Raw genomic sequence first — 44,300 nt, forward strand, 5'->3', positions numbered from 1 at the left:
CGGCGCTGGCGACGGCAATCATTGTGAGAACACGCATTGGAAAATCTCCGTTGAAGATGTCAATCGGAGGTTTGGTCGTCTCGATGCCGGAACAGGTTCGCTTGTGCGAGAACATTCCCGTGGCCGTCGGCGAACATATTGATTGCTTGATGCGCAACGACGAAACGAGAAAGAAGTTTTTCGCGCCAGTGTTTCCGGACGGTTTCGCGGATTGACCGGCGCAGCTCGCGGTCAGCCCGCTTGCAGATCCAAATGCGGAGATCTGGTCGGTGCGGCGGCGACGGGAAAGCGCAGCCTCATGCTCGTGCCGCGGCCAGGCGTGGAGGAGATGACCAGCTCGCCACCGTGCGCGGCCATGATCTCGCGGACGATCGACAGGCCGAGGCCCGCGCCATCGCCGGCAGTGTTGCCGGTCTGAAACGGCTCGGTCAGCCCGTGCTCCACGCCGTCCGGCAGGCCTGCGCCGTCGTCGTCAATCGAGATGCCGTCGTGGCCGAGCGTGGCGACGATGCGTCGTGCGCCATGGGCGTGGATGAGTGCGTTGCCGACGAGATTGGCGAGCGCGCTGCGAATCGCGGCGTCCACGCCCTGCACCAGGAGCGGACCTTTCTCTGCCTGTTCCAGCGCGAGCTCGATGCCGGCGTCCAGTGCCGACGGGCCGAAATCGGCGAGCACGTCCAGCGTGATCTGGGCGAGATCGATCGGCCGTTTTTCGATCGCATGGTTTTGCAGCCGCGCCAGATCGAGCATCGCGGAGACCAGCGACGTCAGGCGCCTGATATCGCGCACCAGTTCGGCCTTCAGGGCCGGCTCGGGTACGTCTTCGACCTTCGCGCGCAGCAGCGTCAGCGGCGTGCGGAGCTGATGGGCGGCATTGCCGAGGAAGCGGCGTTGCATCCTGATATAGGCATCGATCTCGCCGAAGGCGCGATTTAGCGCCTCGACCAGCGGCTTCAGCTCGCGCGGGACCTCGGACAACGAGATCAGGCCCTGCGGGGCCGATGGATCGATCGCGAGGGCGCGGCGCGCGACCCGCTCGATGCCGCGCGAGACGAAACGCGCAGCAAGCGCCGACCCGATCGCGACGGTGGCCGCAAAGGCCAGCGCTACCACGAGGATCGAAAAGAAGCTGCGGGCGAGGAAGCTTCTTGCGAGCCGGCCGAAGCGGACCTGAGGCTCGCCGACCATCGTCGTGAGCCGCAAGGCGCCCCGCTGCGCAACCGCGAGACAGAACGTGCTGTTCTGGTCGGGTGTGCTGAAGACGGACAAGCCGACAGGCCCGCGATAGGGAAAGGCGAAGGGTAGCTGTGGCCGGTGCTCGCTGCCGTACTCGCTGACAAGATTGCCCACGGAGACGACGTACCAGAGGTTTGGACTGTCCGCCTTCAGCTCTTCGAGCGCGGGAGTGGGGCGCACCGTCAGGTTCTGCCCATCGATAACAGTGGCGCGATCGAGAACGGCGGCCACGACCCGGCACGCTCTGAACTCGCGTTCCTCCATCGGGTACCTCGAGACGAAGATCGCGACCATGATCAGGAAGATCGTCGTCGCGGCGATGCCGAGCGAAAACGCAAACGTCTGGGCGATCGACCTCATCGCGGCGTTGCCAGCCGCAGGATGTAGCCGATGCCCCGCATGCTGCGGATCTCGACGTCGCCGCCGAGCTCGAGCAATTTCTTCCTCAGGCGCGAGACCTGCGCTTCGAGCGTGTTGGATTCGATCTCGTCGTCGAAGCCGTAGATCTCTTCGATCAGGGCGGCGCGGGTGATGACGCGGTCGCGCCGCATCAACAGCGCTCCCAGGATCAGTGCCTCGCGCCGCCGCAACAGGATCCTGGTGTCGGCGACCACCGCCTCGTTGCTGCCGAGATGCAGCTCGACGTTGCCGAGCGACAATACCGAGGGAGCGAGCAGCCGGGGCCGGCGCAGCACCGCGCGCACGCGCGCAATCAATTCCTGCGGCTCGAACGGCTTTCCGAGATAGTCGTCGGCGCCGCCGTTGAGGCCCTCGACGATGTCTTCCTTGGCGTCCTTGGACGTCAGCATGATGATCGCGGGGCGATCGGGCGATTGGTTCAAGGCCGTGACCACCTGGAGCGCATCGCCGTCGGGCAGCATGCGGTCGACGATGGCGAGGTCATATTTGAAATTGTCGAGCGCCTGGCGGGCATCGGCAATCGAGCCGACGAGGTCGACGATTCCGTGCAATTGCCCGAGCAGGCGGCTGACATAGGCGCCGATCTGCGGTTCGTCTTCGATTACGAGGGAACGCACGCGGGTCGTCCTTGACTCTGCTGGGCAACAAATCCCCGAGCGTGACGCTCCCTTGCCGAAGTCTGGCGTTTCGGCTCCTGCGCAGGGTTCCCATAAAGGCAGCGAGCTTGGCGAATAAAAGGCAGATGCGAGTGGGGTGACCGGCAGTGCCGGCAAAGTTTGGGCGCGTGAGCGCCTCCCGGCAATGTTCGGGCAATGTTGGTTCGATGGCGCACGCCTTGTGCGCGCCGGGAGCATCTTGGGGCGGTTGGTTGTCGCCTTGCAATCTTGGGGCAATTTTGCCGGACCACATGCTGGAGCTCCAACCACACGAGTCGACCAGGCCAGGAAGGCCGGTCCGGGGCCCCGTAATGAAGCATTTTGACGACGCCGCTCTTCGCCTCACGGTGAATGTGCGGCTCACGACCACCTTGCTCGCCGCACTCGGCGCGATCATGGCGATCCCTCAATCCGCATCGGCGCAGACCGCGTTCACGCTGCCGGCGCCGCCGTTCGAGCTGCCGATGCTGCCTTCGCCCTCCGGCAATTGGACGGTCATGGTCGGCATCGGTGGTGAGTACACACCGGATTTCGTCGGATCGAAGAACGGCAAGCTCATGCCGATCCCGATCTTCTCCATCCGCCGCGCCGGATCGATCGACCAGTTTCGGGGCCCGCGCGACAGCGCCAGCATCGCGCTGCTCGACGTCGGCAATTTTCGCGCAGGGCCTGCGTTCAAATACGTCACCTCGCGCAAGTCCGACAAATATGCCGAGCTGACGGGCCTTGGCGACGTCAAGGCCGCCTACGAGCTTGGCGGCTTCGTCGAATATTATCCGGTCGACTGGCTCCGCCTGCGCAGCGAATTGCGCCATGGCGTGGGTGGCCATACCGGCACCGTCGCCGACATCTCCGCCGACGTCATCGTGCCGCTGATTCAAAGGCTGACGATCTCGGCCGGCCCGCGCTTCACCTGGAAGAGCACTAACGCGACCGCGCCGTATTTCGGCGTCGATGGCGCGCAGGCGCTGGCGTCGGGATTGCCGACATACAACGCCAAAGGCGGCGCGCATTCGGTCGGGTTCGGCAGCCAGGTCTCCTATCGCATCAATCCGCAGTGGGAGGTCCATGCCTATGTCGAATACGAGAAGCTGCTCGGCGACGCCGCGGACAGTCCGCTGGTGAAGCTGCGGGGGTCGTCGAACCAGACCACCGTCGGCCTCGGCGCGTCCTATTCGTTCGATTTCAGGATTCGATGAGCCGGCATGCGACGCATTGCTTTTCTATGGATTGGCCTCGCAGCCGCTTGCGTCGCCCTCGGCGCCGCCGCGGCGTTCGAGACCCGCGCGAGCCGGCTCCAGGCGATCAAGACGGTCGGCATCGTCTCCGCCATCGGCGAGGAGATGAGCCTTTCACAGGCAGGCCTTACCAAGCTCGGCTCCACCGGGCAAAGCGCCTCAATCAGTGCATGGGGACTGGACGAGCTGATCGTCCAGCAGGCGACCAGGCTGCTGGGCGCACGCTATCGCGTTCAGGCCGTCAACTACACCCGCGCCGCGTTCGCCGCGATCCGGGATTCGGCGGTTACGCCCGTCAATCTGCTGCGGAGCGATCCGTTCAAGGAGCTGGTTCGCACCGATGTCACGCCCCAGGGACTCGATGCGTACATCGTCATTACCCGCGCGAGATCGAAACTCGGAAATGGCCGCAATATCGAGGGTGTCGGGATCGCCGAATACCGGACGCTGCTTGCAGACTACGGCCTGATCCACGCGCTGTATGAGGTCCGCGTCATCGACGGCAAGACGTTCGATGTGATCGAAAAGCGGGCGGCCGCGCCGCTCGACAACACCGGGACCCTGAGGATCGCAGGCCCCAGCGGGCCGATCGACGGGACAATTGACGGTCCGGCTTCGAGCGAACGGCTGCGCGCGGCGATTGCGGATCTCATCACGCGCAGCCTGCCTGTCACGCTGGATGACATGCACCTGATCGGTGGTCAGTGAAGCCGGCTGGCGGCCTCAGGTCACCGGCGCGGGGTTGAACAGCGTCAGATCGTTGTGGATGCCCCAGCGGTCCGACCATGGCTTGGTGCGGCCGGAGGCGACGTCGAGGATGAGACGGAACAGGTCCCAGCCGGTCTCCTCGATGGTCTTCTCGCCGGTGGCGATGCGGCCTGCGTCGAAGTCGATCAGGTCTTTCCAGCGGCGGGCAAGCTCGCTGCGGGTCGCGACCTTGATCACGGGTGCGGCCGCAAGGCCGTAGGGCGTGCCGCGGCCGGTGGTGAACACCTGCAGCGTCATGCCGGAGGCGAGCTGGAGCGTGCCGCAGATGAAATCGGAGGCGGGGGTTGCCGCGAACAGCATGCCCTTCTGCGTCGCCTTCTCGCCGGGCGAGAGCACGCCGGTGATGGCGCTTGATCCAGACTTGACGATCGAGCCGAGTGACTTCTCGACGATGTTGGCGAGGCCGCCCTTCTTGTTGCCGGGCGTGGTGTTGGCGCTGCGATCGGCACCGCCTCGCGCGAGATAGGAATCGTACCAGGCCATCTCGCGCACCAGCGCGCGGCCGACGTCCGCGTTGATGGCACGGCGGGTGAGCAGCTGGATGGCATCGCGCACCTCGGTCACTTCCGAGAACATCACGGTGGCGCCGGCGCGCACCAGGAGGTCCGCGGCGAAGCCGACGGCAGGATTGGCGGTAACGCCGGAGAAGGCGTCGCTGCCGCCGCATTGCAGGCCGATCACCAGATCGGACGCCGGGCAGGTCTCGCGGGTGCGCGTGTTGAGGATTTTCAGCCGCGCCTCCGCCTGGGTCATGATCGCGTCGACGATTGCGCCAAAGCCGTCGAAGGCTTCGTCCTGCATCCGCACGATGGCATCGCTGACGCCTTCCGGCACCAGCCGCTCCGGTGCGAGCTTCTCGCAGCCAAGGCCGACGACCAGGATCTCGCCGCCGAAATTCGGGTTCAGCGCGATGTTCTGCAGCGTGCGGATCGGTACCACCGCGTCGGGTGCGGTGATCGCGACGCCGCAGCCATAGGCGTGCGTCAGCGGCACGACGTCGTCGACGTTGGGGTATTTCGGCAGCAGCTCGGCGCGGATGCGCTTCACCGCGTATTCCATCGTGCCCTTGACGCATTGCACGGAGGAGGAGATGCCGAGGATGTTCTTGGTGCCGACCGATCCGTCCGGATTGCGATAACCTTCGAACGTAAAGCCTTCGAGCGGCGGCAGCGGCGCGGGGACGGCGGTCGAGATTTCGAGCTTGTCGAGGTCGGGGGCATCCGGCATGCGAATGCGCGCCTCGTCGACCCATTCGCCGGCCAGGATCGGCGAGAGCGCGTAGCCGATCACCTCGCCATACCGGACGATCGGCTGATCTTGCGCGATGTCGACCAGCGCCGTCTTGTGCCCCTGCGGCACGAAGGCGCGCAGCGTCAGGCCGCTGGCAAAGCGGGAGCCGGCGGGAAGCCCGAAATCATTGACCACGATTGCGACATTGTCGCGCTCGTTGAGCTTGATGTAGCGGGGCTGCTCTTTCGCTGCGACGTCCTGGTCCATGGGAGGACTCCGTCTTGTAGGGCGGGTTAGCCGAAGGCGTAACCCGCCACTTCTTTCGATGCTGAAGATAGGAGGCGGGTTACGCTTTGCTAACCCGCCCTACAATCGTGCATCAGCCCGGGAACGTATAAGCCGTCTTCACCGTGGTGTAGAACTCGCGCGCGTAGGAGCCCTGCTCGCGGGCACCGTAGCTCGAGCCCTTCCGGCCGCCGAACGGCACGTGATAGTCGACGCCGGCGGTCGGCAGATTGACCATCACCATGCCGGACTCGCTGTTGCGCTTGTAGTGCGAGGCGTATTTCAGGCTGGTGGTGCAGATGCCCGAAGCGAGGCCGAACTCGGTGTCGTTGGAGATCGCCAGCGCTTCCTCGTAGTTCTTGGCGCGGATGACGGCGGCGACCGGGCCGAAGATCTCCTCACGCGCGATGCGCATGTTGTTGTTGGCTTCGGTGAACAGCGCCGGCTGCAGATAGTGGCCGGGCGTCTCGCGCTTGAGCAGCTCGCCGCCGAAGGACAGCTTGGCACCCTCGTCCTGGCCGATCTTGATGTAGCGCAGGTCCTGGTCGAGCTGGCTCTGGTCCACGACAGGGCCGATATGCACGCCGGCCTTGAGCGCGTCGTCGACCGACAGCCCGTTCAGGCGCTCGGCCACCGCCGCGACGAAGCGGTCATGGATGCCTTCGGTGACGATCAGGCGGGAAGAGGCGGTGCAGCGCTGGCCGGTCGAGAAATAGGCGCCGTTGACGGCGACTTCGACGGCGGTCTTGAGGTCGGCGTCGTCGAGAACGACCAGCGGGTTCTTGCCGCCCATCTCGAGCTGGAACTTCTTCATCGGGTTCGAGAGCACGCAGGCCTGCGCGATCTTGCGTCCGGTTTGCACCGAGCCGGTGAAGGAGATCGCGGCCACATCGGGGTGGTCGAGCAGGGTCTGGCCGACGACGGAGCCGGAGCCAACCACGAGGTTGAACACGCCGGCGGGAATGCCGGAGCGGGTGATGATTTCGGCCAGCGCGTGACCCGAGCCCGGCACCAGCTCGGCCGGCTTGAACACCACGGTGTTGCCGTAGCAGAGCGCAGGCGCGATCTTCCAGGCCGGGATCGCGATCGGGAAATTCCAGGGCGTGATCATGCCGACGACGCCGACCGGCTCACGGGTGAGCTCGACGTCGAGGCCGGGACGCACCGAGGCGCCCTTTTCGCCGATCAGGCGTAGCGCCTCGCCGGCGAAGAACGCAAAGATCTGGCCGGCACGCGCGACCTCGCCGATGCCCTCAGGCAGCGTCTTGCCTTCCTCGCGCGCGAGCAGGCGGCCGAGCTCTTCCTTGCGGGCGAGGATCTCGAGGGAAATCTTGTTCAGCGCGTCGAAGCGTGCCTGCGGCGTTGACTGCGCCCAGGCGGGGAAGGCGGCCTTGGCGGCGGCGATCGCCTTCTCGGTCTGGGCCTTGTCGGCCTTGGCGTATTCGCCGACGACGTCGTTGGTGTTGGAGGGGTTGATGTTCTTGGTGACGCCGGAGCCATCGACCCATTCGCCGCCGATGAAGTTCTTCAGGATCGCAGTCATCTTTTCCTCCGAGGAAGTATTTTAACGCACGAGGCACGGACGCTTGTCGTCAAAGGTCCAGCCGGGGATCAGGTCCTGCATGGCAATAGCGTCATCGCGGGCACCGAGTCCATGCTGCTTGTAGAGGTCATGCGCCGCGTCGATAGCGGCCCTGTCGATTTCGATACCCAGGCCCGGCCGGTCCGGGACGGCAATCTTGCCGCCCTTGATCCGGAGCGGCTCCCTGGTGAGCGCCTGGCCGTCCTGCCAGATCCAATGGGTATCGATCGCGGTGACCTTGCCGGGGGCGGCGGCGCCGACATGGGTGAACATGGCCAGCGAAATGTCAAAATGGTTGTTGGAGTGCGAGCCCCAGGTCAGGCCGTTGTCACGGCAGGTTTGGGCCACCCGCACCGAGCCCTGCATGGTCCAGAAATGGGGATCGGCCAGCGGAATGTCCACCGCGCCCAGGCGCAGCGCATGGGAGAGCTGCCGCCAGTCGGTGGCGATCATGTTGGTCGCGGTCGGCAAGCCCGTGGCGCGGCGGAACTCGGCCATGATCTCGCGGCCGGAAAAGCCGCCTTCCGCGCCGCAGGGGTCCTCGGCATAGGCGAGGATGCCGTGCATGTCCTTGCAGAGGCTGATTGCCTCGTCGAGCGACCAGGCGCCGTTGGGGTCGAGCGTCACGCGCGCGCTCGGAAAACGCTTTGCGATCGCGGTGACGGCCTCGATCTCCTGCTCGCCGCGCAGCACGCCACCTTTCAGCTTGAAGTCGGCGAAGCCGTAATGGTCGTGGGTGGCTTCCGCGAGCCGCACCACGGTCTCCGGCGTCATCGCCTCCTGATGGCGGAGGTTGAACCATTCCGCCTTGCCGGTCTCGCCGCTGACGTAGTCGAGCCTGGACTTGCGGCGATCGCCGACGAAGAAGAGATAGCCGAGCGTCTCGACGCTCTTGCGTTGCTGGCCTTCGCCGAGCAGCGCGGCGACGGGCAAGTTGAGATGCTGGCCAAGCAGATCGAGCAGCGCGGATTCGATCGCGGTGACCGCGTGGATCATGACGCGAAGATCGAAAGTCTGCTTGCCGCGCCCGCCGGCGTCGCGGTCGGCGAAGGCGGTGCGGACGTCGGCGAGGATGTTGTTGAGCGCGCCGACGGTCTTGCCGATCACGAGATCGCGGGCATCCTGGAGCGTCTGCCAGATCTTCTGCCCGCCCGGCACCTCGCCGACGCCGGTATGGCCGGCATTGTCGGTGAGGATGATGATGTTGCGGGTAAAGAACGGCGCATGTGCGCCGCTCAGGTTGAGGAGCATGCTGTCGCGGCCCGCGACCGGGATCACCTGCATCGCCGTGACGACAGGCGCACCGGAGATTTCAATCTGGGCCATCGCACGCTCCTCGCTGTTGTCGCCCTATTCTGCCGCCTGTTGTGTCGATCGGATGGCGGGCAGATTCTTCACCAGCGCGGTCACTTCGGCGATCTCCTGCTCGGTGAGGTCGGTGAGCGGCGGGCGGACCGGGCCGGAGTCGCGGCCGATCGCCTTCATGCCGGCCTTGATGATCGAGACGGCATAGCCCTTCTTGCGGTTGCGGATCGCGATCAGCGGCAGGATGAAGTCCTTCAGCCCGGCCTGGATTGTGGCGTGGTCACGCTTGCGCACCGCGGCGTAGAAGTTGGTGGCGAATTCCGGCACGAAGTTGAACACCGCCGAGGAATAGGTCGTCACGCCCATGTCGAGATAGGGCAGCGCGAAGGTCTCGGCGGTCGGCAGGCCGCCGACATAGGTGAGACGATCGCCGAGCTTGGTGTAGACGCGGGTCATCAGCTCGATGTCGCCGATGCCGTCCTTGTAGCCGACGAGGTTCGGGCAGCGCTCGGCCAGCCGCGCCAGCGTGTCGGGCTGCAGGATCGCGTTGTCGCGGTTGTAGACGATGACGCCGATCTTCACGGCGGCGCAGACCGCCTCGACATGGGCGGCAAGGCCCTCCTGCTCGGAGTGGGTGAGGTAGGGCGGCAGCAGCAGCAGGCCGTCCGCGCCGGCCTTCTCCGCGCCGATTGCGATCTCGCGGGCGATCGCGGTGCCATAGCCGGTGCCGGCGAGCACGGGCACGCGGCCCTTGGTCTCGTCGACGGCGACCTTGACGACTTCAGGGACCTCGGTCGGCGTCAGCGAGAAGAATTCGCCGGTGCCGCCGGCGGCGAACAGGCCTGCGACATCATAGCCGCACAGCCAGTCCATGTTGGCGCGATAGGTCGCCTCGTCGAAGGAGTAGTCAGCCTTGAAGGGCGTGACGGGGAAAGACAGGAGGCCAGATCCGATCTTCTGGGCCATTTCCTGCGGGGTCATCTTGCTCATGGGCGCGGCTCCCTCATTGCGTGTTGTGGAGGACGCAAGCAGAAGGCTGCGCGTCCATGCGCCGTGGTTTAGGAGACCGTTCGATGCGGGTCCAAGCCAAAGCCTATATCGACCGATGCGAAATCAGCATCAATCTTCCGCGGGCTCCGCAGAGGCCAGTTCGCCGGCGATTTTGACCAGCGCCGACAGCAGCGGATTCTCGTCGTCGCGGCGCCAGACCATGAACAGCTCGACGGGGACGCGCGTGCGCAGCTTCAGCGGGCGCAGGCGCACGTCGGAAATCTTCAGGCTGGCCGCCGCCGCCGGCACGATGGCAAGGCCGAGGCCGGCGCGCACCATGGCGAGGATCGAGTGGATCTGGCTGAGATGCTGGACGTAGCGCGGCAGCACGTCGGCACGGGTGAAAAGCGCCACCAGGAGATCGTGGAAGTAGCGGCTCTCATAGGGCGAATACATCACGAAGGGCTGGTCGTCGAAATCCTTGATGGTGATGCTGTCGGCATTCGCCAGCGGATGCTTTTTCGGGATCGCGGCGAGCAGCGGCTCGGCGACGACGCGGCGGCTGGTGAGCTCGGGCCGCGCGATCGGCGGCCTGAGCAGGCCGGCGTCGATCTGGCCCGACGTCAGCGCCTCGAACTGGTCGCCCGACACCATCTCCTTCAGCGAGAAATCCACCTCGGGCAGTTTGGCGCGGCAGGCCGCGACCAGTTCGGGCAGGAAGCCATAGGCCGCTGCCGCGGTGAAGCCGATCTTCAGCGAGCCGGTCTTGCCGAGCGCGATGCGGCGGGCGACTTGCGAGGCGCTTTCGGCGAGCTTGAGGATGCGCCGCGCCTCCGGCAGGAAGCTACGCCCGGCCGGCGTCAGGCGCACCGAGCGGCTGGTGCGCTCGAGCAGCGGCGCATCGATGATGTGCTCGAGCACCTGGATCTGCCGGGACAGTGGCGGCTGGGTCATGTTCAGCCGCGTCGCGGCGCGGCCGAAATGCAGTTCCTCCGCCACCGTGACGAAACAGCGGAGCTGGTTGAGGTCGAACATCGATACATGCCTTAGATGGATAAGGCGTTTCCCCGGTACTTCTAGCATCGATCATCCCCAAAACAAAGACGGCGGCTTTTTGGGCCGCCGTTGAGTTGCCTGGTCAAGCTCCCATCGGGAGCCCTCAGGAGGAACGTTTGAGCGTCACCCGCTCGATCTTGCCGACGATGACGAGATAGGCGAACGCCGCCACCAGCGCGTTGAGGCCCACGAACACCAGCGCGCCGTTGAACGAGCCGGTCGCGGCGAGGATGTAGCCGATCACGATCGGCGTGGTGATCGAGGAGAGATTGCCGAAGGTGTTGAACAGGCCGCCGGAGACGCCGCCGGCTTCCTTCGGCGAGGTGTCGGAGACGACCGCCCAGCCGAGCGCACCGATGCCCTTGCCGAAGAAGGCGAGCGCCATGAAGCCGACCACCAGCGCCTGTCCGTCGACATAGTTGCAGGCGATGATCGACATCGACAGCAGCATGCCGCCGACGATCGGGATCTTGCGCGCCATGGTCAGCGAGCCGGTCCGGCGCAGGATCGCATCGGAAATGATGCCGCCGAGCACGCCGCCGATGAAGCCGCACAGCGCCGGCAGCGTCGCGACGAAGCCGGCTTGCAGGATCGACAGGCCGCGCTCCTTGACCAGGTAGACCGGGAACCAGGTCAGGAAGAAATAGGTCAGCGTGTTGATGCAATACTGGCCGAGATAGACGCCGAGCATCATGCGGTTGGAGAGCAGCTGGCGGATGTGGTCCCAGCCGGAGCCGGCCTCTTGCGCACGCTCGCGCAGCTGATCGTTCTTGGGTGCGTCGAGATCGACCAGCGCGCCGCCTTCCTTGATGTAGTCGAACTCGGCATCGTTGATCGAAGGATGCTCCTTCGGGCCGTAAATGGTCTTGAGCCAGACGAAGCCCATGACGATGCCGAGCGCGCCCATCACGAAGAACACGAAGCGCCAGCCATAGGCATGCGCGATCCAGCCCATCAGCGGCGCGAAGATCACGGTGGCGAAATACTGTCCCGAGTTGAAGAAGGCCGACGCGGTGCCGCGCTCGTTGCCCGGAAACCACGCCGCGACGATGCGGGCGTTGGCGGGGAAGGAGGGCGCTTCCGCGACGCCGACAAGGAGGCGGAGCGCGAACAGCACGACAACAGCCGTCCCGGCGCTGAGGAAGCCAACCCAGCCCTGCATCAGCGTGAACAGCGACCAGACGATGATGCTGAAGGCATAGACGAGGCGCGAGCCATAGCGGTCGAGCAGCCAGCCGCCCGGGACCTGCGCCGCGACATAGGACCAGCCGAATGCCGAGAAGATCCAGCCCATGGCGACGGGATCGAGATGCAGCTCCTTGGACAGCGCGGGGCCTGCGATCGACAGCGTGGCGCGGTCGGCATAATTGACGGTGGTGACCAGGAACAACATGGTCACGATGAACAGCCTGACGCGAGACCTTCTCACGTCCGCTGCGGACACCACTGCGCTCATCAGGCGCCTCCTCAAGTCGAAATGTTTCCTCGATCCGACTCCTAGAGGCGCGCGCGGCAAAGTGTCCAAGCTCAAGGGGGTATCGATCGATACCGTTTTTGGATTGATGAAACGGCAGGTAGCGGGGAACGATGCTGGCGCGGAGTGAATGTGCGAGCGATGGTGATGTGCGAGCACCAAGCACTCCGCTGTCGTTCCGCGCGAAGGCGGGGAATCCAGTACGCCGCAGCCTCGATTCAAGACTGCCGTCGCGGCGTACTGGATCGCCCGGTCAAGCCGGGCTGCGACACCGAGGTGCGAGGACGTTGCGCGTAGCCCGCATGAGCGAAGCGATATGCGGGGAGATGGCTCCGGATGTCGCTGCGCTCATCCGGGCTACGACTCGCAAAAGGAGTCTTCGCGCGCGCTACTGCTTTGCGCTCGGCAACAGCTGCGGCAGAAATCCGCGCGTGACGCCCGGCGGCACGGCATCGAGCCCGAGCACGGCGCTCGCGGCCGGCAGCGCCGCATCCGCCATCGCCGCATGCCCTTCCGCGCTCGGATGCACCGCGCCGCCATAAACGGCGGAGAGCACGCCCCAGGTGGCGTCGTGAATGTCGGTCGGCTGGCTCGCCGCCGGCAATCCCTGCGGATAGGTCATCGCGGCAAAATAGCTGTCATTGGCGTCACGGATCCAGCGCGCGCGGGGCAAATAGGCGCGGTATTCCGAGGCGCCGCGGCCGCACAGCATCGGCTGGCTCGCCGCGCTCACGATGTCTGGATTGAAGCTCTGGCCGTTCTCGGCAAAGCAGCTGCGGTCGAATTCGGGGTCGTTGCCGGAATGGGCGCAGAAGCCGTGATCGGCGAACGCCGCCTGATGCGCGTCGACGAACGTCATGCGGTCGGCTTCGGGATCACGGCACAGCGCGCCGCGGGTGCAGGTGGCGAGCCCCTTCAGCTGCGGCAAGAACTCGGTGTCGACGAAGGTCGAGACGCGGGCAAGGCGCTGCGGATCGGCGTTGAAGGCCGGATGGATGTCGAAGCCGGCCCGGCCGCCGCGGCAGGGCACGCCGCCGTCGGCGAGCGCGGGGTTGGCGTAGGAGACATAGACGACATGCGAGAGGTCGCCGCCGACCAGCGGCTTGAGCGCCTCGCGCAGCTTGACGAAGTTCTGCGGCAGTTCGCGCGCCAGCGCATCGCGGGAATCGTCGACGCTCGCCATCACGCCGGAGCGGCGGAACAGCGCGCGCTCGGTCGCGGTCTCGACGATCACGTCGGCAACGAGACCGGAGAAATAGACGTCGTTGGCGCCGACAGAGAGCAGCACGAGGTCGAGCGTGCGGTCGGGCTGGCGCTTCTTCGCCGCGGTGACCGCCTCGCGCAACTCGGCGACTTGCGCGTTCACGCTGGTGTTGCAGACACCGGTCTTGCCGGGCGGGCATTCGCGGGCGCGCTGCGAGCCGAGCAGGCCGTCGCCGATGCTGGCACCGGTGCAGGCGAGCGGCAGGTAGGTCACTGCGATGTGGGTGTAGCGCACCGCGAGTGCGAGGGCGGTGCGCGTCTGGTAGCTGTAGAGCGAGCGGTGGCAGGGCGAGTTGAACCAGAGCGCGCTGTAGCGCTGCCAGTTGGCGAGCGTGTCCGGCGCCTCGCAGGCGCGGCCGCCTTTGAAGCCGTGGCGGCTCGGCCGGTAGTACTGCGCGCCGGCGGTGCCCAGATAGGAGCGGAAGCAAAACCCTTCGTCCGACAGCGCCAGCGGCCGGTCCGGATTGCCTTCGCCGGAGGCGATGCTGTCCCCGAGGCCGGCGACGAAGATGTCGCGGACCTGGATCTCGGTCTGGACGCGCTGGGTCGGATCGGAGCCGGAGGAGACGTCGACGGTCGCGACCGTCTGCTTGCCGTAGCGGACGCGCAAATTGATCGGCTCGGCGCAGTCGAAGGTCGATTGTTGTGGCCCGTCGCCGTCGTCGAACGACCAGGCGCAGGTGGCGCCGACCGGCACCGCGCCAACGAGGCGGACGGTGACGGGGTGATCGATCGGGGTGAGGTAGTTTTCCTTGGTGTTGTCGCGGGTGCAGGGCTGGTTGACCCGGCCCTGGAGGTCGATGCAGAGCCGGTTGACCATGTTGCGGGCCCAGCCGCGGCCTTCGCTCTGGAGCTCCAGCGATTGCTCGGCGGCCAGGATGCTGCGGTTGCGGGCGTTCTCGACATGGAGCAGGAAGTCGCGCTCCTCGCGGAACAGCCGGAAGCGGTTACGCACCTCCCAATTGATCTGCAGGGCGCCGGTGTCCTGAGCGCTAGCGCGCTCGGGCGGCATGGCCGTCAGAATCCCGGCAAGCAACAGGGCGCCTGCGGAAAGGGTACGAAGGAATACAGGGATCATGGCCCGCGTCTTCAACGGCAAAGTTGAGGCGGAAATAAGAGAGCATTGCTCCGCCGCCCGCAACCCCGCCGGGTCCAGATCGTGGCCTACCGCTTGTTGGCCTGGCGCAGTATCCGCTCGCGCTCCATCGGCGTCACCTGCTTGGGCAGATTGGCCTGCGCGCAGGCCTCCGCCAGCCGCCGCCGCTCCTGCCAGGGCTCGACCACGTTCATCCAGAGCTCGCGCGTGCCCATGATCGAGATGGCGAGGCCGAACGGGATCACGAAATAGAGAAGGCGGAACACCAGCAGCGTCGCCAGAAGTTGCTCGCGGCCGAATTCGGGCAGCGCCAGCAGCATGGCGGCATCGAACACGCCGATCGAGCCGGGGGCATGGCTGGCGAAGCCGAGCAGCGTCGCCAGGATGAACACCACGGCCAGCGACATGAAGTCGATCGGCGGATTGGCCGGCATCAGCAGGTACATCGCCGTGGCGCAGAAGCCGAGATCGACCACCCCGATCAGGATCTGGACCAGCGTCAGCGGCGCCGACGGCAGCACCACCTTCCAGCCCTTCTGGCCGAGCTCGCGCCGCTTCTCGCCCATGCAGAGCCAGACCAGATAGGCACCGATCGAGGCGAGGCCGCCGAGCGCGATCAGCCGATTGATCGAGGAGGGGAGCTGATCCATCGAGGACGCCGCATCCGGATGGATCGCCATGCCGATCGAGAGCACGAAGATGTTACCGAGCCAGAAGGTCAGGCCCGACAGGAAGCAGATCTTGGCGACGTCGATCGCGTTCAGCCCGTAGTCCGAATAGATCCGGAAGCGGATCGCGCCGCCGGTGAAGACCGTGGCGCCGATGTTGTGGCCGATCGAATAGGACGTGAAGCTGGAGAGCGCCGCAATGCGGTACGGCACGTGCTTCTTGCCGATCGTTCGCAGTGCAAAAAAATCGTAGAAGGTCAGCGTACAGAACGCAAAGAACACGCAGATCGCCGCCAGCCCGATGCTCCCGCGGGGAATCTCGGTTAACGCGGTCAGGATGACCCCGGTATCGATGCCCTTGAGGGTTCGCACCAGCGAGGTGATCGCGAAGGCGATGATGAAGACGCTCGCGGCTACTCCGAGCCGTCGCCAGCCGATCCATCTCTTGAAGCCGCGTTGCAGCGCGGGCAGCAGTCCGTGCATTCATCCTCCCGGCGGGGGGCAAGACCGACCAGGCCAGACATTGGCCAGTCGGGTACGATCACGGCCAAAAGCAGGCATCGATCGCGGGGCATGATCCAGCTCATTTAAGGCAAAAACACCGGCTTGTGCAGCCCTTGACAACAATTGGTTCTGCGTCGGACCGGTCACTTTTGTCATACGCGGTTCACATCGGCGGCGCGTTAAGCATATGAGTCGTGAAACCGGTTCGGCCCCGCGCGTTTCGTATCCCGACACCATTTCAGATGCCGGTGCCGTCCGCATTGTTCCAGCGCAAGCCATCTTGGTCTTTTTGGAACGTCGATGCCGCGTGTCCGTTGGGCCCCATCAGCAACCGAACATGGCGGAATAAGCGGCTTTTCGTGCAAGCCGCTGCCTTCGTGTTCCACAAAACCGAAGAGGACGGAACGATGGGACTGTTCACAAAAGACATCAAGACCATGAACGACCTGTTCGTGCACCAGCTCCAGGACATCTATTACGCCGAGCAGCAGCTGACCAAGGCGCTGCCGAAGATGGCCAGTAAGGCCACCGATCCGCAGCTGAAGCAGGGCTTTTTGACGCACCTTGAAGAAACCAAGCAGCACGTCGCGCGGCTCGAAGAAGTGTTCAAGATGCACGGCGTCCCCGTAAAGGCGGTCGATTGTCCGGCGATCGACGGCATCATCGAGGAGGCCGACGAGACCGCCGGCGAGGTCGCCGACAAGGCGGTGCTCGATGCCGCCCTGATCAACGCGGCGCAGGCCGCCGAACATTACGAGATCGTACGCTACGGCAGCCTGATTGCCTGGGCCAAGCAGCTCGGCCGCAATGACTGCGCGACCGTGCTCGCCAAGACGCTTGAGGAGGAGAAGGCGACCGACAAAAAGCTGACCACGCTCGCCGAGAGCAAGGTCAATCTGCGCGCGGCGAGCTGATGAAGGTAAAGCGATGGGCGCGCCGCGCGGCTATCCGTGCGGCGCTCTCGCCACATATGCTCCGTCATCGCCCGCCTAGTGCGCGATTGCGCACAGGGGCGGGCGATCCAGTATTCCAGAGACAATAATGGGATACGGAGAAGCCGCGGCGTACTGGAATCCCCGCATGCGCCGGGCACGACACCGCTTGTAAGGCGAGTGCCCGCAGCATCCATCCTTCGTCCATTATCGAAACATGACTGCGCAATGAGAGCGTATATATCGCATGGGGCTGCAATCGAGGTGCAGCATGCGAGCCACCACCATCAAGCATGAAATCTTTCAGGACAGGACCGGCGCGTCGCGCGCCGGTTCGCCTCTTGCGACCTCGCTCACGCTGGCCGCGATGAGCCTCGGCTACGGCGTGGTGCAGCTCGACGTCACCATCGTCAACACCGCACTCGATGCGATGGGCAGGACGCTCGGCGGCGGTGTCGCCGAACTGCAATGGGTGGTCAGCACCTACACCATCGCGTTTGCCGCCTTCATCCTGACGGCAGGCGCGCTCGGCGACCGCATCGGCGCCAAGCGCGTCTTTATGGCGGGGTTCGCCATCTTCACCGCGGCTTCGTTCGCCTGCGCGCTGTCGCCCAATGCCGCCGTGCTGATCGCAGCGCGGCTGGTGCAGGGGCTGGCGGCGGCGATCCTGGTGCCGAATTCCCTCGCGCTGCTCAATCATGCCTATCCGGACGAGCGAGCGCGCGGCCGTGCCGTCGCGGTCTGGGCTGCCGGCGCGAGCCTTGCGCTCACCGCGGGCCCCTTTGTCGGCGGTGCGCTGATCACGCTGGTCGGCTGGCGCGCGATTTTCCTGGTCAATCTGCCGATCGGGCTCGCCGGCCTGTGGCTGAGCTGGCGCTACGCCAGCGAAACCACGCGGGCCCGCTCGCGGGAGATCGATCTGCCCGGCCAGCTTGCCGCGATCGGCGCATTGGGGGCGCTGGCGGGCGCCATCATCGAAGGCGGTGCGCTCGGGTGGGATCATCCGGCCGTGATCGCAGCCTTCGTCGGTGCCGCAGGTCTCGCCGCGCTCTTCATCTGGCGCGAGAGCCGCGCGGCGCAGCCGATGCTGCCGCTGTCGCTGTTCGGCCAGAGGCTGTTCGCGCTGACCTCGCTGGTCGGCCTGCTCGTCAATATCGCGATCTACGGCCTCATCTTCGTGCTCAGCCTGTATTTCCAGCGGATCAACGGGTTGTCGGCGTGGTGGACCGGGCTCGCCTTCGTGCCGATGATGGCGGCGGTGCTGCCGGTCAATCTGCTGGCGCCGCACCTCGCCGAGCGCATCGGCCCGTGCCCGACCATCGTGGTCGGTGCCAGCGCGTCGGCGCTCGGCTGTCTCGGTCTGCTGTGGATCGCGGCTGATACGAGCTATTGGATGATCTGCGCGCAGATGATCGCGATCAGCGGCGGACTTGGGCTGCTGGTTCCGCCGCTGACCTCGACCTTGCTGGGCAGCGTCGACAAGGCGCGCTCCGGCATCGCGGCCGGCGTCCTGAACGCGACGCGGCAGACCGGCAGCGTCCTCGGCGTCGCGCTGTTCGGTTCGCTGGTGGCCGCCGAGGGGGCGTTCATGGCGGGGCTGCATCTGTCGCTGGTCGTGTCCGCATCCGTCCTGCTGCTCGCTGCCGTCGCGATCGGCCTCGGTGCGCCGGCGCGAGGATGAACAATCCGAGCGAATGGGCACATCTTCCGTTCACCATCGCCGCAACAGGCGCGTAGCCAGTTACCACCTGTCCACCTCTGTTGGTTCAACTGCGGGTCCATAGGGGCCCGGGATGTATCAAGTTCTCTACTGTCTCACCGAAGAGCACGATTGGCGGCTCGTCGCGCTAGGCGGCGCGGTGTGTCTGCTCGCCAGCGCGGCGGCGATCAGCCTGTTCCACCGGGCGCGCGCGACCAACGGTGTCGGACGCCTGGCCTGGCTCGGCCTCGACGCCGCCGTCAGCGGCTGCGGCATCTGGGCGACGCATTTCATCGCAATGCTCGCCTACGGGCCGGGCGGCGCCGGCGCCTACAACATCCCGGTGACGATCCTGTCCTTGATCTTTGCGATCTCCGTGACCTTCGTGGGGCTGAGCATCGCCGTATCGTCCTCGCGGGCGGTGTGGATCGCCCTCGGCGGCGCCATCGTCGGCACCGGGGTCGCGGCGATGCATTACACCGGCATGGCGGCGCTGGAGATGCCGGCGCGGGTCAATTGGATCGGAAGCATGGTCGCCGTTTCGGTGCTGTCAGGAATCGTCTTTGCGGCACTTGCACTGTTCGTGGCCGCGCGGCGCGACGACCTGTTCCATGCGCTGACCGCGACGGTCCTGCTGACCGTCGCCATCGTCGCGCATCATTTCACCGCCATGGGCGCGGTGCTGCTGACGCCTGATCCGACGCTCGCGATCGGCGGCCTGTCGATCCCGCCGGCCTCGCTGTCCTTCCTCACGGCTAGCGCCGCGGTCGCGATCATCGCGATCGCGCTCGTGGCTGCGCTGCTCGACCGCCGCGCCAAGGGCGAACTGGGCGCCCAGCAAATGGTGCTGGATACGGCGCTCGAGAACATGTCGCAGGGTCTGTGCATGTTCGATGCGGACGGCAAGATCATGCTGTTCAACGAGCGCTATGCCGCCATGCTCCGTCGCACCGACATCGCGCTGACCGGCCGCCTGCTGGTCGACGTGCTCAGGGAGGAGCAGGCCAAGGGCCAGTGGCAGGGCGATGCGGATCAATTCTTCGCCCGCCTCGTCGCCGACGCGCGCGAGGGGCGCACCACGACCGACATCGTCAGCCGGTTCGGCCGCTCCATCCGGGTGGTCAACCAGCCGATGCAGGGCGGCGGCTGGGTCGCGACCTTCGAGGACATCACCGAATGGCTCGAGGCGCAGGCCAAGATCTCGCACATGGCGCGCCATGACGCGCTGACCAGCCTGCCGAACCGCGTGCTGTTCCACGAGCAGCTCGAGCAGGGACTGCGGCGCACCAGGTCGGGCGATCAGCTCGCGGTGCTTTGTCTCGATCTCGATCACTTCAAGGACATCAACGACTCGCTCGGTCATCCCATCGGCGATGCGTTGCTGAAGGAGGTCGGCCGCAGGCTGACGGCCGCCGTCGGCGAGAGCGACACGGTGGCGCGACTGGGCGGCGACGAGTTCGCCGTGGTCCAGATCGGTCGGTCCGAGGAAACCGCTGCGAGATCGCTTGCGGGCCGCCTCGTCGAGGTCATCTCGGCGCCCTACGAGATCGACGACCATCAGATCGTGATCGGCGTCTCGATCGGCATCTCGCTGTCGCCGCAGGACGGCAGCGATCCGAGCGAATTGTTGAAGAACGCCGACCTCGCGCTCTACCGCGCCAAGGCGGACGGCCGCGGCACCTACCGCTTCTTCGAGACCGGCATGGATGCACGCGCGCAGGCGCGGCGCCTCCTGGAAATGGACCTGCGCGCGGCGGTGCAGCGCGACGAGTTCGAGGCGTATTACCAGCCGATCCGCGACGTCGCCAGCGGCCGCGTCGTCGCCTTCGAGGCGCTGCTGCGCTGGAACCATCCGCAGCGTGGCCTGATCGCACCCATCGACTTCATCCCGCTGGCCGAGGAGACCGGTCTGATCGTCCAGCTCGGTGAATTCGTGCTGCGCTCGGCCTGCGTCGATGCGGCGAGTTGGCCTGATGATGTCGACCTCGCCGTCAACCTGTCGCCGGTGCAGTTCAAGAATCCGAACCTGATCGCATCCGTGATCGCGGCGCTCGCCGCCTCGGGACTCGACGCGCGCCGTCTCGAGCTCGAGATCACCGAATCCGTGCTGCTGCAGAACAGCGAGGCGACGCTGACCACGTTGCACGAACTGCGCGCCATGGGCGTGCGCATCTCGCTGGACGATTTCGGCACCGGCTATTCGTCGCTGAGCTATCTGCGCAGCTTTCCGTTCGACAAGATCAAGATCGACCGCTCCTTCGTGTCGGAGCTGGCGACACGCGAGGATTCCATGGCGATCATCCGCGCCGTGACCGGTCTCGGCCGCAGCCTCGGCATCGTCACCACCGCGGAAGGCGTCGAGAACGACACGCAGCTCGAGCTGCTCAGGCGCGAGGGCTGCACCCAGGCGCAGGGCTATCTGTTCAGCAAGCCGCGGCCCGCCTCCGACGTGGCGGTGATGCTCAACCGCCCGCGGCTGCTGGCGTCGGCTTGAGGACCCTATTGTTTGAGCATGATCTATTCGGAAAACCGCTTCGCACTTTTCCGGATCATGCTCTAGCCTCGGCGCAATGCGAAATGGGCGCCGCAAAATGCCATGACGGCGCCGAGGCAAAGCGCCGCGAGCCCGGCCAGCACGCCCGCGACGGTCGGGATCGGGCTCGGCGCCGAGGCCACCTGGCCGGCACCCGCGAGCAGCAGCACGCCGACCGCGATCAGGAACTGCCGCATCCGTTGCGGGATCTGGCCGGAGACGGCGCTCTGCATCAACGTTGCCGTGAAATAGCCGCCGGAGAAGCCGACGGTCGCGATCAGCCACCACGCGATCGCCGCGCCCGCCGGGATGAACTCATGCGTGTCGGAGCGCCAGAGACCGCCGAGGTCGAGCCCATAGCGCGCGCCCAGCATGTGCACCGCGAGCGCGAGCAGCACGCCTGATATCACGGCGGCGCCGAGAATCAGCCGGCGCGGAAAAAAGGTCGTCTCAGCCATGCCTCGCTTGTAGGATGGGCGAGGGCGATCGCGCAAGCGGATCGCGGCCGGGATGGGGCGGACAGGATTGATTGAGGGGATGCAGGGGTCGGAAGCTGAGGCCACGCCGGTCACGAGCTATGCCTACAAGGCGTCGCTGATCGGCTCGGCGCATCGCTTCGAGCTGACGGAGCAGGGGCTGTCCTGGCACATCGGCGGCCGCTCCTCGCTGTGGCCTTATGACGAGATCAGCGCGATCCGGTTGTCGTTCCGCCCGGTGTCGATGCAGCAGCACCGCTTTCGCGCCGATGTCACTCACAACAGCGGCCGCCGCATCGCGATCCTGTCGACGAGCTGGCAGACCGCGGCGCTGATGGCGCCGCAGGACAACGGCTTTCGCGCGTTCATCCTCGCGCTGCACGCGCGGATGGCGAAGGCGGGCAGCCGCGCGGTGCTGACGGCAGGGCTCGGCCGCACCGCCTATGCCGCGGTGCTGGCATTCCTGGCGGTGCTGACGGTGGCGATGGCGGGCCTGTTGATCCGCGCCCTCGTGAGCGGCGAGTTCGCCGGCGCGCTGTTCATCCTCGGCTTTGCCGCGCTGTTCGCCTGGCAGGTCGGCGGCTTCGTGCGGCGCAACCAGCCGCAGAGCTATCGCTTCGATCAGGTGCCGAAGGCCTTGCTGCCCTAGACCGAGGGCTACGACCAATCGCTACTCAGTCGAGTCGAAATCCTCTTCCTTGGTGCCGAGCAGCGAGACGATCGTGCGCAGGCCGGAATCGAGCTGCTCGAAGGTGGGCGGGGCGAGGGCGAGGCGCACCGCGTTCGGTGCATGGCCGTGGGCGATGGCGAAGGTGGAGGAGGGCGTCAGCGCGATGCCGCGCCGGGCGGCGGCCGCGACGAAGGTTTGCGAGCGCCAGTGCGGCGGCAGCGTCAGCCACAGATGATACGAGCGCGGGTCGGCGGCGTGCTGGTAGCCGGCGAGCAACCTTGCCGCGGTCTGCTGACGGCGCGAGGCGTCGATGCGTTTCAGGCGCGTCAATTCCGCGACGGTGCCGTCGGCCATCAGCCGTTGCCCGGCCGCCAGCGCATGGCCCGATGCGATCCAGCCGCCGGTGCGCACCGCGCTCATCAGGCTTTCGCGCAAGTGCGGCGGTGCCACGAGGATGCCGAGCGCAAGGCCCGGCGCGACCTTCTTGGACAGACTGTCGAGCACGATGCAGCGGTCCGGCCCGAGCGCGGCGAGCGGCGTGTCGTCGGCGAGGAAGCCGTAGACGGCGTCCTCGATGATGGTGAGGTCGAGCTTTTCGGCGACGCGCATGATGTCGGCGCGGCGCGTCGCGTTCATGGTGACGCCGAGCGGGTTCTGGATGATCGGCTGCAGATACAGCGCCGACAGGTGCGCTTCGCGATGCGCCTTCTGGATCGCATCGGGACGTACGCCGAATTCGTCCATGGGAATCGGGACCAGCGTGATGCCGAGCCGCGCCGCGATGCTCTTGACGTAAGGATAGGTCAGCGCCTCGACGCCGCAGCGGCCGCCGGTGGGCACCAGCGCCGCGAGCGCGGCTGCGAGCGATTGCTTGCCGTTGGCGGTGAAGACGATCTGCTCGGCCTGCGGCGCGAAATCCTTGCGCGCGAGATAGGCGGCGGCCGCATTGCGCGCGCTCTTGGTGCCGGTGCTGGTCGAGACGCGCAGCGCGGATTCGAGTGCGTCGACGCGCTCCAGCCCCGCAAGGCTCTTGGCGATCATCGCCCATTGCTGCGGCAATAGCGGATAATTGACCTCGAAATCGATCCGCGCATCGCGCGGCTCGCTCAACGCCTCGACCTCGCGCCTGATGTCGCCGGAGATGAAGGTGCCGCGGCCGACCTCGCCGACGACGAGCCCGCGGCGGAGCAACTCCGTATAAACCCGGCTCGCGGTCGAGACCGCGATGCCGCGGTCATAGGCAAAATTGCGCTGCGGCGGCAGCCGATCGCCGGGCCTTAACGTGCCGTTAGAGATATCCGAGGCAATGGCATCGGCAAGCTTCACGTACTCGAACTTTGACATTATTGCACCGAGAGCAATGTTTTACTTGCTCCGAGCAGTGTACTGGAGCATTTAAGTTCCATCAAGTTCCACGATTGAGCCGAGGTGAGCGAGAGCAATCCGACGGCAAATGAGGGGCAGGCGCTGAATGCGTCGGCGCCAACGGCACCTGCTTCGCCGCGCGGGACACCAGGCCGGAGAAGAAACATGACCACGATCTCGCAAACTGCAGGGCGGAGTTTACGCCCATCCTCGACGGGCGGATTTTTTGCAACGCTCGCCCAAGGCGCCTATGCGCTGTTCAACCGCCTCGAGCGCCGCTCCGCGGTCAAGACCTTGAACGAGCTCGATGACCGTGCCCTGCGCGACATCGGGATCACGCGCAGCCAGATCGAGGACGCCGTCTACGGGCAGGTCAAGGCCGAGCTGACGCGGTATCTGTGAGCCTCTCGTGTCCCGGACGCGCCGCAACGCGCAAGCGTTGCTGCGCAGAGCCGGGACCCAGGAAGCCGCGCAGTCGCTGATACATGGGCCCCGGCTCTGCAGCGCACCGTCGAAGCTGCGCTGCGCTGCGTCCGGGGCGCGAGAGCGGTGTTTGGCGAACAGTTCTAACTCAAGCCATCCCGACTCTTTCCGCATCGACACTATCTGTCCCGTCATCCTGAGGTGCGAGGCATGCGATGCGAACGCATCGCATGCTGAGCCTCGAAGGATGAGTGGCCGAGATGCAGCCGGGCCGTCGCCCTTCGAGGCTTGCACTGCGACGCTGTCGCGCCGCAGTGCGCGCACCTCCAGCGACAACGGCTCTGCCGTTGCGCGGGGGTGACGGGGATGGCTTGGTGGTCGCGGCATGTATCGATTCATTTTCGAACAACAGACACAGCTTCGCATCCTCGCGGCTCATCTCGCCCGAGCTTTGCTTCATCTCTTCACCCTCATAATTGAAAGAGGGCGCAGGGAAGACCGGGAGCCCGCTGGCACCCGAGGTCCACTGTGCGAAGTTGGAGTAAGAAGTCTGCACAGCGGCATACAGGTGTAGCCAGGACATCCCGGCCTTCCCTGCGCAGTGGTTTTACGGCTTATGTCGTGCTCTCCCCGGGGAGCGTTGCACTATTGCCCCCGTCGCCTTGCGGATGGCTGACGGATGCGTCCGGTTGGACGACACCCATCACCGCAAGACTTGGCGCACAGACCCCGGGCGCCAGGACCACACGATTTTGCCGTACGCGGATCACACCGGTCGTGTGCGCGACGGCCTTGCTCACGGTTGCCCGCCCTGCAAAACCCTTCGCGCCGATGTCACCCACGTCCACCGCCGCCCGGCCCGCGTTCGTGACGATCGCGATACGCCCCTCTTCCTTGGGCCGGGTTGAGGCGACACATACGCGATTTCCGAATTTCGGTAAAGTGGAATATTTTCGGCAGTGCGCGTTGACCCAGGGCTCGCGTGTTTTGCCTGTTGGGCAACGCAAGCTCTGGTAGCCCGGCTGAGCGAAGCGTAATCCGGGATTCGTGCCGGCGGACACACTGGTCCCGGATTTCGCTTCGCTCCATCCGGGCTACGAGGCTATATCGAGGGCCAAGCGGACAAGTATTCGAGGTTTGGATGGCCGACAGCTTTAATTCTTTGCCGTGGCATGATGCGGTGTTGCTGGAGCTGATGATTGATCGAGGTAATCCCGGGACGCGCGACGAAGTTCGCCTTCAAGTTATATGGCCCGACGGCGGCCGTGCAACACTGTTGTTTCGCGACTGTTATGCCGTGACAGCCGAGATGAACTTCGGCATCATCGCCGAAGAGCAAATTCTCAACGCCTCCTTGATTGAAGATGATCCGGGCTTGACCTCAATTCGAGATCGATGGAGGCCGCTCGGCGTGTCGCTGGCTATGCTGCGCTGCTATCAACTGGAGACGTCTTCCACGGCAGCCTCTTACGAATTTACGCCGAGAAATTTGAAGTCGCGTAGTCTCGTAGCCCGGATGGAGCGCAAGCGTAATCCGGGACCGGTGCAAGCGGGTACGAAGGCTCCGGGTGTCGCTTCGCTCACCCGGGCTACAAGGGAATCGATCCAGTCCTCAATGCCTCACCACCAGCACCGAGCACTTCGCGTAGCGCACCACATGTCCGGCGTTGGAGCCGAGGAAATAGGTGCGCATCGCCGGCCGGTGCGAGGTCATCACGATCAGATCGGCCTTCATGTGCACGGCTTCTTCGAGGATCTCGTGATAGATGCCGCCCTGGCGCACCACGCTGGAGATGCGGGAAGCATCGATGCCGGATTCGCGCGCGACGATGGCGAGGGCTTCTTCCGAGGTCTGGCGCTGCTGCTCGTCGAAGTCGGCCGGCACGTATTCGGCCAGCATCACCGGCGTCATCGGCAGCACGTTGAGCAGGCGCACCTGGCCGCTCCAGGTCTGCGACAGCGTTGCGGCGGTCGCGATCGCCGGCTTGGCGAGGTCGGTGTCGGCGAGGTCGATGGGCACGAGGATGGACTTGAACATCTGCGCCTCCAAATCTTCCAATCAGCACGTTTTCCCGGCCGTCGCGATCATCCCGATCGAAGCAGCTTGGGGCTGGTGAACAGCACCAGCTTGCCGCGGCGGTAGGCCACGTCACCCCAATCCTTGACGTCAAAGTCGAAGATCGCAAGCCCCGCGGTGGGCAGATTGTGGCTGAGCGCCCTGGCGCCATCATGATCGCCGCCGCCCATCAGCATCAAGGCGGCCTCGTGCATGCCGGGATTGTGGGCGACCAGCAGCAATTGCTTCGGGTTGGCCGGGGCGGTTGCGGTGCGAATGGAGTCCAGGATCTGCGCGGGATCGGCGCCGTAGAGTTCCGGCAGGATCTCGACCTGCGGCGTCGGGACGCGGTGCTTCATCGCCTCCCAGGCGATGTCCCAGGTCTGCCGGGCCCGGACGGCGTGCGACACCAGCACGGTCTCGGGGAAGGGCGGATGGGCGGCGATCCAATCGCCCATCCGGGCGGCATCCTTGTGGCCGCGATCGTCGAGCCGTCGGTCCTGGTCACGGCCGCTCGGCGCGTCGGTCTCGGTCTTGGCGTGACGCAGCAGCATCAAACGGCGCATGGCATTCTCGAATCGTTACGGTCGCGGATAATGTACAGACGCGGGCGGGGACAAGGTGACAAGCGCCTGGCAGGTGTAAAGCGCGATGAGACTAGAACGAATCGTCATCGTGCTTAAGGTTGTTATTTCGAGCATGATCTGTTCGGAAAACCGCTGCACACTTTTCCGGATCATGCTCTAAGAAAACGACATGAGCGAGACTTTCACAAGCGTGTCCCAGGAAGAAGCCGGCTTTCGCGACCGTGTGCGGCTGTCGTTCGATCTCGACGCCGACATCTGCGTCATCGGTGCCGGGCTTGCCGGGCTCTCCATCGCGCTGGAGGCAGCCCGGCTCGGGGCCAGTGTCGCGGTGCTCGAGGGCCGTCATATCGGCTGGAACGCCTCCGGCAACCAGCTCGGCACCGTGATGCCTGGCTTTGCGCTGCCGCTCACCGACCTGATCGAGCGCATCGGCTTTGAGGACGCGCGTGAATTGTGGACGCTGTCGAAGGAGGGGGCCGAGTTCGTCCGGGCCAACGCCACGGAAGAGAACATGCCGGGGATTGCCCCGAGCAACGGCGTGCTCGAGGTCTCCAACGTCGATGCCGGCGACCGTCTGATCAGCCGGTTGCAGATGCTGAACGAGGATTTCGACACCGAGGTCGAGGGCTGGCAGGTCGATCGCGTCCGCGAGGTGCTCAAGACCGATCGCTATTTCCACGGCGTGTATTATCCCAAAGCGTTCCAGGTCGACGGCCGCAAATATGTGCACGGCCTTGCGGCGCTGGCGCGGCGGGCCGGCGCCCGCATCTTCGAGGACACGCCGGTCGTCAGCATCGATCATTCCGGCATCCGCAAGCGCATCGTCACGCCGTCGGCGCGGCTGCGCGCCACGCACATCGTGCTCGCGGGCAACATCCATCTCGGCGCGCCCCTGCGGCGGCTGTCAGAGACGCTGCTGCCGGTCTGGCGCTACGCCGGCATCACCGCGCCGCTCGGCGAGCGCGTGCACGAGGTCATCGCCTTCAAGGGAGCGGTGATGGATTCCGACGGGGTCGACCATTTCCGCATCGTCGATGGCGACCGGCTGATGTGGGAGAGCCCGGAGACCACCTGGGCCGCGCGTCCGCAGCGCTTTGCAGGCAGCGTCAGGCGGCGGATCCGCACGATCTTTCCGGAGCTCGGCAATGTCGAGATCAGCGAAATGTTCGGCGGCGCCACCGGCCAGACCGTGCACGGCATGCCGCAGATCGGCCAGTTGCGCAAAGGCCTGTGGGTGGCGAGCGGGTTCGGCCGCCAGGGCATGAACATTTCGGCCATGGCCGGGCAGATGATCGCGCGCAGCATCCTGTGGGGCGATGAGCGGTGGAAGCTGTTCTCGCCGTTCGAGCTGGTCTGGGCGGGCGGCGCCACGGGGCGGGTCGCGGGCCAGCTGGTCGGGATCTGGGGCAGGGCGAGTTCTGCCGCCGCGGGCTCGCTCGCCCGCTACCGCGAACGCGCCAGGGTCAAGGACAGGGAGCGCGAGGCGCGCCTTGCCGAAGCCAACCGGGCCGCCGGCACCGGTCCGCGCCGTCCAGCGCCCGGCGTCAGGCCGCGACCGGCCCCGCCGCCGAAACGCGCGGTCCGGGAGGCAGAGCGTGCCGTGGAACCGGCCTCGCATGATGGCGCCGCCTCCCAATAATTTGAGAGAAATTCCGCCCGGACGTGTAACTTCGGCCGACAGAAGCCCGTATCTCAGGGCGTGGATTGCCCGCGCACGGAGAATGAGATGTTTGATCGCCGCATCCTGTTGACGACTGCCGCCGGCCTGTTCGGCCTCGGGGCCTTCCGCTGGCTGAGAGGAACGCCCGCCGAGGCTGGCGAGAAAGCCGTGGAAAAGTTCGAGATCACGAAGACGGAGGCTGAATGGCGCGCCCAGCTCACGCCGCAGCAATATGAGATCCTGCGCAACCATGGCACCGAGCGGCCCGGCTCGAGCCCGCTGTTGAAGGAGCACCGCAAAGGCATCTTCGCCTGCGCCGGCTGCGACCTGCCGCTGTTCGCCTCCGAGACCAAGTTCGAGAGCGGCACCGGTTGGCCGAGCTTCTACCAGCCGATCGAGGGCAATGTCGGCAAGACCGAGGACCGCGCCTACGGCATGGTGCGCACCGAGGTGCATTGCCGGCGCTGCGGCGGCCATCTCGGCCACGTCTTCGACGACGGTCCGAAGCCGACCGGATTGCGCTATTGCATCGACGGTTTCGGGCTGGTGTTCCATCCGGCGGCGGCATCGGCGACGTAGTGAGTTGAAGTGTCATTCCGGGGCGGTCCGCAGGACCGAACCCGGAATCTCGAGGTTCTCAGGTGCGCAATGCGCACCAGGGCTCGATGCTTCGCATCGCCCCGGAACGACGATGTGTCCCGGCAATTGTTGCCGGTCCCGGCAAATGTGCCCCGGTCGTCAGGCCGGGGCTTTTTCATTAAGTCATTGATTTCCTGAGAATACCCGCATTGGCATAGCCCTTGCGACTGTCTCCTCCGACTGCGGCCATGTCGACCCGCCGCCGAGATCGGATTTGGAGACAAAGTTATGGGTATCTTCGATGCAATGAACACCTCGGTGGGTGGCCTGCAGGCGCAGTCCTACGCGCTGCAGAACATCTCCGGCAACATCGCGAACTCATCCACCACCGGTTACAAGGGCATCGGCACCAGCTTCGTCGATCTCATCCCCGACTCCTCGGTCCCGAGCAAGCAGGTCGCGGGCGGCGTGACGGCCAACGCCAAGGCCACCATCACCACGCAGGGCACGATCTCGGGCTCCACCGTCGCCACGAACATGGCGATCACCGGCGACGGCTTCTTCTCGATCCAGAAGGCGAGCGGCGTCGTCGACAACGTGCCTGTCTTCACCGGGGTCACCTACTACACGCGGCGCGGCGACTTCCAGCTCAATGCCAACGGCAATCTGGTCAACGGCGCCGGTTATTACCTGATGGGCGTCACGGTCGATCCGAAGACCGGTAACCCGACCGGCAGCGTGGCCAACGTTCTGCAATTCCAGAACAACTTCATTCCGGCGCAGGCGACCACCTCGATCCAGTACGCTGCGAACCTGCCGACCCAGCCGAACACGGTGGCGAAAACGACCGCGTCGAGCGGCACGCTGCTGGCGGCCGGCGGGCTGAACCCATCCGATTTCGCCGCCAACCCGCTGCCGGTCGGCACACCTCCCGCGCCCTATGCCAACGCAATGGTGTCCGGCGCGGCTGCAACCGGCAACATCCGTTCGGCCTATTCGTCGACGACGGGCACGGGCACGGTCGCGCTCCAGAACAATTCGGCGGCGGTGGCCTCGACCACCACATCGCTCGATAACGCGGTCGGCACGCATCTCGCCTCCAGCATCCTCACCGCCTTGAGCGGCCAGACCCTGACCATCAATGGCAACACCATCACGTTCAACGGCGGCACGACGGTCTCGACCGTCGGCAACAACACCACGATCGGTCTCGGCGCGGGCACGACGGCGACGGTCGCGGACATCCTGAACGGGATCCAGACCGCGGGCGGCGCCGGCGTCACGGCCTCGCTCTCCGCCAGCGGCAATATCGTGATCTCCACCGGCACCGGCACCGATGTGGCGGTCGGCAGCGGCACCGCCGCCACCGCCCTCGGCATCAGCAGCGTGACCCGCGGCGGCAACGTGCTGTCCTCGCCCGCGATCTCGGGGGCAACGGTGCTGAGCGGCAGCGCGACCGCCGGTGGCGCCCAGGTGCTCTCGTCCGGCTTCGCCGCCGGCGATACCATCACCGTCAACGGCCAGACACTGACCTTCGTCTCGCCGCCTACGGTTCCCAGCGCCAGTCAGATCCTCACCACCGACAACGTCACGACTCTGCTCGGCAAGATCGACGCGCTCTCCGGCGCCTCGGGATCGACGGTCAGCAGCGGCGGCGTCATCACGCTGAACACCGGCACCGTCTCCAACCTCTCGGTGTCCAGCTCCAACAGCGCTGCCTTCTCGGCGCTCGGCTTCACCTCGACCATCACCAAGAACCGCGACGGCGGTGGCACCGCTGGCACCGGCGGTGTGATCGGCAATGACATCGCGACCTTCACCAAGGAATCGATCAGCGGCGGCGCGGTGACCGCCTACAACGCCGCCGGCACGCCGGTGAACCTGCAATTGCGTTGGGCCAAGACCGACAGCGCCTCGCTGGGTGCGGGTCATTCGGATAGCTGGAACCTGTTCTACCAGACCGATCCGAACGCGACCGGCACGACCGTCGGCTGGGTCAATACCGGCCAGACTTTCACCTTTGCGAGCGACGGCTCGCTGACCTCGCCGAGCGGCTCGGGCATCACCATCAACAACGTCAGCGTCAGCGGTCAGTCGCTCGGCTCGGTCGCCTTCAACATCTCCTCGGGCGGACTGACGCAATATGCCAGCACCAGCGGCGCGGTGACCATCAACACCATCACGCAGAACGGCTATGCCGCCGGTCAGCTTCGCTCGGTTGCCGTCAACAACAACGGCATCGTGGTCGGCACCTTCTCCAACGGCCAGAACCTCAACCTCGCTCAGGTTCAGCTGTCGCACTTCAACGGCACCAACTATCTGAAGGCGATGGATGGCGGCGCCTATGCCGCGACCGAGCAGTCGGGTGACGCGATCGACGGTGCTTCAGGCACCATCAGCGGCTCCTCGCTGGAGGGATCCAACACCGACATCGCCGACGAATTCACCAAGCTGATCGTGACCCAGCAGGCCTATTCGGCCAACACCAAGGTGATCACGACCGCGAATTCGATGGTGCAGGACCTCTTGAACGTGTTGCGCTGATCGGCGCGTAACGTAACCAAAGGCGGCAAGTAACATGGGTTTGAGTTCAGCCCTCGCCAGTGCGATGAGCGGTCTGCGTGCCAACCAGGCCGCGCTCTCGATCGTCTCCTCGAACGTCGCCAATGCGCAGACGCCGGGTTACGTCGTCCAGACCCCGAACCAGATCGAGGTCACCACCGGCGATTTCGGCTCGACGGCGATGACGACCGGCGTCAGCCGGGAGCTCGACACCTATGTGCTGAATCAGCTGCGCACCGAGACCGGCGGCAGCGGCTACGCCGATCAGATGGCCAACATCCTGAAGCAGCTTCAGAATGTCTATGGCACGCCCGGCAACAGCGGCACGCTCGAAACCGCGCTGAACAAGTTCACCACGGCGCTGCAAGCGCTGTCGACCAGCTCGGGCGCCTCATCGGCGCAAACCGTTGCGCTCGGCGCGGCGCAGGCGCTGGCGACGCAGCTCAACGTCACCACCAAGGGCATCCAGTCGCTGCGCTCCAACGTCGAGCAGGATCTCGGCAATTCGGCGCAAGCGGCCAACGTCGCAATGCAGCAGATCGCCGACATCAACACCAAGCTGCAGGGCCTGTCGGCCAACGACCCCTCGGCCGCGACGCTGATGGACCAGCGCGACCAGGCCATCAACACGCTGTCGAAATATGTCGACGTGCGCGTCACCACCGACGGTTCGAACCAGGCCAACATCTACACCACGACGGGCATCCAGCTCGTCGGCGCCGGGCTCGCCTCGCAATTCACCTTTGCTTCCGCCGGCGCGCTGTCGGCCACCTCGCTCTACAACATCGATCCGGCCAAGTCCGGCGTCGGCGCGCTCAACATCGTGCTGCCGAACGGCTCGAAGGTCGACGTCGTCGCCAACAACGTGGTCTCCTCAGGCCAGATCGCGGCCGATCTGAAGCTGCGCGACGAGACGCTGGTGCAGGCGCAGAACCAGATCGACCAGCTCGCCGCCACGATGTCGAGCGCGCTGTCGGACAAGACCACCGCCGGCACCACGGTGTCGGGCCCACCGGCCGGTTTCGACATCGACCTTGCCGGTGCGCTGCCGGGCAACACCGCCACCTTCACCTACACCGACACGGCGACCAACACGAAGCGCCAGGTCACCCTTGTCAACGTCACCGACCCGGCGGCGCTGCCGCTGCAGAACGCGGCCAACGCCAACCCGATGCAGATCGGCGTGAACTTCTCCGGCGGCATGGGCGCGATCGCTTCGGCACTCAACACGGCGCTTTCCACCTCGCATTTGACGTTCTCCGCCGCGCCGTCGCCGGCGACCGCCACGACGCTGCGGATCACGGACGACAACAGCGGCCTCGCCAAGGTCAATTCATCCTCGATAACCAAGACGATCTCGTCGCTGACCTCGGGCAATCCGCAACTGCCGCTGTTCACCGACGGCGGACAGGCGCTCTACACCGGCGCGATCACCGCCTCGGGCTCGCAGATGACCGGCCTTGCCGGACGCATCGCCGTGAACACGCAGCTGGTCTCCGACCCCACCCGGATGTCAGTGTACAACACCTCGCCGGTGACGCCTTCGGGTGACACCGCGCGTTCGGACTATCTCTACTCGCAGCTCACCTCGGCGGTGTTCTCCTATTCGCCAGCGAGCGGTCTCGGCTCGGCGAGCCAGCCCTTCACCGGCAGCGTTTCGAATTATCTGCAGCAGTTCCTGAGCGTCCAGGCCAATTCCGCGACCCAGGCCACCCAGCTGCAGCAGGGCCAGAGCGTCGTGGTCTCGACGCTCCAGGCCAAGTTCGACTCGACCTCCAAGGTCAATCTGGACTCGGAGATGTCGAACCTGATCCAGCTCCAGAATGCCTATGCCGCCAACGCCCACGTCATGTCGGTGGTGCAGAGCATGATGAATACGTTGCTCCAGGCTCAAGTGTAACAAGTAACAGGGCTCTGAAACATGTCGATCAGCAGCATCAACTACTCTTCGTCGATTCTCGGCTCGCAGATCCGCAACATCAATCAGCAGCTCACCGACCTGTCGACGCAGCTCTCGACCGGCAAGCTGTCGCAGAATTATTCCGGGATGGGCACCAACGAGGGCTTTGCGATCGCCGGGCGCGCGCAGCTCTCCAACATCGCCGCCTATACCGACACGATCACCAACGTCAATGTCAGCATCAACCTCGCCAACACGGCGTTGCAGTCGCTGACCAAGATCCGCAGCACGGTGCAGACCGGCGCGGCCAACACCGCGCAGGATCTCAACGTCAACGGCCAGACCATCGCGCAGAACACCGCCGCCGCCCAGTTCGGCTCGATGGTCGGCGTGCTCAACACGCAGACGGGCAACCGCTATCTGTTCTCCGGAACCGCCGTCAATACGCAGTCGGTCGCGGATGCCGGCGACATCATCAACGGCACCACGACGCAGGCGGGGTTCAAGACCGTGATGGCGGAGCGTCAGGCCGCCGACCTCGGCGCCAACGGCATGGGCCGCCTGGTGCAGACGCAGCCGACGCCGAGCTCGATCCAGGTGTCGGAAGACGCCGCCGGATCGCCGTTCGGGCTGAAGCTCAAGGCGGTATCCTCGACCCTGACGGGCGCGACCATCACCGGCCCGAGTGGCTCGCCGGTGTCGTTCTCGGTCGATCTCAACGGCGTCAACCCGAACAATGGCGACAAGCTGAGCGTGCAGTTCACGCTGCCGGACGGCTCGACCGAGCAGATCGATCTGACCGCGTCGACGGCGACGCCAACGCCGCTCGGCAGCTTCGCGATCGACGCCAGCACCCCCGTCAACCCGACCAACACCGCGAACAACCTCAACGCCGCGCTGAACACCGCGATCACGAAGCTCGCCAACACCTCGCTGGTGGCGGCATCCGCGATCGTCGCCGGCGACAATTTCTTCAACACCGCAAGCTCGGCGATCGGCACGCCCGTCAGCAACCAGGCGGCGCCGCTGGCGCCCGTGACCGGCGCGACCGCGCTGTCCGGGGCGAGCCCCTCGGATTCGATCTCGCCGGGCTTCGTCGCCGGCGACACCATCACCGTCAACGGCACCACGCTGACCTTCGTCAGTTCGGGCGCGACCGGCAACCAGCTCAACGTCACCGACAGCATCCAGAATCTGCTCGGCAAGATCGACCAGATCACGGGGACGTCGAAGCCCTCGACGGTCCATGGCGGTTCGATCACGATCAACACCGACGATGCGGCGAGCCTGAACATCACGAGCTCGAATACCGGCGCGCTGGGCTCGCTCGGTTTCAGCGCGACGCCGGTGACCGCCACCCAGCCGCCGCTGCGGGTCGGATCCTCGCCCGCGAGCTCGGCGACGACGCTGGTCAACGGCTCGGCCACCACCGTGGAATGGTATCTTGGCAATGACGGGCCCGGCTCGGCGCGCTCGACCGCGATGGCGCGCGTTGACGATTCCGTCACGGTGCAGTACGGCGCCCAGGCGAACGAGGACGCGATCCGCCGGCAGCTGCAGGCGATCGCGGTGTTCGGGACCTTCTCGACCTCGCCGACCGGGCAGTATTCGGGCGGGCAGGTCGCTGCGCTGAGCCTGCGCACGACCCAGGCGCTGACCCAGCAGCCCGGCCAGCAGCGCATCGAGGACATCCAGACCGACATCGCGATGGCCCAGAACACGATGAAGGACGCGAGCACGCGCCAGACCCAGGCCAAGGCGCAGCTCCAGACCATCATCGACCAGGCGGAATCGGCCTCGCCGGACGAGGTCGCGAGCCAGCTGCTGGCGCTGCAGAACGCGCTCCAGGCGTCCTACCAGGTGACCTCGAACCTCGCGCAGCTCTCGCTCGTCAAGTTCTTGTAAGGATGCGTTAAGGCGCCGTTAACCATGCCTCTTTACCTCTTGGTGAGGATTGGAGCGGGGCGGAGCTGCCGATGTCGGACAGGATGCAACTGGTGGTGGCAACGCCGTGCTTCGGCGGGCAGGTGTCGAGCATCTATGCGAGCTCGATCTTCGCGCTCCAGCGCGCCGTGCACGGCATGTCCAATCTCGAGCTCAAAGTGCTGCTGCGCGACGGCGATGCGCTGATCACCCGCGCGCGGGCCAATCTGGTCGCGATGTTCCTGGACGATCCCAGGGCGACGCATTTCCTGTTCATCGACGCCGATATCGGCTTCAAGCCGGAGCAGGTGTTTCGGCTGATCGAATGCGGCGCGGATGTCGTCGCCGGCTGCTATCCGATCAAGCGGGTCAATTGGGACAAGGCCGCGCGGGCGATCCAGTCGGGCCGCACCGACGTGCCGGCCGCCTCGCTCGACTACGTGCTCGAGATCGAGGATCCCGACCGCATCGTCGTGGTCAACGGTTTCACCCGGGTGCGCTATGCCGGCACCGGCTTCCTGATGATCCGGCGCCAGGCGCTGGAGGCGATGTGCCGCCATCCGGACTATGCGGCGTTGCAGTTCTTCCGTGAGCATTCGCACGACACGCTGGCGGCAAGCCAGAACCGGTTTGCGCTGTTCGAATGCATGATCGATCCGGCGACCGGCACGTATCTGTCCGAGGACTTCGCTTTCTGCAAGCGCTGGACCGATATCGGCGGCGAGATCTGGGCCGACATCCAGAGCTCGCTCGATCACGTCGGGCCGTCGGTGTTCCACGGCGATATCGCCTCGCAATTCGCGCCGGCGGCTGCGGCCGATGCGGCGTGAGCCTTCCGGGATGAGCGCCGGCGCATCCCGTCTGTCAGGTCAGGAGCGCGCCCCCGACGGCGGCTCGCGTTATCGCCTGCGCGATCTCTTCACACCTTTGGACACGCTGCTGGTCTCCGGCGGCGATCCGCGGCTGGCGCTCGACGCCAGGGATCGCGTCAATGGCTATGGCTGCGCGGCTTCGCCGGAGCCGGAGATCTGGAATTTCGCCTCCTCGACCGCATCGACGATCTCGCAAGTGGCTTACGACCGTGCCGCGCTGGCGCGCGAAGAGCTGATGCACAAGTGCCTGTTCGACGAGGTCGAGATCGCCTTCGATGCGCGCTGCGAGGACATGCGGGACGAGCTGCGCGGCCATCTCCAGCTCTCGCCGCGCGTCGACGTCGTGTTCTCGCCCTCCGGCACCGACTCCCAGCTCCACGCCCTGTTCCTGGCGCGCGCGGTGCTCGGGGCGCCGCCGGTGACGATCGTAGTAGGCGCCGACCAGACCGGAAGCGGGACGATCCATACCGCCCGCGGGCACCATTTCAGCTCCATGACGGCGAGCGGCCTTGCGGTTCGCAAGGACGGTGCGGTTGCCGGGCTCGCCGGCGCCAGTCTCGCATTGCCGCTGCTCGCGACTGAGCCCGGGATTGCGATGCGCGCGGACACGGATGCCGCGGTGCTGCGTGCGGTCGAGGCCACGATCGCGCAAGGCGCGCCCGTGCTGCTCCAGATCATGGATGCATCCAAGCTCGGCTGGCGCGCACCGAGCGCGGCCTGTCTCGACGAGATCGCGCGGCGCTGGCCGCGCAAGGTCCAGATCGTCGTCGATGCCTGCCAGGCCCGGCTCGGCCGCCGCCGGCTGCGCTCCTATCTCGACCGCGGCTATATGGTGCTGATGACGGGCTCGAAATTCTTCGGTGGACCTGCCTTCAGCGGCGCGGTGCTGGTGCCGAAGGGCCTCTCGCGGTCGCTCGACCGGGTCGAGGGGATCGCGCCTGGTATCTTCGACTATGCCGGCCGTTGCGATTGGCCGGTGGCTTGGACGGCGCTGCGTTCGCGCTTCGAGCGCCGTCCGAATTTCGGTCAATGGTTGCGCTGGGAAGCGGCGCTGGCCGAGATCGGCCGCTACTACACGGTGCCCGGGGCTTTCCGCGCGGAGATACTCGCCGAGCTCGCCGCCGGCATCGACAGCATGATCGCGCTGTCGCCGTCGCTTCGCCCCGTTCCATCCGCGATCGGGACTGCCGGCGCGGATGATGAGGAATTTGCACAAACCACGATCTTTCCGTTCATCCTGCTGCGCGACGGCAAGCCGGTCTCGATCGCCGAGACCGCCGCCGTTCATCGGGCATTGGCGCGCGACATGAACGAGGCGATCGGCGGCAGTGCGGCGGACCGGCAGGTCGCCGTGCAGCGCTGCCTGATCGGCCAGCCGGTCCGTCTGGAGCGGCAGGACGAGGCACCGCAGGCCGTGCTGCGCCTCTGCGTCGGCGCACGGCTCGTGACCGAGGCCTGGTCGCCCGACATCGCGCAGGCGCAACGCAACGTGCAGCAAATTCTCGATCGCATCGCCCACGTCCTGGTAAAGATCGAGCTGCTGCTCGACCGTGGCGCGGTCGCGGCCGTGCCGGTAAACTCCGCGTTCGAGGTGTGAGATGCAGCATCCGGTTTCCGCGCCGCTCCGCATGACCGCGGCGAACTACGCCGATCGCATCGGCTTTTCGCAACTGACGCGCCAGGCCTTCGAAGGTGTCGACCTGCATCCGTTGCGCGACCAGCTGCTGGCGCGGATCGCGGCGGGGACCGCACTGGCAGGCGAAGGACTGGATCTGTCGTTGATCACCCAGCTACTCGGCGACAAGGATCAGGGGCTTGCGATCCAGTCGGAGGTGCTGAGCTTCCACCAATTGTTTCGCACGCCGAGCGCGGCTCCGAAGCCGGGCTCGCGCGTACTCGCGCTTGCAGCCGACATCGACATGGGCGGCAACACGCCGATCGATTTCCTGCTCGAAGGCTCCGACATCGAGCTGTTGACGCTCTACGTTGTCAAGGGCGTCGGTCTGCCGGAGAATTTGCCCGAGCACGACGTCGCCATCGTGGTCGCCTCCGATTCCGAGGAATGCCGCGAGGCGCTCGCCTCGATCGAGCAGGCCGCGCCGCACTGGCCGCGGCCGCTGCTCAATCGTCCCGATCGCATCGGCAACCTCGATCGCGACAAGCTGCATCGGCTACTGGCCGGCGTGCCGGGTCTCGATATTCCCGCGACCATTCACGCGACGCGCGCGCAATTGTCAGATCTTTCGCGAGGGCAGATCGCCTGCCGGGACATCGCGGGTGAATTGCGCTTTCCGATGATCGCGCGGCCGCGTGGCTCTCATGCCGGCGTCGGACTCGCCAAGCTCGACGATGCGGCCGCGCTCGCAGCCTATCTTGCCGAGCGTAATGAGCAGGATTTTTTCGTCGCGCGCTTCGTCGACTATGTGAACCCCGACGGGCTCTACCGCAAATATCGTCTCGCGATGGTCGACGGCAAACCTTACGCCTGCCACATGGCGATCGCCGACCGCTGGGACATCTGGTATCTCAACGCCTACATGGCGTTCAGCGAGGAGAAGCGGGCAGAAGAAGCGATCTTCATGCGCGACTTCGATCACGCCTTCGCCGCGCGCCACGGACGCGCGCTCAAGGAGATGAGCAGGCGTGTCGGCCTCGATTATTTCATCGTCGATTGCGCCGAGAACCAGGACGGCGAGCTCCTGGTGTTCGAGGCCGACAACACCGCTGTCGTGCACAACATGGATTCGCCGGCCGTGTTTCCCTACAAGCCGCCACAGATGCGCAAGATCTTTGCGGCGTTCTCGGTGATGCTGTCGCGGCATGCAAGAGCAGGCGAGGGGAGTGCAGCATGAACGAGATCATCCGCAGCGCGCAAAGCTCCGTCGCGCACGCCTCGCTCGACCCGCAGGACTGGAGCGAATTTCGCGCGCTCGCCCATCGCATGCTCGACGATGCGATCGACGGCATCGCCAACGTCCGGGCGCGCCCGGTCTGGCAGCCGATTCCCGATGCGACCCGCGCGGCCTTCAAGGCCGACGTGCCGCGCGAGGCGAGCGACCTCGCCGAGGTCTATCGCGAATTCGCCGAGCACGTCGCGCCGTATGCGACCGGCAACGTCCATCCCGGCTTCATGGGCTGGGTGCATGGCGGCGGCACCGCGGTCGGCATGGTCGCGGACATGCTCGCGGCCGGCCTCAACGCCAATCTCGGCGGACGCGACCACATGCCGATCGAGGTCGAGCGCCAGATCGTCGACTGGATGCGCCGCCTGTTCGCGTTCCCGGACAGTGCGAGCGGCATCTTCGTCACGGGCACGTCGATGGCCAATCTGATGGCGGTGCTGGTGGCGCGCACGGCTGCGCTCGGCACGCTGGCGCGGCAATACGGCATCGGCAATGACGGTGCGGCGCTGACGGCCTATACGTCGCAGGCCGCGCATGGCTGCGTCTCCAGGGCGATGGACATCGCCGGGCTCGGCACCGATGCGCTGCGCAAGGTCGGCGTCGATGCCGATCATCGCATCGACGTAGCCGCGCTGCGTGCGCAAATCACTGTTGATCGCGAGGTCGGCTTCAAGCCGTTCCTGGTCGTTGCGTCTGCCGGCACGGTCGACATTGGTGCGATCGACGACCTCAAGGCGATCGCGGAGCTGTGCCGCGAGGAGGGCATCTGGTTTCACGTCGACGGCGCTTTCGGCGCGCTCGCGATCTTCTCGCCCGAGCTCGCGCCGCTGCTCGGCGGCATTGAGCTCGCCGATTCCATTGCGCTCGACTTCCACAAATGGGGGCAAGTGCCTTACGACGCCGGATTTCTCCTGGTGCGCGATGGCGAGCGGCATCGGCAGGCCTTCGTACAGCCCGCGGCCTATCTGCGCCGCGAGGCGAGGGGGCTTGCGGCGGGCGCGATCTGGCCCTGCGATCTCGGTCCCGATCTGTCGCGCGGCTTCCGTGCGCTGAAGACGTGGTTCACGCTGAAGACATTCGGTACCGATCGGCTCGGTGCGACGATTACGAGAAGCTGCGCGCTGGCAAGATATCTGGAGGCCCGCGTAATGGCCGAACCGCGGCTGGAATTGCTGGCGCCGGTCAACCTCAACATCGTCTGCTTCCGCTATCGTGCCGATGATGCGGTTAATCGCGAGATTGTCGCCGACATCCAGGAGTCCGGAATAGCAGCTCCCTCGAGCACGACGCTGGACGGCAGGTTTGCGATCCGCGCCGCGATCGTCAATCATCGCACCGAGGAGGCGGACATCGACGCGCTGGTCGAGGCCGTGCTGGAGTTCGGCAGCCGGCGGTTCGCCGACGGAATGATCGAGGTCGAGGCACCGCCGCTCGCGGCGCAATAGCACTGGTGCATGGCTGAAACGACAACGGCCCCGGAGACGATCCGGGGCCGTTGTCGTTTGCGTCGATGGTCAGGCGGCGGAGCTCACGTCCTTGGCCGCTTCCGTCTGGGGATGGGTGGCCTCGAATTGGCTCCGCAGCTTCTCTTCATAGGCGATCAGCTTGCGGGCATCCTTCAGCGCCCGGTAGAGGTCGCCGTTCAGGATGTTGTTGTTGATGCCCTCGATGATCGGCCAGGCGCTCGGCACCGCGGTGACGATATCGCGCACCAGGTTGAAATAGGTGCCGTGCTGGCTCTGCGGATCCGGCGAGATGTACATGAGCTGGACCGCCAGATAGACGAGCTTCGCCGGCGAATCCGCGGTCTCCGGCGTGAGGATGTCGCGCTCGCGCAGGATCGGCACGTTGTCGCCGTCGATCAGGAGGCGCGCACGCTGGTCCGTGTTGGTAATCACGCAGTTGCCGACGATGATGCGTTCGTGCGGTCTGAGCTCGACCTTGAGGGCCATTGCCTGTTCTCCATCAACGCTTTCGTAACCGAGCGCTCGTTGCGGCCTATTAAGACGTGATTCTCGCTCGGAATTAGTTAACGAGCTGTAAATTCCAGCCGTTCACGCGGGAAACCGCAATATTTTCAAGGTCGTACCCTTGCGGCTGCGCGGCGATCTTGCGCGGCGTCCCCGGCCGAATCACGCGAAACCCGGCAAAGGCACGGATTTCATTTCATGTTTCGTTAGAGGTCTCGGCGCCACGGTCCGCCGGTCGCTGGGTCACTCTCGATCCAAGCAGACGAGTAACAGTTGCGTCGTTTACCAGAAAGGTAACAGAGTTATGTCAGGCATCGTCCTCTCCGCGTCGGTTCGCCAGAACCTCCTCTCCCTTCAGTCCACTGCTGATCTTCTCGCCACCACGCAGAACCGTCTGTCGACCGGCAAGAGCGTCAATTCGGCCCTGGACAATCCCACCAACTTCTTCACCGCCCAGTCGCTCGACAACCGCGCCAGCGACATCAACAACCTGCTCGATGGCATCGCCAACGGCGTGCAGGTGCTGCAGGCTGCCAACACCGGCATCACTTCGCTGCAGAAGCTGATCGACTCTGCCAAGTCGATCGCCAACCAGGCGCTGCAGACCACGGTCGGCTACTCCACCAAGTCGAACGTCTCCGCCACCATCTCCGGTGCGACCGCCGCCGACCTCCGCGGCACGACGAGCTTCGCCAGCGCCACCGCATCCAGCAACGTGCTCTATAGCGGCGCGGCGGGCGGCACCACGGCGGCGACCGGCACCACGACGCTCGGCGCCAGCATCGGCGTCTTCGCGAGCACTGGCGCAACGACCGGCGCCGGCGGTACCACGACCCTGGAAGGCACCATCACCCTGATCGCCACCAACGGCACGAGCGCCAGCGGCCTGGCCGGCAACGCCCAGCCCGCCGACGGCGACACCCTGACCGTGAACGGCAAGACCATCACCTTCCGCAGCGGCGTCGCGCCGGCGGCGACCGGTGTCCCCTCCGGTTCGGGCGTCAGCGGCCATCTCGTCACCGACGGCAGCGGCAATACCACCGTCTATCTCGGTAGCACCGGCACGCCTGCGACGCTTGCAACCGTCGACGATCTGTTGAGCGCGATCGATCTGGCCAGCGGCGTCAAGACAGTTGCCATCAGCTCGGGTGCTGCGACGATCGCCACGAGCGTCGGCCAGACCGCCTCGACCGTTGCCGGCGGCGCCGTCACGCTGAGGAGCTCGACAGGCGCGGATCTGAGCGTCACCGGCAAGGCCGACCTGCTCAAGGCCCTCGCCCTGACGACGTCCGTGGGCGGCGGCAACGCCACGGTCAACGTCAACCGGACCACGAGCTCGGCCTCGCTCGGTGCGACCATCGCGGACGGTTCGACGCTGAACGTCGACGGCCACGTCATCACCTTCAAGAACGCGCCGGTCCCGGGCTCGACCGGTGCTCCGAGCGTTCCGAGCGGTTATGGTGCGAGCGGCAACGTCCTCACCGACGGCAACGGCAACTCGACGGTCTACCTGCAGGCCGGCACGGTCAACGACGTCTTGAAGGCGATCGACCTTGCCACCGGCGTGCAGACCGCGACGATCAATGCCAACGGCACCGCGACGCTTGCGACCGCCACCGGCCAGACCAACTCGTCGATCAACGCTTCCGGCGCGCTGAAGCTCTCGACCGGCGTCAATGCCGATCTGTCGATCACCGGCACCGGCAACGCGCTGAACGTGCTTGGTCTTGCCGGCAACACCGGCACCTCGACAGCGTTCACCGCGGCTCGTACCTCCGGCATCGGCGGCATCAGCGGCAAGACCTTGACCTTCTCCTCCTTCAACGGCGGCACGGCGGTTGACGTCACCTTCGGCGACGGCACCAACGGCACGGTCAAGACGCTCGATCAGCTCAACACGAAGCTTCAGGCCAACAACCTGACGGCGACGATCGACGCCAACGGCCTGCTGACGGTCTCCACCACCAACGACTATGCGTCCTCGACCATCGGTTCGAGCGCCGCAGGTGGTGCGATCGGCGGCACGCTGACCTCGTCGCTGACGTTCTCGACGGCTTCCAGCCCCGTCCAGGACACCGTTGCCCAGACCTCGCGTGCGAACCTGGTCTCTCAGTACAACAACATCCTGAACCAGATCGACACGACCGCGCAGGACTCCTCGTTCAACGGCGTCAACCTGTTGAACGGCGACCAGCTCAAGCTGGTGTTCGACGAGACCGGCAAGTCGAACCTGAGCATCACCGGCGTGACCTACAACTCCAAGGGTCTGGGCCTCGCTGCCCTGACCAGCGGCGTCGACTTCATCGACAACTCCGCGACCAACAAGGTGCTGGCGAACCTGAACGCGGCGTCGAGCACGCTGCGCTCGGAAGCCTCGAGCCTCGGTTCGAACCTCTCGGTGGTGCAGGTTCGTCAGGACTTCAACAAGAGCCTGATCAACGTGCTGCAGACCGGTTCGTCCAACCTGACGCTGGCCGACACCAACACCGAAGCGGCCAACAGCCAGGCGCTGTCGACCCGCCAGTCGATCGCGGTCTCCGCGCTGTCGCTGGCCAACCAGTCGCAGCAGAGCGTGCTGCAGCTGCTCCGCTAAGTCGCGGACGACATCGCAAGCAAGATCCGGCGGCGGGGCTTCGGCCCCGCCGCTTTCTTTTTTGCGCCGGCATCAGGTGCCGCATAACGAACCGGGAATGATGCATTCGAATGCAGCCAATTGCTCACTCTGAGTTATGGTTGACAAGTGGCAAATGGCTCGTCGCTGCACCAAAAAGCGTCATCCTATCATGACGATATGGGGGGAGCGGATCAGGCTCCGAACGCGCGTATGGTGAATCCGCGCAAGGACTGGTGCGACACGCTTCATGCTTTGTTAGCCGTCTGCGTTCACCGTCCCGGCATCGATTAATCCTAATCGAAGTTTGTTTGTTGCGTTGCGTACCAGAAGGGTAACACTCAATGTCCGGTATCGTCCTCTCTTCGTCGGTTCGTCAGAACCTACTCTCCCTCCAGTCCACCGCTGATCTTCTCGCCACCACACAGAGCCGTCTGTCGACCGGCAAGAGCGTCAATTCGGCCCTGGACAATCCCACCAACTTCTTCACGGCACAGTCGCTCGACAACCGCGCCAGCGACATCAACAATCTGCTCGATGGCATCGCCAACGGCGTGCAGGTGCTGCAGGCTGCCAACACCGGCATCACCTCGCTGCAGAAGCTGATCGACAGCGCCAAGTCGATCGCCAACCAGGCGCTGCAGACCACGGTGGGTTACTCCACCAAGTCCAACGTCTCGACCACCATCTCCGGTGCGACCGCCGCCGACCTGCGCGGCACGACGAGCTTCGCCAGCGCCACCGCATCCAGCAACGTGCTCTATAGCGGCGCGGCGGGCGGCACCACGGCGGCGACCGGCACCACGAC

General features: G+C 65.6%; 34 protein-coding genes and 1 pseudogene (1 of these 35 running past the window's edge). 19 read left to right on the forward strand and 16 right to left on the reverse strand.

All coding sequences use genetic code 11. The features are described 5' to 3' along the window. A protein-coding gene (locus GGD65_RS12770; protein ID WP_183235465.1) for a hypothetical protein crosses the window boundary here: on the reverse strand, positions 1-37 show its beginning. Its footprint begins 233 nt before the window's first position; 37 of the gene's 270 nt are visible here — the first part of the coding sequence; the start codon lies at positions 35-37; the stop codon falls past the left edge of the window. 13 nt (positions 38-50) lie between these two features. Between GGD65_RS12770 and GGD65_RS12775 the strand changes: the two genes are divergently transcribed. Continuing rightward, a complete protein-coding gene (locus GGD65_RS12775) occupies positions 51-215 on the forward strand; it encodes a hypothetical protein (protein WP_177237353.1) in 165 nt (54 codons plus the stop codon). Positions 216-231: 16 nt separating this feature from the next. On the opposite strand, the gene GGD65_RS12780 is transcribed toward GGD65_RS12775, so the two are convergent. Continuing rightward, positions 232-1,596 (reverse strand): cell wall metabolism sensor histidine kinase WalK, encoded by a 1,365-nt coding sequence (locus tag GGD65_RS12780; RefSeq protein WP_183235466.1) that lies wholly within the window; start codon positions 1,594-1,596, stop codon positions 232-234. Beyond that, a complete protein-coding gene (locus GGD65_RS12785; protein ID WP_183235467.1) occupies positions 1,593-2,273 on the reverse strand; it encodes a response regulator transcription factor in 681 nt (226 codons plus the stop codon). The genes GGD65_RS12780 and GGD65_RS12785 overlap by 4 nt, the downstream gene beginning before the upstream one ends. A gap of 350 nt (positions 2,274-2,623) precedes the next feature. On the opposite strand from GGD65_RS12785, the gene GGD65_RS12790 reads away from it, so the two are divergent. Both GGD65_RS12790 and GGD65_RS12795 read left to right on the forward strand, forming a co-directional pair. After that, a complete protein-coding gene (locus GGD65_RS12790) occupies positions 2,624-3,511 on the forward strand; it encodes a MipA/OmpV family protein (RefSeq protein WP_183235468.1) in 888 nt (295 codons plus the stop codon). Between the two features lie 144 nt (positions 3,512-3,655). After that, positions 3,656-4,258, forward strand: a complete 603-nt coding sequence (locus tag GGD65_RS12795) for a hypothetical protein (protein ID WP_246783255.1) — start codon at positions 3,656-3,658, stop codon at positions 4,256-4,258. A gap of 15 nt (positions 4,259-4,273) precedes the next feature. On the opposite strand, the gene garD is transcribed toward GGD65_RS12795, so the two are convergent. The 8 genes from garD to GGD65_RS12835 all read right to left on the reverse strand — a co-directional run bounded on the left by garD (position 4,274) and on the right by GGD65_RS12835 (position 15,750). Next, a complete protein-coding gene (gene garD, locus GGD65_RS12800; protein WP_018317338.1) occupies positions 4,274-5,815 on the reverse strand; it encodes a galactarate dehydratase in 1,542 nt (513 codons plus the stop codon). A 112-nt stretch (positions 5,816-5,927) separates the two neighbouring features. Then, positions 5,928-7,376 (reverse strand): aldehyde dehydrogenase family protein, encoded by a 1,449-nt coding sequence (locus tag GGD65_RS12805; protein WP_092261172.1) that lies wholly within the window; start codon positions 7,374-7,376, stop codon positions 5,928-5,930. 21 nt (positions 7,377-7,397) lie between these two features. Beyond that, entirely contained in the window at positions 7,398-8,741 is a 1,344-nt protein-coding gene (gene gudD, locus GGD65_RS12810; RefSeq protein ID WP_183235470.1) for a glucarate dehydratase, read from the reverse strand. A gap of 24 nt (positions 8,742-8,765) precedes the next feature. After that, entirely contained in the window at positions 8,766-9,710 is a 945-nt protein-coding gene (kdgD, locus tag GGD65_RS12815) for a 5-dehydro-4-deoxyglucarate dehydratase (RefSeq protein ID WP_183235471.1), read from the reverse strand. A 129-nt stretch (positions 9,711-9,839) separates the two neighbouring features. Further along, the gene (locus tag GGD65_RS12820) at positions 9,840-10,745 is read right to left on the reverse strand and encodes a LysR substrate-binding domain-containing protein (protein ID WP_018317334.1); all 906 of its coding nucleotides are present in this window, start codon (positions 10,743-10,745) and stop codon (positions 9,840-9,842) included. 124 nt (positions 10,746-10,869) lie between these two features. Next, a complete protein-coding gene (locus GGD65_RS12825; RefSeq protein WP_018317333.1) occupies positions 10,870-12,222 on the reverse strand; it encodes an MFS transporter in 1,353 nt (450 codons plus the stop codon). A gap of 406 nt (positions 12,223-12,628) precedes the next feature. Next, on the reverse strand, positions 12,629-14,581 hold the full coding sequence (locus tag GGD65_RS12830; protein WP_183235472.1) for a hypothetical protein: 1,953 nt from the start codon (positions 14,579-14,581) through the stop codon (positions 12,629-12,631). 86 nt (positions 14,582-14,667) lie between these two features. Next, the gene (locus GGD65_RS12835) at positions 14,668-15,750 is read right to left on the reverse strand and encodes a YbhN family protein (RefSeq protein WP_018317331.1); all 1,083 of its coding nucleotides are present in this window, start codon (positions 15,748-15,750) and stop codon (positions 14,668-14,670) included. A 428-nt stretch (positions 15,751-16,178) separates the two neighbouring features. Between GGD65_RS12835 and GGD65_RS12840 the strand changes: the two genes are divergently transcribed. From GGD65_RS12840 to GGD65_RS12850, 3 genes are all read left to right on the forward strand, one after another. Further along, on the forward strand, positions 16,179-16,685 hold the full coding sequence (locus GGD65_RS12840; RefSeq protein ID WP_091958911.1) for a ferritin-like domain-containing protein: 507 nt from the start codon (positions 16,179-16,181) through the stop codon (positions 16,683-16,685). Positions 16,686-16,974: 289 nt separating this feature from the next. Then, positions 16,975-18,384, forward strand: a complete 1,410-nt coding sequence (locus GGD65_RS12845) for an MFS transporter (protein ID WP_183235473.1) — start codon at positions 16,975-16,977, stop codon at positions 18,382-18,384. 112 nt (positions 18,385-18,496) lie between these two features. Next, positions 18,497-20,896 carry an EAL domain-containing protein gene (locus GGD65_RS12850; protein WP_183235474.1) on the forward strand — a complete coding sequence of 800 codons (2,400 nt, stop codon included), beginning with the start codon at positions 18,497-18,499 and terminating at the stop codon, positions 20,894-20,896. Between the two features lie 62 nt (positions 20,897-20,958). On the opposite strand, the gene GGD65_RS12855 is transcribed toward GGD65_RS12850, so the two are convergent. Further along, positions 20,959-21,393 (reverse strand): hypothetical protein, encoded by a 435-nt coding sequence (locus tag GGD65_RS12855; protein WP_018317328.1) that lies wholly within the window; start codon positions 21,391-21,393, stop codon positions 20,959-20,961. A gap of 79 nt (positions 21,394-21,472) precedes the next feature. Here GGD65_RS12855 and GGD65_RS12860 point away from each other — a divergent pair, with 79 nt between their 5' ends. After that, on the forward strand, positions 21,473-22,060 hold the full coding sequence (locus tag GGD65_RS12860) for a hypothetical protein (RefSeq protein WP_183235475.1): 588 nt from the start codon (positions 21,473-21,475) through the stop codon (positions 22,058-22,060). Positions 22,061-22,081: 21 nt separating this feature from the next. On the opposite strand, the gene GGD65_RS12865 is transcribed toward GGD65_RS12860, so the two are convergent. Further along, entirely contained in the window at positions 22,082-23,425 is a 1,344-nt protein-coding gene (locus GGD65_RS12865) for a PLP-dependent aminotransferase family protein (RefSeq protein ID WP_183235476.1), read from the reverse strand. A 186-nt stretch (positions 23,426-23,611) separates the two neighbouring features. Here GGD65_RS12865 and GGD65_RS12870 point away from each other — a divergent pair, with 186 nt between their 5' ends. Next, positions 23,612-23,848, forward strand: a complete 237-nt coding sequence (locus GGD65_RS12870; RefSeq protein WP_026201826.1) for a DUF1127 domain-containing protein — start codon at positions 23,612-23,614, stop codon at positions 23,846-23,848. A 1,633-nt stretch (positions 23,849-25,481) separates the two neighbouring features. Here the strand turns inward: GGD65_RS12870 and GGD65_RS12875 are convergent. Both GGD65_RS12875 and GGD65_RS12880 read right to left on the reverse strand, forming a co-directional pair. Continuing rightward, on the reverse strand, positions 25,482-25,907 hold the full coding sequence (locus GGD65_RS12875; protein ID WP_183235477.1) for a universal stress protein: 426 nt from the start codon (positions 25,905-25,907) through the stop codon (positions 25,482-25,484). A gap of 47 nt (positions 25,908-25,954) precedes the next feature. Then, complete coding sequence (locus tag GGD65_RS12880; protein ID WP_018317303.1) at positions 25,955-26,491, reverse strand: histidine phosphatase family protein; 537 nt, start codon at positions 26,489-26,491, stop codon at positions 25,955-25,957. A 190-nt stretch (positions 26,492-26,681) separates the two neighbouring features. On the opposite strand from GGD65_RS12880, the gene GGD65_RS12885 reads away from it, so the two are divergent. From GGD65_RS12885 to GGD65_RS12925, 9 genes are all read left to right on the forward strand, one after another. Next, positions 26,682-28,151: an FAD-binding oxidoreductase gene (locus tag GGD65_RS12885; RefSeq protein WP_183235478.1), complete on the forward strand. Its 1,470-nt coding sequence runs from the start codon at positions 26,682-26,684 to the stop codon at positions 28,149-28,151. Between the two features lie 87 nt (positions 28,152-28,238). Then, positions 28,239-28,751, forward strand: a complete 513-nt coding sequence (gene msrB / locus GGD65_RS12890; protein WP_177237542.1) for a peptide-methionine (R)-S-oxide reductase MsrB — start codon at positions 28,239-28,241, stop codon at positions 28,749-28,751. 288 nt (positions 28,752-29,039) lie between these two features. Further along, the gene (locus GGD65_RS12895) at positions 29,040-31,295 is read left to right on the forward strand and encodes a flagellar hook-basal body complex protein (RefSeq protein WP_183230143.1); all 2,256 of its coding nucleotides are present in this window, start codon (positions 29,040-29,042) and stop codon (positions 31,293-31,295) included. 34 nt (positions 31,296-31,329) lie between these two features. Continuing rightward, positions 31,330-33,213 (forward strand): flagellar hook-associated protein FlgK, encoded by a 1,884-nt coding sequence (flgK, locus tag GGD65_RS12900; RefSeq protein ID WP_183235479.1) that lies wholly within the window; start codon positions 31,330-31,332, stop codon positions 33,211-33,213. 21 nt (positions 33,214-33,234) lie between these two features. After that, entirely contained in the window at positions 33,235-35,118 is a 1,884-nt protein-coding gene (locus GGD65_RS12905) for a flagellar protein (RefSeq protein WP_183235480.1), read from the forward strand. Between the two features lie 71 nt (positions 35,119-35,189). After that, entirely contained in the window at positions 35,190-35,966 is a 777-nt protein-coding gene (locus tag GGD65_RS12910) for a hypothetical protein (RefSeq protein ID WP_018317297.1), read from the forward strand. Continuing rightward, positions 35,956-37,605 carry a hypothetical protein gene (locus GGD65_RS12915; RefSeq protein ID WP_183235481.1) on the forward strand — a complete coding sequence of 550 codons (1,650 nt, stop codon included), beginning with the start codon at positions 35,956-35,958 and terminating at the stop codon, positions 37,603-37,605. Before GGD65_RS12910 ends, GGD65_RS12915 begins: the two co-directional genes overlap by 11 nt. A 1-nt stretch (position 37,606) precedes the next feature. Then, entirely contained in the window at positions 37,607-38,860 is a 1,254-nt protein-coding gene (locus tag GGD65_RS12920) for a hypothetical protein (RefSeq protein ID WP_183235482.1), read from the forward strand. Next, entirely contained in the window at positions 38,857-40,356 is a 1,500-nt protein-coding gene (locus GGD65_RS12925; RefSeq protein ID WP_183235483.1) for an aspartate aminotransferase family protein, read from the forward strand. Before GGD65_RS12920 ends, GGD65_RS12925 begins: the two co-directional genes overlap by 4 nt. Before the next feature lie 69 nt (positions 40,357-40,425). Here GGD65_RS12925 and flbT read toward each other — a convergent pair whose 3' ends face one another. Next, positions 40,426-40,863 (reverse strand): flagellar biosynthesis repressor FlbT, encoded by a 438-nt coding sequence (flbT, locus tag GGD65_RS12930; RefSeq protein ID WP_028144338.1) that lies wholly within the window; start codon positions 40,861-40,863, stop codon positions 40,426-40,428. Positions 40,864-41,185: 322 nt separating this feature from the next. Between flbT and GGD65_RS12935 the strand changes: the two genes are divergently transcribed. Then, positions 41,186-43,474 (forward strand): DUF1522 domain-containing protein, encoded by a 2,289-nt coding sequence (locus GGD65_RS12935; protein WP_183235484.1) that lies wholly within the window; start codon positions 41,186-41,188, stop codon positions 43,472-43,474. Positions 43,475-43,836: 362 nt separating this feature from the next. Beyond that, a pseudogene (locus tag GGD65_RS12940) lies at positions 43,837-44,300 on the forward strand (flagellin); the annotation flags it as partial.

The organism is Bradyrhizobium sp. CIR18 (assembly GCF_014198295.1).
In the GTDB taxonomy this organism is placed as follows: Bacteria; Pseudomonadota; Alphaproteobacteria; order Rhizobiales; family Xanthobacteraceae; genus Bradyrhizobium.

What these genes read in the sequence shown, in the direction of transcription:
- GGD65_RS12780 (WP_183235466.1), bottom strand. Translation starts at nt 1,596, where the DNA reads ATGAGGTCGATCGCCCAGACGTTTGCGTTTTCGCTCGGCATCGCCGCG.
- GGD65_RS12790 (WP_183235468.1), top strand. Translation starts at nt 2,624, where the DNA reads ATGAAGCATTTTGACGACGCCGCTCTTCGCCTCACGGTGAATGTGCGG.
- GGD65_RS12795 (WP_246783255.1), top strand. Translation starts at nt 3,656, where the DNA reads ATGAGCCTTTCACAGGCAGGCCTTACCAAGCTCGGCTCCACCGGGCAA.
- garD (WP_018317338.1), bottom strand. Translation starts at nt 5,815, where the DNA reads ATGGACCAGGACGTCGCAGCGAAAGAGCAGCCCCGCTACATCAAGCTC.
- GGD65_RS12805 (WP_092261172.1), bottom strand. Translation starts at nt 7,376, where the DNA reads ATGACTGCGATCCTGAAGAACTTCATCGGCGGCGAATGGGTCGATGGC.
- gudD (WP_183235470.1), bottom strand. Translation starts at nt 8,741, where the DNA reads ATGGCCCAGATTGAAATCTCCGGTGCGCCTGTCGTCACGGCGATGCAG.
- kdgD (WP_183235471.1), bottom strand. Translation starts at nt 9,710, where the DNA reads ATGAGCAAGATGACCCCGCAGGAAATGGCCCAGAAGATCGGATCTGGC.
- GGD65_RS12820 (WP_018317334.1), bottom strand. Translation starts at nt 10,745, where the DNA reads ATGTTCGACCTCAACCAGCTCCGCTGTTTCGTCACGGTGGCGGAGGAA.
- GGD65_RS12825 (WP_018317333.1), bottom strand. Translation starts at nt 12,222, where the DNA reads ATGAGCGCAGTGGTGTCCGCAGCGGACGTGAGAAGGTCTCGCGTCAGG.
- GGD65_RS12830 (WP_183235472.1), bottom strand. Translation starts at nt 14,581, where the DNA reads ATGATCCCTGTATTCCTTCGTACCCTTTCCGCAGGCGCCCTGTTGCTT.
- GGD65_RS12835 (WP_018317331.1), bottom strand. Translation starts at nt 15,750, where the DNA reads ATGCACGGACTGCTGCCCGCGCTGCAACGCGGCTTCAAGAGATGGATC.
- GGD65_RS12840 (WP_091958911.1), top strand. Translation starts at nt 16,179, where the DNA reads ATGGGACTGTTCACAAAAGACATCAAGACCATGAACGACCTGTTCGTG.
- GGD65_RS12845 (WP_183235473.1), top strand. Translation starts at nt 16,975, where the DNA reads ATGCGAGCCACCACCATCAAGCATGAAATCTTTCAGGACAGGACCGGC.
- GGD65_RS12850 (WP_183235474.1), top strand. Translation starts at nt 18,497, where the DNA reads ATGTATCAAGTTCTCTACTGTCTCACCGAAGAGCACGATTGGCGGCTC.
- GGD65_RS12855 (WP_018317328.1), bottom strand. Translation starts at nt 21,393, where the DNA reads ATGGCTGAGACGACCTTTTTTCCGCGCCGGCTGATTCTCGGCGCCGCC.
- GGD65_RS12860 (WP_183235475.1), top strand. Translation starts at nt 21,473, where the DNA reads ATGCAGGGGTCGGAAGCTGAGGCCACGCCGGTCACGAGCTATGCCTAC.
- GGD65_RS12865 (WP_183235476.1), bottom strand. Translation starts at nt 23,425, where the DNA reads ATGTCAAAGTTCGAGTACGTGAAGCTTGCCGATGCCATTGCCTCGGAT.
- GGD65_RS12870 (WP_026201826.1), top strand. Translation starts at nt 23,612, where the DNA reads ATGACCACGATCTCGCAAACTGCAGGGCGGAGTTTACGCCCATCCTCG.
- GGD65_RS12875 (WP_183235477.1), bottom strand. Translation starts at nt 25,907, where the DNA reads ATGTTCAAGTCCATCCTCGTGCCCATCGACCTCGCCGACACCGACCTC.
- GGD65_RS12880 (WP_018317303.1), bottom strand. Translation starts at nt 26,491, where the DNA reads ATGCGCCGTTTGATGCTGCTGCGTCACGCCAAGACCGAGACCGACGCG.
- GGD65_RS12885 (WP_183235478.1), top strand. Translation starts at nt 26,682, where the DNA reads ATGAGCGAGACTTTCACAAGCGTGTCCCAGGAAGAAGCCGGCTTTCGC.
- msrB (WP_177237542.1), top strand. Translation starts at nt 28,239, where the DNA reads ATGTTTGATCGCCGCATCCTGTTGACGACTGCCGCCGGCCTGTTCGGC.
- GGD65_RS12895 (WP_183230143.1), top strand. Translation starts at nt 29,040, where the DNA reads ATGGGTATCTTCGATGCAATGAACACCTCGGTGGGTGGCCTGCAGGCG.
- flgK (WP_183235479.1), top strand. Translation starts at nt 31,330, where the DNA reads ATGGGTTTGAGTTCAGCCCTCGCCAGTGCGATGAGCGGTCTGCGTGCC.
- GGD65_RS12905 (WP_183235480.1), top strand. Translation starts at nt 33,235, where the DNA reads ATGTCGATCAGCAGCATCAACTACTCTTCGTCGATTCTCGGCTCGCAG.
- GGD65_RS12910 (WP_018317297.1), top strand. Translation starts at nt 35,190, where the DNA reads ATGTCGGACAGGATGCAACTGGTGGTGGCAACGCCGTGCTTCGGCGGG.
- GGD65_RS12915 (WP_183235481.1), top strand. Translation starts at nt 35,956, where the DNA reads ATGCGGCGTGAGCCTTCCGGGATGAGCGCCGGCGCATCCCGTCTGTCA.
- GGD65_RS12920 (WP_183235482.1), top strand. Translation starts at nt 37,607, where the DNA reads ATGCAGCATCCGGTTTCCGCGCCGCTCCGCATGACCGCGGCGAACTAC.
- GGD65_RS12925 (WP_183235483.1), top strand. Translation starts at nt 38,857, where the DNA reads ATGAACGAGATCATCCGCAGCGCGCAAAGCTCCGTCGCGCACGCCTCG.
- flbT (WP_028144338.1), bottom strand. Translation starts at nt 40,863, where the DNA reads ATGGCCCTCAAGGTCGAGCTCAGACCGCACGAACGCATCATCGTCGGC.
- GGD65_RS12935 (WP_183235484.1), top strand. Translation starts at nt 41,186, where the DNA reads ATGTCAGGCATCGTCCTCTCCGCGTCGGTTCGCCAGAACCTCCTCTCC.